This is a genomic window from Janthinobacterium sp. HH106 (assembly GCF_001758725.1).
In the GTDB taxonomy this organism is placed as follows: Bacteria; Pseudomonadota; Gammaproteobacteria; order Burkholderiales; family Burkholderiaceae_D; genus Janthinobacterium.
Map to the genome: position 1 here is coordinate 170,645 of NZ_LRIC01000030.1, position 54,136 is coordinate 224,780.

Annotated in this window: 58 protein-coding genes (2 of these 58 cut by a window edge); 31 read left to right on the forward strand and 27 right to left on the reverse strand. The window is 63.1% G+C overall.

All coding sequences use genetic code 11. The annotated features are described in order from the left end of the window. The 4 genes from JAB8_RS13765 to JAB8_RS13780 form a co-directional block, all read right to left on the reverse strand. On the reverse strand, positions 1–2,051 hold the 5' portion of the coding sequence (locus JAB8_RS13765) for an EAL domain-containing protein (protein WP_070222604.1). 58 nt of this gene lie to the left of the window's left edge; the window shows 2,051 of its 2,109 coding nt (coding positions 1–2,051); it begins with the start codon at positions 2,049–2,051; its stop codon lies beyond the left edge, outside the window. 184 nt (positions 2,052–2,235) lie between these two features. Further along, the gene (locus tag JAB8_RS13770; protein WP_070222603.1) at positions 2,236–2,721 is read right to left on the reverse strand and encodes a glutathione peroxidase; all 486 of its coding nucleotides are present in this window, start codon (positions 2,719–2,721) and stop codon (positions 2,236–2,238) included. A gap of 1 nt (position 2,722) precedes the next feature. Then, a complete protein-coding gene (locus JAB8_RS13775) occupies positions 2,723–3,862 on the reverse strand; it encodes a PilT/PilU family type 4a pilus ATPase (protein ID WP_175445197.1) in 1,140 nt (379 codons plus the stop codon). 3 nt (positions 3,863–3,865) lie between these two features. Continuing rightward, positions 3,866–4,909 (reverse strand): type IV pilus twitching motility protein PilT, encoded by a 1,044-nt coding sequence (locus tag JAB8_RS13780; RefSeq protein ID WP_070222601.1) that lies wholly within the window; start codon positions 4,907–4,909, stop codon positions 3,866–3,868. Between the two features lie 70 nt (positions 4,910–4,979). On the opposite strand from JAB8_RS13780, the gene JAB8_RS13785 reads away from it, so the two are divergent. Together JAB8_RS13785 and proC are read left to right on the forward strand one after the other, a co-directional pair. Further along, on the forward strand, positions 4,980–5,681 hold the full coding sequence (locus JAB8_RS13785) for a YggS family pyridoxal phosphate-dependent enzyme (protein WP_070290071.1): 702 nt from the start codon (positions 4,980–4,982) through the stop codon (positions 5,679–5,681). Between the two features lie 16 nt (positions 5,682–5,697). Then, positions 5,698–6,528, forward strand: a complete 831-nt coding sequence (gene proC / locus JAB8_RS13790; RefSeq protein ID WP_070290073.1) for a pyrroline-5-carboxylate reductase — start codon at positions 5,698–5,700, stop codon at positions 6,526–6,528. 12 nt (positions 6,529–6,540) lie between these two features. Here the strand turns inward: proC and JAB8_RS13795 are convergent, their stop codons facing one another. From JAB8_RS13795 to JAB8_RS13830, 8 genes are all read right to left on the reverse strand, one after another. Then, entirely contained in the window at positions 6,541–7,257 is a 717-nt protein-coding gene (locus JAB8_RS13795) for an anti-sigma factor (protein ID WP_070290075.1), read from the reverse strand. After that, on the reverse strand, positions 7,254–7,853 hold the full coding sequence (locus JAB8_RS13800; protein ID WP_254679516.1) for a sigma-70 family RNA polymerase sigma factor: 600 nt from the start codon (positions 7,851–7,853) through the stop codon (positions 7,254–7,256). The genes JAB8_RS13795 and JAB8_RS13800 overlap by 4 nt, the downstream gene beginning before the upstream one ends. Before the next feature lie 57 nt (positions 7,854–7,910). Then, positions 7,911–8,468 (reverse strand): DUF3455 domain-containing protein, encoded by a 558-nt coding sequence (locus JAB8_RS13805; protein ID WP_070290079.1) that lies wholly within the window; start codon positions 8,466–8,468, stop codon positions 7,911–7,913. A gap of 89 nt (positions 8,469–8,557) precedes the next feature. Continuing rightward, positions 8,558–8,905: a hypothetical protein gene (locus JAB8_RS13810; protein ID WP_070290081.1), complete on the reverse strand. Its 348-nt coding sequence runs from the start codon at positions 8,903–8,905 to the stop codon at positions 8,558–8,560. After that, positions 8,902–9,279 (reverse strand): phage holin family protein, encoded by a 378-nt coding sequence (locus tag JAB8_RS13815; RefSeq protein WP_083287244.1) that lies wholly within the window; start codon positions 9,277–9,279, stop codon positions 8,902–8,904. The genes JAB8_RS13810 and JAB8_RS13815 overlap by 4 nt, the downstream gene beginning before the upstream one ends. A 55-nt stretch (positions 9,280–9,334) precedes the next feature. Beyond that, positions 9,335–9,691 (reverse strand): DUF883 family protein, encoded by a 357-nt coding sequence (locus JAB8_RS13820; RefSeq protein ID WP_070290084.1) that lies wholly within the window; start codon positions 9,689–9,691, stop codon positions 9,335–9,337. A gap of 108 nt (positions 9,692–9,799) precedes the next feature. Then, the gene (gene ubiA / locus JAB8_RS13825) at positions 9,800–10,654 is read right to left on the reverse strand and encodes a 4-hydroxybenzoate octaprenyltransferase (protein WP_070290086.1); all 855 of its coding nucleotides are present in this window, start codon (positions 10,652–10,654) and stop codon (positions 9,800–9,802) included. A gap of 58 nt (positions 10,655–10,712) precedes the next feature. Continuing rightward, positions 10,713–11,651 (reverse strand): hydrogen peroxide-inducible genes activator, encoded by a 939-nt coding sequence (locus tag JAB8_RS13830; protein ID WP_070290088.1) that lies wholly within the window; start codon positions 11,649–11,651, stop codon positions 10,713–10,715. 134 nt (positions 11,652–11,785) lie between these two features. On the opposite strand from JAB8_RS13830, the gene JAB8_RS13835 reads away from it, so the two are divergent. From JAB8_RS13835 to JAB8_RS13870, 8 genes are all read left to right on the forward strand, one after another. Further along, the gene (locus JAB8_RS13835) at positions 11,786–12,025 is read left to right on the forward strand and encodes a DUF3717 domain-containing protein (RefSeq protein ID WP_070290090.1); all 240 of its coding nucleotides are present in this window, start codon (positions 11,786–11,788) and stop codon (positions 12,023–12,025) included. A gap of 33 nt (positions 12,026–12,058) precedes the next feature. Continuing rightward, positions 12,059–12,541, forward strand: coding sequence for a D-glycero-beta-D-manno-heptose 1-phosphate adenylyltransferase (gene rfaE2 / locus JAB8_RS13840; protein WP_070290092.1), 483 nt, complete (start codon positions 12,059–12,061; stop codon positions 12,539–12,541). A 127-nt stretch (positions 12,542–12,668) separates the two neighbouring features. Next, on the forward strand, positions 12,669–14,165 hold the full coding sequence (locus JAB8_RS13845) for a hypothetical protein (RefSeq protein ID WP_139143046.1): 1,497 nt from the start codon (positions 12,669–12,671) through the stop codon (positions 14,163–14,165). Then, positions 14,162–15,631 carry a hypothetical protein gene (locus JAB8_RS13850; RefSeq protein ID WP_083287717.1) on the forward strand — a complete coding sequence of 490 codons (1,470 nt, stop codon included), beginning with the start codon at positions 14,162–14,164 and terminating at the stop codon, positions 15,629–15,631. Before JAB8_RS13845 ends, JAB8_RS13850 begins: the two co-directional genes overlap by 4 nt. A 44-nt stretch (positions 15,632–15,675) precedes the next feature. After that, the gene (locus JAB8_RS13855; RefSeq protein WP_070222572.1) at positions 15,676–16,113 is read left to right on the forward strand and encodes a hypothetical protein; all 438 of its coding nucleotides are present in this window, start codon (positions 15,676–15,678) and stop codon (positions 16,111–16,113) included. A 36-nt stretch (positions 16,114–16,149) separates the two neighbouring features. Beyond that, on the forward strand, positions 16,150–19,851 hold the full coding sequence (locus JAB8_RS13860) for a tubulin-like doman-containing protein (protein WP_083287718.1): 3,702 nt from the start codon (positions 16,150–16,152) through the stop codon (positions 19,849–19,851). A 41-nt stretch (positions 19,852–19,892) separates the two neighbouring features. Next, positions 19,893–21,119, forward strand: a complete 1,227-nt coding sequence (locus JAB8_RS13865; RefSeq protein ID WP_070290097.1) for a hypothetical protein — start codon at positions 19,893–19,895, stop codon at positions 21,117–21,119. A 16-nt stretch (positions 21,120–21,135) separates the two neighbouring features. Further along, entirely contained in the window at positions 21,136–21,882 is a 747-nt protein-coding gene (locus JAB8_RS13870; protein ID WP_070290099.1) for a hypothetical protein, read from the forward strand. Positions 21,883–21,995: 113 nt separating this feature from the next. Here the strand turns inward: JAB8_RS13870 and trmL are convergent, their stop codons facing one another. Together trmL and JAB8_RS13880 are read right to left on the reverse strand one after the other, a co-directional pair. Then, positions 21,996–22,466, reverse strand: a complete 471-nt coding sequence (gene trmL, locus JAB8_RS13875; protein WP_034784868.1) for a tRNA (uridine(34)/cytosine(34)/5-carboxymethylaminomethyluridine(34)-2'-O)-methyltransferase TrmL — start codon at positions 22,464–22,466, stop codon at positions 21,996–21,998. Between the two features lie 39 nt (positions 22,467–22,505). Continuing rightward, on the reverse strand, positions 22,506–23,273 hold the full coding sequence (locus JAB8_RS13880) for a ComF family protein (RefSeq protein WP_070290102.1): 768 nt from the start codon (positions 23,271–23,273) through the stop codon (positions 22,506–22,508). A gap of 57 nt (positions 23,274–23,330) precedes the next feature. Here JAB8_RS13880 and JAB8_RS13885 point away from each other — a divergent pair, with 57 nt between their 5' ends. From JAB8_RS13885 to JAB8_RS13910, 7 genes are all read left to right on the forward strand, one after another. Continuing rightward, positions 23,331–24,254 (forward strand): methyltransferase domain-containing protein, encoded by a 924-nt coding sequence (locus JAB8_RS13885; RefSeq protein ID WP_227742101.1) that lies wholly within the window; start codon positions 23,331–23,333, stop codon positions 24,252–24,254. A gap of 465 nt (positions 24,255–24,719) precedes the next feature. Continuing rightward, positions 24,720–25,928 (forward strand): cytochrome c oxidase subunit II, encoded by a 1,209-nt coding sequence (coxB, locus tag JAB8_RS13890; RefSeq protein ID WP_070222560.1) that lies wholly within the window; start codon positions 24,720–24,722, stop codon positions 25,926–25,928. 13 nt (positions 25,929–25,941) lie between these two features. Further along, positions 25,942–27,540 carry a cytochrome c oxidase subunit I gene (gene ctaD / locus JAB8_RS13895; RefSeq protein WP_034749009.1) on the forward strand — a complete coding sequence of 533 codons (1,599 nt, stop codon included), beginning with the start codon at positions 25,942–25,944 and terminating at the stop codon, positions 27,538–27,540. A gap of 55 nt (positions 27,541–27,595) precedes the next feature. Continuing rightward, positions 27,596–27,712 carry a cytochrome oxidase small assembly protein gene (locus JAB8_RS29710; protein WP_217494223.1) on the forward strand — a complete coding sequence of 39 codons (117 nt, stop codon included), beginning with the start codon at positions 27,596–27,598 and terminating at the stop codon, positions 27,710–27,712. Between the two features lies 1 nt (position 27,713). Continuing rightward, positions 27,714–28,286 (forward strand): cytochrome c oxidase assembly protein, encoded by a 573-nt coding sequence (locus JAB8_RS13900; RefSeq protein ID WP_071650232.1) that lies wholly within the window; start codon positions 27,714–27,716, stop codon positions 28,284–28,286. Between the two features lie 9 nt (positions 28,287–28,295). Beyond that, positions 28,296–28,502 carry a DUF2970 domain-containing protein gene (locus tag JAB8_RS13905; RefSeq protein ID WP_034749002.1) on the forward strand — a complete coding sequence of 69 codons (207 nt, stop codon included), beginning with the start codon at positions 28,296–28,298 and terminating at the stop codon, positions 28,500–28,502. A 40-nt stretch (positions 28,503–28,542) separates the two neighbouring features. Further along, complete coding sequence (locus JAB8_RS13910) at positions 28,543–29,403, forward strand: cytochrome c oxidase subunit 3 (RefSeq protein ID WP_070222559.1); 861 nt, start codon at positions 28,543–28,545, stop codon at positions 29,401–29,403. Between the two features lie 161 nt (positions 29,404–29,564). Here the strand turns inward: JAB8_RS13910 and JAB8_RS13915 are convergent, their stop codons facing one another. After that, positions 29,565–29,765 (reverse strand): twin transmembrane helix small protein, encoded by a 201-nt coding sequence (locus JAB8_RS13915; protein WP_046683386.1) that lies wholly within the window; start codon positions 29,763–29,765, stop codon positions 29,565–29,567. A 36-nt stretch (positions 29,766–29,801) separates the two neighbouring features. On the opposite strand from JAB8_RS13915, the gene JAB8_RS13920 reads away from it, so the two are divergent. Genes JAB8_RS13920 through JAB8_RS13945 form a run of 6 tightly spaced genes read left to right on the forward strand, consistent with a single transcriptional unit; the run spans position 29,802 to position 34,961 of the window. Further along, positions 29,802–30,548 (forward strand): SURF1 family protein, encoded by a 747-nt coding sequence (locus tag JAB8_RS13920; RefSeq protein WP_070290104.1) that lies wholly within the window; start codon positions 29,802–29,804, stop codon positions 30,546–30,548. After that, on the forward strand, positions 30,529–31,158 hold the full coding sequence (locus tag JAB8_RS13925; protein WP_070290105.1) for a cytochrome C oxidase subunit I: 630 nt from the start codon (positions 30,529–30,531) through the stop codon (positions 31,156–31,158). Before JAB8_RS13920 ends, JAB8_RS13925 begins: the two co-directional genes overlap by 20 nt. Before the next feature lie 18 nt (positions 31,159–31,176). Continuing rightward, positions 31,177–32,352 carry a COX15/CtaA family protein gene (locus JAB8_RS13930; protein ID WP_070290255.1) on the forward strand — a complete coding sequence of 392 codons (1,176 nt, stop codon included), beginning with the start codon at positions 31,177–31,179 and terminating at the stop codon, positions 32,350–32,352. Beyond that, positions 32,353–33,252, forward strand: a complete 900-nt coding sequence (gene cyoE, locus JAB8_RS13935; RefSeq protein WP_070290106.1) for a heme o synthase — start codon at positions 32,353–32,355, stop codon at positions 33,250–33,252. Then, entirely contained in the window at positions 33,249–33,842 is a 594-nt protein-coding gene (locus JAB8_RS13940) for an SCO family protein (protein ID WP_070290107.1), read from the forward strand. The genes cyoE and JAB8_RS13940 overlap by 4 nt, the downstream gene beginning before the upstream one ends. Before the next feature lie 42 nt (positions 33,843–33,884). Beyond that, positions 33,885–34,961 (forward strand): AI-2E family transporter, encoded by a 1,077-nt coding sequence (locus JAB8_RS13945; protein WP_070290108.1) that lies wholly within the window; start codon positions 33,885–33,887, stop codon positions 34,959–34,961. A gap of 263 nt (positions 34,962–35,224) precedes the next feature. On the opposite strand, the gene JAB8_RS13950 is transcribed toward JAB8_RS13945, so the two are convergent. From JAB8_RS13950 to nhaR, 3 genes are all read right to left on the reverse strand, one after another. Further along, a complete protein-coding gene (locus JAB8_RS13950; RefSeq protein WP_070222551.1) occupies positions 35,225–36,565 on the reverse strand; it encodes a hemolysin family protein in 1,341 nt (446 codons plus the stop codon). 119 nt (positions 36,566–36,684) lie between these two features. After that, positions 36,685–38,019 (reverse strand): MFS transporter, encoded by a 1,335-nt coding sequence (locus tag JAB8_RS13955; RefSeq protein WP_070290110.1) that lies wholly within the window; start codon positions 38,017–38,019, stop codon positions 36,685–36,687. 124 nt (positions 38,020–38,143) lie between these two features. Beyond that, on the reverse strand, positions 38,144–39,058 hold the full coding sequence (gene nhaR / locus JAB8_RS13960) for a transcriptional activator NhaR (RefSeq protein WP_070222547.1): 915 nt from the start codon (positions 39,056–39,058) through the stop codon (positions 38,144–38,146). 115 nt (positions 39,059–39,173) lie between these two features. Here nhaR and JAB8_RS13965 point away from each other — a divergent pair, with 115 nt between their 5' ends. The 5 genes from JAB8_RS13965 (at position 39,174) to JAB8_RS13985 (ending at position 42,643) form a co-directional block, all read left to right on the forward strand. Then, the gene (locus JAB8_RS13965; RefSeq protein ID WP_070290111.1) at positions 39,174–40,247 is read left to right on the forward strand and encodes a DUF475 domain-containing protein; all 1,074 of its coding nucleotides are present in this window, start codon (positions 39,174–39,176) and stop codon (positions 40,245–40,247) included. 131 nt (positions 40,248–40,378) lie between these two features. Then, entirely contained in the window at positions 40,379–40,954 is a 576-nt protein-coding gene (locus JAB8_RS13970) for a TerD family protein (RefSeq protein ID WP_070222543.1), read from the forward strand. A 73-nt stretch (positions 40,955–41,027) separates the two neighbouring features. After that, a complete protein-coding gene (locus JAB8_RS13975; protein ID WP_070290113.1) occupies positions 41,028–41,723 on the forward strand; it encodes a TIGR00266 family protein in 696 nt (231 codons plus the stop codon). A gap of 39 nt (positions 41,724–41,762) precedes the next feature. Beyond that, entirely contained in the window at positions 41,763–42,344 is a 582-nt protein-coding gene (locus JAB8_RS13980) for a TerD family protein (protein ID WP_070290121.1), read from the forward strand. A gap of 80 nt (positions 42,345–42,424) precedes the next feature. After that, the gene (locus JAB8_RS13985; RefSeq protein WP_034784905.1) at positions 42,425–42,643 is read left to right on the forward strand and encodes a hypothetical protein; all 219 of its coding nucleotides are present in this window, start codon (positions 42,425–42,427) and stop codon (positions 42,641–42,643) included. Between the two features lie 93 nt (positions 42,644–42,736). On the opposite strand, the gene JAB8_RS29525 is transcribed toward JAB8_RS13985, so the two are convergent. From JAB8_RS29525 to JAB8_RS14010, 5 genes are all read right to left on the reverse strand, one after another. Continuing rightward, positions 42,737–43,234: a zinc ribbon domain-containing protein gene (locus JAB8_RS29525; protein WP_070290123.1), complete on the reverse strand. Its 498-nt coding sequence runs from the start codon at positions 43,232–43,234 to the stop codon at positions 42,737–42,739. A 144-nt stretch (positions 43,235–43,378) separates the two neighbouring features. Further along, on the reverse strand, positions 43,379–45,019 hold the full coding sequence (locus JAB8_RS13995; protein WP_070290125.1) for a patatin-like phospholipase family protein: 1,641 nt from the start codon (positions 45,017–45,019) through the stop codon (positions 43,379–43,381). An 84-nt stretch (positions 45,020–45,103) separates the two neighbouring features. Beyond that, on the reverse strand, positions 45,104–47,386 hold the full coding sequence (locus JAB8_RS14000; protein WP_070290127.1) for a CPBP family intramembrane glutamic endopeptidase: 2,283 nt from the start codon (positions 47,384–47,386) through the stop codon (positions 45,104–45,106). Continuing rightward, positions 47,383–48,108: an ABC transporter ATP-binding protein gene (locus JAB8_RS14005; RefSeq protein ID WP_070290128.1), complete on the reverse strand. Its 726-nt coding sequence runs from the start codon at positions 48,106–48,108 to the stop codon at positions 47,383–47,385. The genes JAB8_RS14000 and JAB8_RS14005 overlap by 4 nt, the downstream gene beginning before the upstream one ends. Next, entirely contained in the window at positions 48,105–48,803 is a 699-nt protein-coding gene (locus JAB8_RS14010; protein ID WP_070290130.1) for a helix-turn-helix transcriptional regulator, read from the reverse strand. Before JAB8_RS14010 ends, JAB8_RS14005 begins: the two co-directional genes overlap by 4 nt. A 76-nt stretch (positions 48,804–48,879) precedes the next feature. On the opposite strand from JAB8_RS14010, the gene JAB8_RS14015 reads away from it, so the two are divergent. Together JAB8_RS14015 and JAB8_RS14020 are read left to right on the forward strand one after the other, a co-directional pair. Continuing rightward, on the forward strand, positions 48,880–49,986 hold the full coding sequence (locus JAB8_RS14015) for a cytochrome P450 (RefSeq protein WP_070290257.1): 1,107 nt from the start codon (positions 48,880–48,882) through the stop codon (positions 49,984–49,986). Further along, on the forward strand, positions 49,983–50,330 hold the full coding sequence (locus JAB8_RS14020; RefSeq protein WP_070290131.1) for an antibiotic biosynthesis monooxygenase: 348 nt from the start codon (positions 49,983–49,985) through the stop codon (positions 50,328–50,330). The genes JAB8_RS14015 and JAB8_RS14020 overlap by 4 nt, the downstream gene beginning before the upstream one ends. Here the strand turns inward: JAB8_RS14020 and JAB8_RS14025 are convergent. Beyond that, positions 50,327–50,779 (reverse strand): hypothetical protein, encoded by a 453-nt coding sequence (locus JAB8_RS14025; protein ID WP_070290132.1) that lies wholly within the window; start codon positions 50,777–50,779, stop codon positions 50,327–50,329. The two genes, JAB8_RS14020 and JAB8_RS14025, sit on opposite strands and share 4 nt — an antisense overlap. A 177-nt stretch (positions 50,780–50,956) precedes the next feature. On the opposite strand from JAB8_RS14025, the gene JAB8_RS14030 reads away from it, so the two are divergent. Next, positions 50,957–51,223 carry a hypothetical protein gene (locus JAB8_RS14030; RefSeq protein WP_070290134.1) on the forward strand — a complete coding sequence of 89 codons (267 nt, stop codon included), beginning with the start codon at positions 50,957–50,959 and terminating at the stop codon, positions 51,221–51,223. A gap of 89 nt (positions 51,224–51,312) precedes the next feature. Here JAB8_RS14030 and rpoH read toward each other — a convergent pair whose 3' ends face one another. The 3 genes from rpoH to JAB8_RS14045 form a co-directional block, all read right to left on the reverse strand. Continuing rightward, complete coding sequence (gene rpoH, locus JAB8_RS14035; RefSeq protein ID WP_170932923.1) at positions 51,313–52,212, reverse strand: RNA polymerase sigma factor RpoH; 900 nt, start codon at positions 52,210–52,212, stop codon at positions 51,313–51,315. A gap of 404 nt (positions 52,213–52,616) precedes the next feature. Then, positions 52,617–53,537: a permease-like cell division protein FtsX gene (gene ftsX, locus JAB8_RS14040; RefSeq protein WP_070222518.1), complete on the reverse strand. Its 921-nt coding sequence runs from the start codon at positions 53,535–53,537 to the stop codon at positions 52,617–52,619. Continuing rightward, positions 53,534–54,136, reverse strand: partial view of an ATP-binding cassette domain-containing protein gene (locus JAB8_RS14045; RefSeq protein WP_070222516.1) — the 3' portion only. It continues 141 nt past the right edge of the window; 603 of the gene's 744 nt are visible here — the last part of the coding sequence; its start codon lies beyond the right edge, outside the window — the gene reads right to left on this strand; its stop codon occupies positions 53,534–53,536. The genes ftsX and JAB8_RS14045 overlap by 4 nt, the downstream gene beginning before the upstream one ends.

The following is a 54,136-nucleotide window of genomic DNA, read 5'->3' on the forward strand; positions in this document are numbered from 1 at the left end:
TTCGCCCACTCCAGCACGGCGTCGGCCGGCATGGGGCGGGCGATGCCGTAGCCTTGCGCCAGGTCGCAGCCGAGCTGGATCAGGCGCGCGCCATGCTCGACGCTTTCCACGCCTTCGGCGATCACCGTCAAGCTGAAGGAACGGGCCAGGCCGATGACGGCGCGCACCAGGTGCAGGTCGTCGCGGTCGTTGAGCATATTGCGCACGAAGCTCTGGTCGATCTTGACGATGTTGGCCGGCAGGCGTTTCAGGTAGGACATCGACGAATAGCCAGTGCCGAAATCGTCGAGCGCGAACGTGATGCCCAGCGCCTGGCAGGCGCGGATGATGCGGCGCACGTCCTCGATGTCGTGCAGGGCCGACGATTCGAGGATTTCCAGTTCCAGCATGCTGGCGCGCACGCCGGGAAATTCGCCGAGGATGGTTTCCAGGCGCGAGACGAAGTCCGGTTGCTGGAAGTGGCGCGCCGCGATGTTCACGCTGACCACCCAGTGCTTGCCGGTCGCGCTCCAGCGCTGCATCTGCCACAGGGCCTGGCGCAGCACCCATTCGCCGATATCGATGATCAAATCCGTCTGTTCCACCAGCGGCAGGAATTGCGCCGGCGCCAGCACGCCGCGGCGTGGATGCTGCCAGCGCAGCAGCGCTTCCATGCCCACCACCGTGCCGGCGCGCATATTCACCTTGGGCTGGTAGTACAACCGCAGTTCGCCGTTGATCAGGGCGTGGCGCACTTCCGTGCGCTGGTTGTGGTGGGTGCGTACTTCCTCGTCGAGGTTGGTGTCGAAGAAGTGGTACTGGTTGCGCCCCGTCAATTTCGCCTGGTAGACGGCGTGGTCGGCGTGGCGCAGCAGGCTTTCCGTATTCAGGTCCTTGCCCGCGTAGACGGCGATGCCGGCGCTGGCCGTCATGTGCAGCGCCTGCTGGTCGCACTGGTAGGGACGGCTCAGCTCAGTCATCAGTTGCGTGACGTTCTGTTCGATGCTGGCGATGCTGGCCTGGCCGCACAGCAGCATGACGAATTCATCGCCGCCCAGGCGCGCCGCATAGTGGACCTGGCCCGTAAAGCCGTGCAGGCGGCCCGCTACCTGCTTGAGGATTTCATCGCCCGCCTCGGCGCCGTAGCGGTCGTTGATGGCCTGAAAGTGATCGAGGTCGAACAGGCAGACGGCCAGCAGGCGCTGGCGTTCGCGCGCGAGGAACAGTTCCTGTTCGAAGCGGGCGGCCAGCGCGGCACGGTTGGGCAGGCCCGTCAGCACATCATTGTAGTTTTGCCAGGACAGCTTTTGCAGCGCCTGTTGCATGTGCACGGTTTCATTCAGCTGTTCGCCCAGCTGGCGCTGGCTGGTCTTGAGTGAGGTCAACAGTTCTTCGATATCGCCGGCCATGCCGTTGAACGACTGCGACACGGCTTGCGCCTCGGGCGTGGCGCCCGCTGCCAGGCGCACGGCGAAGTTGCCTTCGCGGAAGCGGTCGGTCGCCTGCACGAAGCGCGCCAGCAGCTTGCGGTGCGTGGCCAGGATCAAGCCCAGCAGCAGGAAGACGAGCACGATATTGATGCTGCTGAGGATGGCTTGGTCGCGTACCCGGTGCCACACTTGCGCCAGGGGCAGGCCGGGCGTGTAGTGCAGGTTCAGGGTGCCGTCGCCGCCGTCCGGCAGCGCCACCGTCAGGCGGCTGCGGATGGCATTGATACCCGCCAGGCGCGCGAACCACGCCGGCACCGTGGCCAGCGTGTCGGCAAGCTTGCTGTCGGCCAGCACCTCGACATGCCCGCCAGCCGTGTCCCAGCGGGCAGAAACGAGGCTGCGGTTCAGCGGCAGGGCGCTGCGCAGTACCTGGCGCACGCTGTCGTGCATCGCGTGACTGTCCGCGTGCACGGCCAGCGGCAGCACGCTATTGGCGAGGAACAGGTCGAGTTGCCGCGCATCGCTCTGGTAGCGCGCATTGGCCAGCGCCGTTTCCGTGCCGAGCAGGGCGTGATAGCGAACGGCGGAAACGGCGAGTATCAGGAAGAAAATAGGAAGAAAGAGGCGGGAATAAATTCCCATCCGCATCCATGAAGATAATATTTTCCCAAAGACTGGCATCGTTTTTTGATCGATATCTGCGAATAATTATGCAAACATTATCACTGAAATTTGCTATTGGAAACACAATATTGATATCAAGCATGAAATAAACACGGATTCATTGATTTGAGCAATTATTGTTTTTAATCAAACCGTCGAATGGCTATTCCTGTAGCAATTGCCGAATGTCGTCCGCCAGGCTGGCCGGTTTGCTGGCCGTCGCGTAGCGGCGAAATACGCTGCCATCCTTGCGCACCAAAAACTTGGTGAAATTCCATTTGATCGACTGCGTGCCCAATATGCCGGGCGCCGCCTGTTTTAATTGCGCAAAGACAGGGTGCGTATGCGGGCCATTCACATCGATCTTGGCAAACAGGGGAAAGGTGACGCCGAAGTTCTTTTCGCAAAAGGCTTTGATTTCCCCATTCGAGCCCGGTTCCTGCTGGCGGAATTGATTGCAGGGAAAGCCCAGCACGACCAGGCCCTGCTCGTGGAATTCGCGGTACAGCGCTTCGAGCCCCTGGTATTGCGGCGTGAAGCCGCAGGCGCTGGCCGTGTTGACGATCAGCAGTACCTTGCCCTTGTAGCGGGCCAGGTCGATCGGCGTGCCGTCCAGCGCCTCGGCCTGGAAATCGTGGATGCTGGTCATGTCAGAGGAGTCCCAGTTTGGTGGCGCCCGTTTGCGGGGCGGGTTCCGGCGCCGTGGCGCCCTTGAGTTTGATCGCCAGGCGCAGGTCGTTGACGGAGTCCGCATTGCGCAGCGCGTCTTCATGGCTGATGGCGCCCGCTTCGTGCAGGTCGAACAGGGCCTGGTCGAACGTCTGCATGCCATGCTCGCGCGATTTTTTCATCAATTCCTTGATCTCGTGCACCTGACCCTTGAAGATCAGGTCGCTCATCAGCGGCGAGTTGAGCAGGATTTCCAGCGCCGCCTTGCGCCCGCCGCCATCCTTGTTGGGGATCAAGCGCTGCGAAATCATGCCCTTCAAATTCAGCGACAGATCCATCAGCAGTTGCTGGCGCCGCTCTTCCGGGAAGAAATTGATGATGCGGTCCAGCGCCTGGTTGGCGTTGTTCGCGTGCAGGGTGGCCAGGCACAGGTGGCCCGTCTCGGCAAACGCGATGGCGTGGTCCATCGTGTCGCGGTCGCGTATTTCGCCGATCTGGATCACGTCGGGCGCCTGGCGCAAGGTGTTTTTCAGGGCCGTGGCCCAGTCGTCCGTGTCGACGCCCACTTCGCGCTGGGTGACGATGCAGTTGCCGTGCGGATGGATGAATTCCACGGGGTCTTCGATGGTGATGATGTGGCCATGGCTGTGCGCGTTGCGGTGGCCCACCATGGCCGCCAGGGTGGTCGACTTGCCGCAGCCCGTGGCGCCCACCATGATGACGAGGCCCCGCTTGCTCATCACGATGTCTTGCAGGATGGCGGGTAAACCCAATCCATCCAGGGTGGGGATGGCGGTATTGATCAAGCGCAAGACCATGCCTGCCTGGCCCATCTGCACGAAGGCGGACACGCGGAAACGCCCCAGACCGTCCGGGCTGATGGCGAAATTGGCTTCGCGGCTCGATTCGAACTCGGCCGCCTGGCGTTCGTTCATGACGGCGCGCACGTAGCCGGCCGCCTGCTGCGCGGCCAGCGCGGCGCCCGCCAGCGGCGTCAGCTTGCCGTCGAGCTTGATGGCGGGCGGAAACCCGGCCGTGATGAACAGGTCGGAGCCGCCCCGTGCGCGCATCTGCGCCAGCAGCGCGTGCATGGCGCCATAGTGTTCGTGCGTCGTCTGCATGGCTTATCCGGGGAAGTTTTCGGGCGACTTGGCGGCCGAGCGGGCAGTTTCCGCCGAGATCGTGCCGCGCCGCACGAGGTCGGACAGGCACTGGTCCAGCGTCTGCATGCCCACGTTGCTGCCCGTCTGGATGGCCGAATACATTTGCGCCACTTTCGCTTCGCGGATCAGGTTGCGCACGGCCGGCGTGGCCAGCATGATTTCATGCGCGGCCACGCGCCCAGCGCCGTCTTTGGTTTTGAGCAAGTTCTGCGAAATGACGGCTTGCAAGGACTCGGACAGCATGGCGCGCACCATTTCCTTTTCCTCGGCGGGGAAGACGTCGATGATGCGGTCGATCGATTTTGCCGCCGACGAGGTATGCAGGGTGCCGAACACCAGGTGGCCCGTTTCGGCCGCCGTCAGCGCCAGGCGGATGGTTTCCAGGTCGCGCAATTCGCCCACCAGAATGACGTCCGGGTCTTCGCGCAGGGCCGAGCGCAGCGCATTGCTGAACGAATGCGTGTGCGAGCCCACCTCGCGCTGGTTGATCAGGCATTTTTTCGGCTCATGCACGAATTCGATCGGGTCTTCGATGGTCAGAATATGGTGATTCAGCCGTTCGTTGACGTGGTTCACCATGGCCGCCAGGGTGGTCGACTTGCCCGAACCCGTCGGGCCCGTCACCAGCACGAGGCCCCGCGGGCGCATGGCCAGTTCGCCGAAGATGCGCGGCGCGTTCAGGTCTTCCAGGGTCAGCACTTTCGACGGAATCGTGCGCAGCACGGCCGAGGCGCCGCGTTCCTGGTTGTAGGCGTTGACGCGGAAGCGGGCCAGGCCGGGAATTTCGAACGAGAAATCGCACTCGAGCGCCTCTTCATACGCCTTGCGCTGGCTGTCGTTCATGATGTCGTAGATCATGCTGTGCACTTCCTTGTGCTCAAGCGGCGCCACGTTGAGGCGGCGCACGTCGCCATGGACCCGTATCATCGGCGGCAGGCCGGAAGACAGGTGCAGGTCGGAAGCCTTGTTGCTGACGGAGAAAGCGAGAAGTTCGGAGATGTCCATTTATAATCCCTGTGCCTGCATTGATGGGCTGGCGCACTGTGCCGCCGCCCCTATACACTAGAAAATGATTATGTCCACAATCGAACAGAACTTGCAAGCCGTGCGCGACAGTATTGCGCAGGCGGCCGTGGAGGCGCAGCGCGCGCCTGCCGACGTGACCCTGCTGGCCGTGTCAAAAACCTTCGGCGCGGACGCCGTGCTGGACGCCATGCGCGCGGGCCAGATGGCGTTTGGCGAAAACTATCTGCAGGAAGCGCTCGACAAGATCGCCTTTGTGAAGGAGGCCTCGCCGCAGCACGTCCCGGCATGGCATTTCATCGGCCCCATCCAGAGCAACAAGACGCGCCCCATCGCCGAGCACTTCGACTGGGTGCATACGGTGGAACGGGAAAAGATCGCCGCGCGCCTGTCCGAGCAGCGCCCGGCCGGCTTGCCTGACCTGAATATCTGTCTGCAAGTCAATATCAGCGGCGAAGCCAGCAAGAGCGGCGTAACGCCGGCTGACTTGCCGGCGCTGGCGCATGCCGTGGCGCTGCTGCCCCGCTTGCGTTTGCGCGGCTTGATGGCGATTCCTGAGCCGGAAACGGATGTCACCCTCCAGCGCCGTGCGTTCGCGCAATTGCGCGCGCTGTACGAACAATTGCAGGCGGACGGGCTGGCGCTCGACACCCTGTCGATGGGCATGTCGGCCGACTTGCGCGCCGCCGTGCTCGAGGGCGCCACCATCGTGCGCGTGGGCAGCGCCATCTTCGGTTCCCGCAACTATTCCTGATGAAGAGAGAACAAGCATGACGACAGAATTGAATATCGCATTTGTAGGCGGCGGCAACATGGCCGCGGCCCTGATCGCCGGCCTGGCGGGCAAGCTGACCCTGGGCGGCAACATCCACGTGATCGACCCGCACGCCCCCGCGCTGGAAAAACTGCAGGCGCAATTCGGCGTCACGACGGCAACGTCCGCCGGTGACGCGTTGCGCGGCGTGGACGTGATCGTGCTGGCCGTGAAACCGCAAAGCATGCGCGACGTGGCGGCGCAGTTGCTGCCCTTCCTCGACGGCGAGCGGGCGCCCTTGGTCCTGTCGATCGCGGCCGGCATCCGCGCGGCCGATCTGTCGCGCTGGCTCGGCGATTATTCCGCCATCGTGCGCTGCATGCCGAACACGCCGGCCCTGATCGGCATGGGCATCACGGGCATGGTGGCCAGCAGCGGCGTGAGCGACGAACAGAAAAAGACGGCGGACGCCATCCTGCGCGCCGTCGGCCAGACCGTCTGGCTCGACGACGAAGCGAAGATCGATCCCGTCACGGCCGTCTCCGGCAGCGGTCCCGCCTATGTGTTTTACTTTATCGAAGCGATGCAGCAGGCAGCGGTCGAGCTGGGCTTGACGCCCGAGCAGGGCACGCAGCTGGCCATTGCCACGTTTACGGGCGCGGCGCAGCTGGCGGCGAATTCCAGCGAGCCCGTGTCCTTGCTGCGCGAGCGGGTCACGTCGAAAGGCGGCACGACCTATGCGGCCTTGACCAGCATGGAAGAGAGCGGCGTGAAGGCGGCCATCGTCAAGGGCATCAAGGCGGCCGCGCAGCGGGGGCGCGAGATGGGAGACGAGCTGGGTAAATAAGTGGGCAGGTAATTACATGACCTTGACGGCGCGGCCGATGTAGAGCACCGGCCCCGTCGGCCTGCCCGTGGGCGAACCCGTCGCCGGCTCCAAGGTGATTTCAAACAATTGCTCGGGCTGCAGCGGCGGCAGCTTGTCCAGGGTCAACTTGAGGCTTTGCCCCGGCTTGACCAGGCCCAGCGAGACGGGCGCGCCCCAGTCCTTGCCCTTGGTCCAGAATTGCAGGGCTTTCTGCTGCGGCACGCTAGTCGGCCCCAGCGGGATCAGGCTCAGGTCGCGGTTCTTGCCGCCGCGTCCGCCCGCCTGCACGATCCAGCCCGGCGATTTATCTTGCGGCGCCACCAGCACCACCAGGTAGCCGGGTCCGGCTGGCGCCTGCAGCTGCACGCTCACCAGCACGGCCAGCGCGGCCGTGGCCAGCAAGCCGCCGCCGGCCAGCACTCTCCAGAAGGCCAGGCTGTTCCACCACGCCAGCCAGCCGCCCGCCTGCCGCACGGTGTTCGGCGTGAACAGGCTGGCGCTGATGCGCGGCCACAGTTGCGCCGAGGGCGTTTCGGGCGGCGCCAGAGTCGTCAAGGGCAGCAGACGCCGTTCCCAGTCGGCCACGGCGTCGCGCAAGGCGGTGTCAAGCGGCATACGCTGCTCCACTGCCGCGCGTTCGGCCAGGTCCAGGGTGCCCAGCACGTATTCGCCGGCCAGCCTTTGCCATTCCTCGTCGCTGTTGATCATCCCATGCACTCCCGCAAGGCGGCCAGGCCCCGCTTGACCCAGGCCTTGACGGTCCCCAGCGGCGCTTGCAGGCGCTGCGCGATCTCGCTATGGGAACAGCCATCGACGTAGGCGTACAGGATGCTGTTGCGCTTGGGTTCGTCCAGGTGGCCCAGGCAGTCGTGCAGCTTGCCCATGTTCGCCTGCAGGGCGTAGGCGTCCGAGGTGGCGTCGGCATCGTTGCCTTCGCGTTCATGCAGCAGGGTTTCCACGGTATCCTCGTCGGCCGATACTTCATGGGCGCGGGCGCGCGCCACGTTCAGCGCCTGGTGCCGCACCACCACATAGATCCAGCCCTTGCCGCTGCCGCGCGTGGCGTCGAAGCTGCCGGCGCGGCGCCAGATGTTCAGAAAGGCATCGTGCAGCACATCTTCGGCCAAGGCCCGCTGGCGCACGATGCGCAGGGCCACGCCCAGCAGATAGCGGCTTTCCTGCTGGTACAGGCCATGCAATGCCTGCTGCTCGCCCCTGGCGCAGGCGCGCAGGGCGGCATCGTAATCGTAAGGGGCGGCGTGGGCTGGCAAGGTCGGTGCAATCGTTGAGTGAACGGTTAGCAAGTTTTCAAGGCCGAGTATAGGTCAGAAACCCGCTTGCCAACCGTCGCTTGAAAGGATTTATGCCGATTTCCAGAAGATGTAGTCGGCCTGGTAGGGCACCCATTGTTTGGCACCGACGGACTCCATGCCGCAGGGGCTGCTTGGCGCCACGCCGCCGCGGGTGGCCACGCGCTGGATGTAGCTGACGCCCTGCATGGCGCCGCTGCCCGTGGCCGGATTGGCTTTCACCAGCTGATACGGGATATTGCCCGCGCCGGCCGGTGCCACGGCCACTTGCGTCGCCGTCACTTTCGAGCCGTCCAGGTTGGCCCAGGTGGCGGGCGGGCCCACATACGTGCCCACTTGCATGCCGCTGCGGTCGTTCAGGGCCGCGTCCGGTCCCACGAAGACCCATTCATGCCCCGTCATGTCTTTCTTCGCCTTGCATTCGTAGGCGATCTTGCCCACGCCCACCGTCTGCATGGCGACCTGATGGCCATCGGGCACCTTGACGGCGTTCGGCAATTGTTCCTGCGAGTAGCGTGCGCTCATCGGTGCGCAGGCAGCCACGAGCAGGGCGGCGCACAGGACGGTGAGCGAGGGGGCGGTATGGCGTGGGGCGGTGGTGGCATGCATGGCAAGCTCCTGGTAGTTGGCTCAACCGGCTGGTTGATACCATTACTACGCAGGGGCCGGCCATTTGGATGCAGCCAGGCAAAAATATTTTATGGCGGCGTGTCTTTCTTGCTGAAGCGCTGCGCCAGCGCCAGCACGACGGGCATGGCGGTGGTGGCGTGCTTGAGCAGCGCGCCGCTGGCCCGCAGCAGCGGCAGGAAGCGGCTCGGGCGCACCAGCAGCAAGCCCAGCACGGCGCCGCCCACCATCAGGGGAATTTTAAAACGCGTGGTCAGGGTGTGGCGCAGATTGCCGCCCGTTAAAGGTTCCAGCAATTGGCGTGTCTGCACGCCCAGGGCCAGGCGCTGCAGCGCGCATTCGGCCAGCAGCGCGTCGCGCCGCTGCGCCAGGCTGGCGGCCGTATGCACATGCGACAGTTTGGTGGGATGCGTGGTCATGGCCGCTCCGATCCCCGGCGGGCCAGTAGTTGCAGCTCGTCCAGGTCTTTGTTCAGTTCGGAAAGTGTGAAGGACAGCAGTTTCGGCTTGCTGCGGAAACTGGCGCGCACGCCCAGCAGGGTGGCGACGGCGGCGACGATGAAGACGGCGGCCGTGATGGCGATGGCGGCGATGCGGTGCGTATCCCAGAACAGCACGATGACGAGGAATACGATCAAGACGAGGCCGACGAACAGGCACAGCAGCGCCAGCATGGCCAGCGCCAGATAGGACAGGAAGCGCAGCGACTCTTCTTCCATTTCCACGGCCGCCAGGGCCAGACGGGTCTGGACGATGGCGGCGAGGGTCGCTGCGACTTGGGCGACATGGTGCATGATAGCCATATGCTGCCTTTCGCGTCAGGGGAGGCGGCCTGCGCCGCCGGTACTACTAGCGGCGTGACGAGGAGAGCAGCAGGCCGAACAGCACGCCCACGACGGCGCCCGCACCCACGGCTTTCCATGGATTGTCCTGCACGTATTCGTCGGTGGCCTTGGCCGCCTTCTTGGTACGTTCGAGCAAGTCTTCTTCCAGCTTGATCAAATCTTTCTTGGCCGTTTCCAGGGTGGCGATGAACTTGTCCTTGACGGCTTTGACATTCTCGCCAGTCTGATCCTTGGCGCCATCGAGCCAGCCTTCCGCTTCATTGATGACGTTTTTCAGGTCGCCGACCAGTTTGTCGCGGGCCTTGTCGGCGTCGGCGAGGATGCTGTCGCTGCTGGATTTGCCGGTATGTATCGAGTTCATGTATTACCTCATGGAAGTGAAACTGCACAGTGAAATACCAGTGTAGGCAGCTGCGGCCAGGCCTGTCTTGCGCCGCCTCAAGGGCTGCCGCGGCGCAAAGATCATTGCTTAACGGAAAGCAATGTCCAGTACCACGCCCGCAAAGACCGCTGCTCCTAGCCAGTTATTATGCCGGAATGCCGCAAAACACGGCATACGCTCGCGTGCGCGGATCAGGGTGTAGTGATAAACGGCGCAGCCGGCCGCCACCAGCAAGCCGGCGACGAACCAGTAACGCAAGCCCAGATACCAGCCGCATGCCAGCCACAGCAGCAGGAAAACGGCATAGCAGAACATGACGATGGCCACGTCGTAGCGGCCGAAGGTGATGGCCGAGGTCTTGATGCCGATTTTCAAGTCGTCGTCGCGGTCGACCATCGCATATTCCGTATCGTAGGCCACGGCCCAGAAGACATTCCCCAGCAGCAGCAGCCAGGCGACGACGGGCACGGAATCCGTGATGGCGGCAAAGCCCATGGGAATGCCGAAGCCGAAGGCGATGCCCAGATACGCTTGCGGAATCGCAAAGAAGCGCTTGAAGTAGGGATAGGTGCCGGCGATGATGACGGCCGCCACGGACAGTTGCTTGGTCAGCGCATTCAGGGGCAGGATCAGGCAAAAGGCCAGCACGGTCAGCACGCCGGCCACGGCCAGCGCTTCCTTGCCGCTGATGCGTCCGCTGGTGATGGGACGGTCCGCCGTGCGCTTGACGAATTTGTCGATATCCTGGTCGGCGTAGTCGTTGATGGCGCAGCCTGCCGAGCGCATCAGGAAAGTGCCGAGCGTGAAGATGAGCAGCAGCCGCCAGTCCGGCACGCCTTGCTGCGCCAGCCACAGCGCGCACAGGGTAGGCCACAGCAGCAATACGGTACCGATAGGCTTGTCCAGCCGTATCAGGCGGAAATACAGCGCCAGCTTGTTCATGAAAGACTCGATCTTGTTGAAGAGAAAGGTCGATTATCGCAAATAGTATGTAAATGTACTATTCGTCGTCTTCGCACAAGGGGGTGATGCCAGGCAAGTTGCAGCCGGCGATGGCCGCGCACAGGGCGTCGATGGCCGCCTTGCGCGTAAAACTCTTGCGCCACAGCATCACCACCCGGCGCGATGGCACGGGGGTGGCGAACGGCCGGTACTCGAGCATGCCGTCGGTGGCGTGCATATTGGCGACCGAGGCGCGCGGCAAGACCGTCAGGCCGATACCGCTGGCCACCATGTGGCGGATGGTTTCCAGAGAGGAACCTTCGAACGTGCGCTGCATGCCGTTGCCGGGCGAGGAAAAGCGCGCCATTTCGGGGCACACTTCCAGCACCTGGTCGCGGAAACAGTGGCCATTGCCCAGCAACAGCATGGTTTCCGATTTCAAATCCTGTGCGGCGATTTTTTCACGCGCCGTCCACGGATGCTGGCGCGGCATGGCCACGACGAACGGTTCGTCATACAGTTCCTGGATGGCCATGCCGTGATCGGGCAGGGGCAGCGCCATGATGGCCACGTCCAGTTCGCCCTGGCGCAGCAATTCGAGCAGGCGAACCGTGAAGTTTTCCTGCAAAATCAAAGGCATCTGCGGTACCTGGTCTATCATGGCCTTGACCAGCGGCGGCAGCAGGTAGGGGCCGATCGTATAGATCACGCCCAGGCGCAGGGGGCCGGCCAGCGGGTCCTTGTTCTGCTTGGCGAGTTCCTTGATGGCGGCCGTCTGTTCCAGCACGCGCTCGGCTTGCGCGATGATCTGCGCGCCCAGGGGCGTGACGGAGATTTCCGCGCCGCCCCGTTCGAACAGGACCACGCCCAATTCGTCTTCGAGTTTCTTGATGGCCACTGACAGGGTGGGCTGGGCAACGAAACAGGCTTCGGCGGCATGGCCGAAGTGCTTCGCTCGCGCGACTGCAACGATATATTTCAGTTCAGTCAGTGTCATAGGTTGATTGAAACACAGGAAGTACTTACTTGCAATGAATGAAAGGTGGCGCAAACGTGAAACTGTGGCGCCGATGGCGTATTGTAGCGGATCGCCCCCTATAATGCGGGAGCGGGCGGCGGAAGGAGGGGGCGATGGAATTGCGGATGCAGGCGCTGGAAGCGGCGATCAATTACTGGCGTGCCCGGCAACCGGCGCGCGGCAATGAATATGCGCTGTCGCCACCCGTCAGCCGCCTGGCCGGCGTGTATGCGCTGATGATTTATTACCGGCAAGATCGCATCGCCGAAGAGGGCCTGGATCCTGCCATTCTGGCCTTGATCGATGCCTGGCGCCGCGATGCCGGCGGCATCCAAGGCGATAGCCACGCCTGAGTGTGACCGTATTTAACCCAACAAGAGATATCCATGCCTGATTTTGAAAACAAACTGTGCGGCCGTGATGAACTGCGCGCCCGCGCCGCGGCCCTGCCGAAACCGGTGGTAGTGACGAACGGCGTGTTCGACATTTTGCACCGCGGCCACGTGACGTATTTGGCGCAGGCGCGCGCGCTGGGCGCTTCGCTGATCGTTGCCGTGAATACTGATGCATCAGTGAAACGCCTGGGCAAGGGCGACGACCGTCCCCTGAACAGCTGCGAAGACCGCATGGCCGTGCTGGCCGCGCTGGAAGCGGTGAGCCTGGTCGTGCCGTTCTCGGAAGACAGCGCCCTGGAAGTGGTGCAGGAGATCGAACCGGAAATCTATGCCAAGGGCGGCGACTACGACATGGCGGCCATCCCCGAAGGGCGCGCCGTGCTGGCGTATGGCGGCCAGGCCGTGGCCATCGATTTCGCGCACGACCGCTCGACCACCAAGCTGTTGACGAAAGTGCGGACGCAGCAGGGCTGAGGACCGTCGTCAATGTTTCCATACAGATAAAAAGACGTTACTATGAGAACTGCCAGGGCTGCGACTTCGTTTCGACAGCCCCAGCACGTTACACCGTCTGATATGCATTGCTTGTCATAGAAAATACATGGATCATAAAACTTCTGGGGATTGGCCACTGCCCTCCGGCGCCTGGTACGTCGATGACGCGGGCGCGTGGAGCATGCAGCGCAGCGCGGACGGCCAGAACGTCTCGCCCTTGGTGAGCCAGGCCGATATCGGCAAGCTGATGCTGGCGCGGCGCCTGCCGGCGGCGGCCGGCGCGCCCGTGCGGCAGTTTCCGCCCGAATTTACGTTCGACCCCGCCTCGGGCGCGGCCTTGCAAGTGCCGCCCGAGGCGGCCGCCACGCCGTCCGGGGTGGCGCCTTGGGTTCCTCCTTTCGGCGCGCATCCTGTCAGCGATGTGCCGCCGGCCGGTCCGGCCGGCTTGCGCCAGGCCAGCGTACCGCTGAAGCTGGCTGACCAGCGTGCGCGCGAAGAGCATGCGCAAGCCGATGCCTCGCTGCCCATGCCGCCGCCCGGCGAATACGAATTCTTTTCCGCCCCGTTCGGCACCAGCGCGCCCGCGCTGCTGGCGCTCGACCCGCGCAAGGCCGTCCTGCACGCCTGGCTGCCCGCCTCGAAACGCTGGCTGGCGCTGGACCCCGACTATGGCAGCTTGCTGGCCGAATCGGACCTGGCCCACGGCGCCTGGCGCGCCGAGCTGGTGCCTGACTTCAATAGCGTGCTGGTCTTGCCGACCAGCCATGGCCTGGCCTGCATCCGTCCCGACGTGCCTTCGCTGACCTACGTGGTCGAGCACGTGGGTGGCGCGCCGTGCGTGGCCGCGCCTGTCTGGTTCCAGAGCCGCCTGTGGGCACCGCTGCGCGACGACGATGGCCGCATCCGCTTCGTCAACCTTGATGCGCAACAAAAGCCGGGCAGCGACGTGCTGCTCGACGGCGTGGTCGACCTGGGCACCGTCAGCGCGCCCGTGGCCTACAACCGCATGGCCGTGTGGCCCTGCGCCAACGGCCAACTCCGGCTGCAGTTGCAGCCGGACGGCAACGTGGCCGCTTCGTTTACGCCCTGGCCCGAAGGGCTGGTGCCGCATTTCGAATTCGGCAGCCCGTACGTGTCGCGCGATGGCGGCCTGTGGCAGCTATGCTTCGAGCGCAGCCGCGGCACCTATGTCTACGTGAAACTGGGCGCGCAATCCGAGCGGGCCGACGCGCTGGCGCCGCGCCTGTGCTCGGGCAGCTTCAATTACCGCTTCGCCGCCAAGCTGAAAACGGCGCCGTGGGAAGAACCGGAACACGGCGACGATGGCGGCAAGAACCAGGCCGTCATGCCCTTGCTGGAATCGGGCGGGGGCAGCAGCGTCTTTGGCGTCAAGTTCGCCACCAGCGCCGGCCTGTCGAGCGTGCTGCGCTCGAGCGAGCGCCTGGCGGCCCAGCTGGTGCAGGACGACGAGTTGCGCGAGACCGTGTTCCACACGTTCGCCGTCAGCGAGCCGTGGCGCGTGCGCCTGTTTGTGCATGAAGGCATGCTGTGGGCCTACCACCCGCTGCTGTCGCGCATCGATGGCTGGGCCTTGCAGGCATGAAGGCGCGCTTACTGACCGTGGCTTGCGCCGCGCTTTTCAGCGCCGCCGCCGCGCATGCGGCCGGCATCCAGCAAGCGTTTCTGGTGCAAAACTCGGGCTGGATGGAGCCGTTTTACACGGATGAGCATTCGCAGCTGAAAGCCCTGGTGGGCGCCGTGGCGCAGGCCGCTACAAACACGTCCGACAAGGTCTACACCCTGGCCTTCAGCCAGAGCAGCGGCAGCAATGTGTCGCCAGCGCTGATCGGGCAAGGGCAGGGCGGCGCTGGCGTGGCGGGCCAGCTGGCCCATCTCGGCCTGGCGCGCAAGAGCGCCGGCGGCGCGCTGGCCGACACGGATTTCCAGGAAGCCGTGACCAAGACCATCACGGGCCCGTTCCAGTCCGCGTCCGGCATCGTGTGGATTTTTACGAATAACAAGAACAGCCCGAACAACGACAGCCAGACGGCCGAGCGCAACCGCGATTTTTACCGCTTGCTGCACCTGGAACCGTCGATCACCAAGACGGTGGTGTTTCCGCTGCGCATGCCCGTGCAGGGCAAGCTGTACAGCGCCAAGGGCTTGATGGTGTATGCGCTCGCGTATGGCCAGCCCGCGTCCGAGGCGTTGACCCGCATCTTGGCCGAGGGGCGGCTGTCGCAAGTGCTGACGCGTCCGCCCGCGCGCTTGAAACCGGTGGACCAGGATGCCGTGCGCATCGTGCCCCAGTCCGTCAAGAACAGCGCCAACGTGCATGCCAGCCTGGGCCGCGACGGGCGCACCATCGTGCTCGACGTCGATGCGGCGAACCTGGTGCCGCAAGTGGTGTTGCAGGCGTCCTTGCAAAACATGTTTTTCCCGTACGTGATCGACAGCGCCAGGGTGCACGCCAGCCTGGCAGGCCAGAACGCGCCGCTGCACGTTGCGCCAGATCAAATCCGCCAGCTGCAGCCGGGTGCCAGCCAGTCCGTGCAGGTGCAGTTTGCGTTGCCGATGGCGCAGATTCCGTCGCCGTGGTCGGCGCAGGCGATGGCCGCCATGGGCAAGCAGGTGCTGCTGCCCATGCAGGCGCAGGTGGGCCTGTCGGAACAGCGGCTGGCGCTGGCGTCCAGTTTTGGCAAGGATTTGCAGGAACTGTTTCCCGGCGATCCGATCTCCGGCATGTTCACGCCGCCCGACAGCGTGCGCGCGTCGCAGGCGACGATCCCGCTGCTGGTGCGCATCCAGTATCCGCTGCTGCCCGTGCTGGTGATACTCGGCGGTGTGCTGGCGCTCGTGCTGGGCTTGCTGGCGCTGGGTTTGCTGGGCACGCGCGCCACGCGCTACAAGGTGATGGCCGACGGTGTGCAGCGGCAAGTGCTGCTCAAACCCTTCAAAAGCGTGCAGATCCGCGACGATGACGGCCGCGACATCGGCGAACTCAAGCGTGGCCTGGGCAAGCCGGCCGTCGTGCGCGTGGCCGAAGGCCATACCCTGAGCCTGGCCTGATAACGATTTCCTTTTAAACTATTCAAATCCACCAGAGGCATACCATGGCGCAAGAGACTCCAAAAGACAACGCAGGCTTTACCTTGCCGGCCCCGGCATCCGCGCCACCGGCCGCCGATGCGCCGGGCGCACCAGCATCCACCACGGCCACCACCGAAGCTGCGCCCGCGTTGGACGCCGCCGCCACGACCGACACCTCGTCGCGCGACACCCTGATCGGCGGCGTCGTGCTGTTGCTGCTGTTCGTTGCCTTTTTCTTTGCCAAGAATGCCTATGCGAATGGCCTGGTGGCCAAGCGCGTGCCGCCGAACAAGGCCAATGCCTCGGGCTGGTGGCTGTTCATCTTCCTGGCCAGTCTGGCGACCGGTGTCGTGCTGGCGGCCGTGAACGCGCATAAATTCCTCGCGCCGCTGTTCATGGGACCGCTGGTGCTGGTGGGCCTGGTCGCGTTACTGTTGACCTTTACTTCCAGCCGCCGCTAAGAATACGCCGTTGCACGCATCATCGAAGGAATCACCATGGCAGAGAACCTGAACCAAACCATCACCGGCGGCGCCAGCGAGCGCAAGCAGGACAAGATCATCGAACTGCGCCCGACCCTGTTCATCGGCATCGGCGGCACGGGCATGCAGGTGTTGATGCGTGTGCGCCGGCGCATCCTCAACACCCTGTGGGGCGGCGCGGGCAACCGCACGCGCATCGAGGGGCTGGCCGACTTCCCCATCGCGCAATTCATCCATTTCGACCTCGACAATGGCGCCGTGATCGAGAGCGGCGAGTCGCAGGCGAAGGATTTGCAGTTCGACCAGGTGAAGTTCACGGATGATGACAAGGTGGTCGAATCGTTCGACATGGACAAGTACAGCCGTGATGAAGATTCCTTGGAGAAATATCCGCACATCAAGGAATGGCTGCCGCTGACGCCGCAGCGCATCCGCGAGCTGCGTTTCGACATGAGCAGCGGCGCCGGGCAGATCCGCGCCGTGTCGCGCCTGTATTTCTTCGACAAGTACGCGAAGATCCGCGACAAGATCCGCTTGAAACTGAAAGCCCTGAAGGCGGGCCTGTCGCACGAGCGCCAGCTGGCCGAACTGGGTTTGCGCATGGAAACGAACCGTTTCCGCATCGTCATCGTCGGTTCCGTGGCGGGCGGCACGGGTTCCGGGTCCTTCCTCGACATGGGCTTGCTGGCGCGCTGGCTGGCGCGCAGCGAAGTGGGCGCGGCCGACGTGGAGCTGATGCTGTTCTTGCCGACCGGCTACACCAAGGCCAACAAGGACAGGGTCGAGGCCAACGGCTATGCCGCGCTGATGGAGCTGGAATCGGCCATGATGGGCAACAAGGGTTATGTGGGCCGCTGGGATGCGTATGACCGCCCGGAACTGACGCGCGAGCCCTACAGCGAGGTGTACCTGATCGATTCGGGCAACCTTGCCCAGCAGCACACCAAGGATGTCAGCGACGTCTACCACATGGTGGCCGACTCGCTGTTCGAGGATTTTGCCTCGGCCGACTTTGCCCGCGCCAAGCGTTCGATCGCCGTCAACCAGGCGCAGCACAAGAATTCGCTGTACAACGCGCCCGTGCCGCAAGACCGCTTCGGCGACATGCGTTTGTATTTCTCGAAGCGCTTTTCCTCGTTCGGCATGGCCGTGCTCGATACGCGCCAGGAAGCGGCGCGCGACGAGCGGGCCCACCGCTGGGCCGGCGCCATGCTGCAAGCGTTCTTTGGCGTGGGCGGCACGGACGCGGGCGCCAACCGCGCCACGGATACGCAGCGCGATAATTTCCTCGCCGCTAATATGTTCCTGAAGGGCACGCCGTTCAGCGATTTCCCCGAGTTTTCCGACAAAAGCATCGAACTGAAGCGTTCCAGTGGTGACTTCATCGATTTCCGCGTCGTCGACGAATTGCTGGAAGACCGCCACGGCCACTTGCTGGCCGGCGTGGAAAACCGGGTCAATACGCGCATCAACGATATCCGCACGGGCTTCGACCGCAGCGAATGGCCGGCCCAGGTGCGCGACGCCATGAAGCACCTGGAACGCGACGCCGTGCGCGACCAGGATTCCACGGCCGACACGACGGAAGACCGCATCAGCAAGCGCCGCCGCGAAGTGCTCGACGACGTCAAGAAAGTCGTGCGCGACCAGTTGTACGGCTATCTTGATAATAAGGAATTCGGCGGCCTGGAATACGTGCTGTCGCTGGTGGAACAGATCAAGGACCGCATCGAGGCGCCGGGCAGCGGCTTGACAGCGCAGATCGGCGCGAATGCCGAGCGCTACCGCGAAATCAAGGAAGCCGTGCGCTCGCGCGAATACGAGCGGCTGCTGAACAACCTGGAACAGACGCGCAGCACCTTCGGTTTCCTCAGCAATGGCGAAAAGCAGGCGGGCGTGGTGATGGATCATTTGCGCACGGAAATGGCGAATGCGCTGAAATTCCATCTGCGGGCCAAAGCGGCGGACGAGTCCGTCATCCTGCTGGGCGAGCTGTCGCGCTGGCTGGGCAACCGGGTCGGCGTCGATGCGCAGGGCCGCGCACAGTGGAATGGCCTGGTGGGCGAGCTGCAAACGGGCCGCGAAGGCGTGCTGGCCATGCTGGCGGAACTCAAGACGGCCAATACCATCCTGCAAAAGGACCTGGACAAGGAACATGCGACCCTGATCGTCATTCCCGTCACGGAAAAAGACATTGCGCTGCCGTCGGCGGCCACCTTGCGCCAGTGGGCCGATGAAGCGTTCAAGGACATGGGCGGCTCGAAAGCCTTATTCCCTATGCTGGGCGAACCGGCGCAGCGCGGTTTGATCCTGGCCAAGGTCACGCGCATGGCCGAGAACATGATCGCCACGGCGGGCCTGGCGGAAGGGGCGACGAGCACGCCCGACCCCCTGTTCGAGGCATTGGAACAGATGGACGTGTCCGAACGCCTGGACCGCTTCCGCAAGCTGCTGGCCTGCTCCATGCCCTGGATCGACGCCAACATGGCGGGCGACTTCACGGTTGTGTCGGACCAGTTCAAATGCGTGATTGGCGTAGCCAACGCGGCCGCCTTCAAGGCGAAATTCGGCGCCGAGCTCGAATCGTGCGTGCCGACCCAGGTGGGCATCACGGTGAGCCAGCTGGAAATCGTCGAGACGGGCATCCGCGGGCGCGCCGTCTGCTATTGCGAGCTGGCCGGCGTGCCGATGACGGTGCTGCGGGGCCTGGAAGGCTGGCGCACCAGCTACCGCAAGGAAGGCGACAACGACAAGGCGCCGACCCACACGCATATTGATCCAACGCAATTTACGCACCCGATCGCGCCCAATACCGATGAAATGAAGCGCCTGGCCGAGGATTTCGGCGAGTTCCTGCAGGCGATCATGCTGGGCGTGCTGACGCGCCACACGGGCAGAGTCGTGCCGCCGGGCCAGTACCAGTTTGCCGTCGAACCGGGCGACCTGCGCCGCATCGGCAACGAACGGGCCATCCGCCAGAACGGCATGCCGGCCTCGTACGAGAAAAATATCGCGCTGCGCATCGAGGAAAAATTGACGGCGCTTGACGCCGTGCAGACGGCGGCCATGGCGGCGCTGGCAAAATACTATGAACGCACCGTGTATGCGCCCAAGCTGGTGGCGCAGGCCGATGGCTCGCAGCTGCCGTACGTCGGCTTTGGCAGCGCCATTTCCGCCGAGCTGGGCGCGCGCCTGCGCGAATCGGCGCGCCGCAAGGGCATGGCCAGCGATGAGCTCGACCGCACGGTGCAAGCCTTGCTGGGGCGCCTGAAGGAATGGGCGAACGTCATCGGCGACTCCGACGGCGACGCCTACGACTGGGAAGTGCGCGAGCCGGAAGCGGACGGCCAGCCCCGGCTGAAATATGCGATCAAGGGGGAAATGCTGGAAGCGGGGCGGCTCGAGCAATTGCTGCGCCCGGCCAGCGCGCCGGCCGCTGCCGTGGCGCCGGCCTTCGGCATGGCGCCGCCACCGCTGGGCGGCATGCCGCCGCCCCTGGTGGAGTACCAGTATTTCCTGGGCATAAACGGCCAGCAGCAGGGACCGTTCACGGCCCAGCAGATCGTGCAGTACGTGCAGGCAGGGCAGGTCGCACCCGGCACCACCAAGGTGTGGCGCGCCGGTTTGCCGGCCTGGGCCGAGCTGGCCCAGTTCCCCGAGCTGGCGCCCTTGTTCCTCAGCGCGCCGCCACCGTTGATGCCGCCGCCCTTGGGTTGAGTGCTGGAGTGCTGGAATGACGTTGGAATGAAGGATTAGTTTTGGATATCTGTAACAAATGCAAGACGGGCCTGTGGACCGTTGTCAGCCATTGCCCGTACTGCGGGCAGGCGCAGGCTGGCGTAGCCAAGCCAGCCGCGGCCGTGCCGCCGCCGCTGCCTGTGCAAGCGCCTGTCCCAGCGCCTGTGCCGCCTGTGCCAGTATCGCCGCCTGTGGCGCCCAAGCCGCCGCCTCTGCCGGTGACACCGGCGCCTGCGCCGAAAGCGGCGCCCAAGCCGTCTCCGGCGCCGGTGCCGGTGCCGCCGCCAGCCGCGCCGAAGCCCGTGCCGGTGCCGGTGCCGCCATCGGCGCCTGCAACGGCAGTCCCGCCGCCGCCGCGCAAGTGGCTGCGCTGGCTGGGCGGCGCCGTCGCGCTGGCGGCCGTCATCGTCTACATGAATGGCAAGCCGGGCGGCAAGAGTGAATCGGCCTGCAATGACGCCATCGACAGTGGCTTGAAGCTGGTGGCGAATGGCAGCCTGGACGGAGCCCGCCAGAAGTTGGCGACGGCGAAAAATGTGTGTACGGGCAAGTCCAGCGCCAAGGCCGACGATCTGCAGGCGGCGATCGGCAAGGCCGGTGCCGCATCGGGCAGTTGCCAGCGCGGCGTGCGCGCCATCGAGCGCAATATTGACGGCCATCAATTGCAAAGCGCCGCCAGGGGCATTGCCGGGCTCGACATCGATTGCGCGGGCGCTGCCAGCGTGGATTCCTTGCGCAAGCAGCTGGCGCGCCAGCAGGCGGCAGCCGCGTCCGTGCTGGTCGGCGTGCGCCAGGCGCTCGATGGCAAGGATGCGACGGCGGCCCGCAATGGCATCGCCAGGCTGGAAGCGATCGACCGCGAAGCGGTGGAATTGCCGCAGCTGAAGGCCGACGTGCAGGCGCTGTCGATGGCGGCGCCCGTTTCTGCCCCGTCACCGGCGCCGGCAGCAATGCCGGCACAGCAGGAACCGGCGCCCGCGCGCGCGGTCGAACGTCCAGTGGTGACCGAACGCCGTCCGCTGGAAACGTCGCCCGTCGATAGCGGCGCGGCCATGCGTAACGAAATGGCGCAATCATTCCTGCGCGATGCCGAGCGTTCATTGCTGGAAGGTAAGTTCGATGCGGCCAAGACGTATGTGGAAAGCGCGCGCCGCGTCGATCCGGGCAATGCGCGCATCGACAATCTGTCGCGCCGCATCCGCGAGCGCGAACGGCAAGTGCTGCAGACGGAAACAACGATCAATTAGTCATCCGGGAGTCACCATGCTGAATCACACCACCTTGCGCGCCGTCGCTGCGCTGACCATCGCGGCCATGCTGACCGGCTGCGCCACGGCGACTATGAGCCCGAACGGCGTGCGCCAGGACAGTTCCTATCCGCAAGGCGGCGCCCAGGCGGCCACGGATGAGGATCCGTGCAGCGTGGGCACGTCGGCGGCGGCCGGTGCGGCCGTGGGCGCGCTGCTGGGGGCGCTGGCGGGCGGCAAGAATGGCGCGCTGAAGGGCGCGGCCATCGGCGGCGGCCTGGCGGCGGCCGGTTGCCTGGCCATCAATGTCAATTCACGCCAGACCAAGACGGCGGCGCAGGCGGACCGCGACTACATCCGTACGCGCGGCGCCTTGCCGCGCGAGCCGCAAGTGGTGTCGTACACGCCGCAGCTGAGCGCGTCGACCGTCAAGCGCGGCCAGCCGTTCAAGGTCAACTCCGTGGTGGAGCTGGTCAACGGCAGCGCGCAAAGCGTCAACGACGTGCGCGAAGAACTGGTGGTGCTCGACCCGCAAGGCCAGCCATTCAAGTCCGGCTCGAAGGCCCTGGCCAGCAACAACAAATCGGGCGGGCGCTTCGAGAACTCGTTCGAGCTGACCTTGCCGGCCGGCGTGTCGCAGGGCGTGTATGGCGTCAAGACGAATCTGTACGTGAACGGCAAGCTGGCCGCCACGCGCGACTTGCGCACGCAGCTGGTGATGCTGGACGACAATAGCGGCGCGGCGCAGCTGGCGCTGCGCTGATCGCCGTATGCAAATGCGTAGGTCGGATTAGCGGGGTAAAGCCCCGCGTAATCCGACAACACCACTAACGCCAACAATGTTGTCGGATTACGGCCCCTTGGGCCTAATCCGACCTACGCGCCGCCCTGGTAGCCGTGTTGGCGCCAGGCCTCGTAGACAACGACGGCCACCGTATTCGATAAATTCAAACTGCGGTTGTCCGGCCGCATGGGCAGGCGGATGCGTTGTTCCGCCGGAAAGCCGTCGCGCAGGGCCGGGTCCAGGCCCTTTGTTTCGGAACCGAACACGAACACGTCGCCCGGCAGGAAGGCCACGTCGCCGAACGGGCGCGAGCCGCGCGTCGTCATGGCGAACATGCGGGCGGGGTCGGGCTGGGTATCGGCCAGGAAGGCTGCCCAATTCTTGTGCACCTTCATCTTCGCGTAATCGTGGTAATCGAGGCCGGCGCGCTTCATCTTGGCGTCGTCGAGGGGAAAGCCCAGCGGTTCGACCAGATGCAGCTGCGCGCCCGTGTTCGCGCACAGGCGGATGACGTTGCCCGTATTGGGCGGGATTTCAGGTTCTACCAAAACAACGTGAAACAAAATGCTCTCCTTGGTCTATCTCTCATATATACAGCGACTTTAATGCGGCGGCGTGCGCGCCACCACCAATATGCTGACCCTGGCCGCCCCCGCGCGCTTGCAGGCGGCCGCCAGCGCGTTGACGGTATGGCCGCTGCTCATCACGTCGTCGACGATGCCGACATGGCATCCTGGCAATAACGCCGCATGGTCCGGCGCGATGGTGAACGCGTGCGCCAGGTTGGCTTGCCGTTCCTGCGGCGCCACGCCGCTTTGCGCCCGCGTCTCGCGCACGCGCAGCGCCAGCCGGGGCTGCAACGGTACGCCCAGCAGGCGCGCCAGCGGCCGCGCGATTTCCAGCGCCTGGTTAAACCCCCGCTCGGCCAGCCGGGCCGGGCCCAGCGGCACAGGGCACAGCAGATGCGGCGCTTCCCATCCTTGTTGTTGCTGAATGGAAACATGCAGCAGTTCTGCGAACAGGGGCGCCAGCGCCAGGCGCGCGCCGAATTTCAGCTGCAGCAGCAACTGGTCGACGGGCGCCGCATAGTCGAACGCCGTGACGGTGGCGTCATATGCGGGCCGCTGGCGCAAACAGCGCCCGCACAGTTGAGCCACCTCAATGTCAGCGAGCGGATTGGCGCACTGGCGGCAGCGGTGGCGCAGTTGCCCGCGTCCTTGCCCCAGGTATTGCGCGCGGCAGGGCGAACACAGCACTTGCGGGCAGCCGATGCCGCACAGCGCGCATTGCGCCGGCAGCACGGTGTCGCCCAGCCACAGTCGCAGCGCCTGCCAGGCGGCATCAAGGCGTTGCCGGGTGGCGGTCCGCATCGCGATGGCGTCGTTCCATGTACACTGCCGACATTATCTCACCTCACCCGATTCAACATGCCAGTTCCCACCAGTCCGCCCAAAATGAGTGCGCCCATCGATGCGGTGCAAGTACGCGATTTCTTTTCCCGTCCGGCGCGCGTCGCGCCGTCGGACTTCCTGCGCCGCGAAGTGTCGGCACGCATGCACGAGCGCCTGGAGCTGGTGAAAATCACGCCGCATCGCGTGCTTGACGCCGGCTGCGGCCCAGGCGCGGACCTGGCGCAATTGCACAAGGATTATCCCGCCGCGCAGATTATCGGTCTCGATGCAGCGCAAGCGATGATGCAGGCGGCGCGCGCGCCCGCGTCGAAACTGGCCAGCCTGAATCAGTTCCTCAGCAAGTTGCTGCCGGCCAAGACAGGCGTGGATTTGTTGTGCGGCGACCTGGGCGACCTGCCGCTGGCGCAGGGCAGCATCGACCTCGTGTGGTCGAATCTGGCGCTGCACTGGCATGCCCAGCCCGACCGCGTGTTTGCCGAATGGCGGCGCGCGCTGCGCCTCGATGGCTTGCTGATGTTTTCCTGCTTCGGCCCCGATACCTTCCGCGAAGTGCGCGACGCCTTTGCCGAGGCGGATTTATATCCGCACGCCTTGCCCTTCGTCGACATGCACGATTTTGGCGACATGCTGGTCGAGACGGGCTTTTCCACGCCCGTGCTGGACATGGAGATCATCACCGTCACCTACGATACGGCGGAAAAACTGCTGGCGGACGTGCGCGCCTTTGGCGGCAACCCGCTCACTACGCGCCGGCGCGGCCTGATGGGCAAGGCGGCCTGGCAGCGCATGCTGGCCGCGCTGGAAAAGACGCGCCGTCCCGACGGCAAGCTGGGCTTGAGTTTCGAGGTGATCTATGGTCACGCCTTCCGTCCCGCGCCGCGCGTGACGCGCAATGGCGAAGCGATCATCCGCTTCGATCTGCCGCGCAAGCCTAAATAAAAGGGCAAAGAAACCGACACTTGGTCGCATTCGCGCGCGATGTGGCAACTTGGCGTTGCAAAGCACGCGGCGGCCGTGAGAAGGGCGCGCACAAAGCCGATTATTGCTTGATGGATTCAAGTTTACTTGATTATAATCGTTGATTGTTTGTCAGCTTGCTAATTGAAAAAAACAAGGGCTGCATACAAAATAAAAAAAACAAAGCGAGACTTATTCGAAGTTACTGCATTAGTATAGTAACCATCTTCCACACGAGGCCATTTCGATGTGGGGAAGAAAAACAGGGTTCCAGCATGGTTGCGCGCCGCCGTTTTTTGCTGCGGCAGCCAGCATGGAATTCGCTGGTGCTTGACGCACATGGCCGCATTCCGGCCGTGTTGCTTTCATGGAGGAGCGGCAGCGGTCCAGTACGGAGAAATCCGCAGCCGTTTAAAATATCATTATTTTTGGGTGGTTGGGGAAAACATGACACATGCAAAGCGACTTCAATCGTTGCTGCTCGGGCTGTCTTTGACAGCGTTTGGCATCGGGCGATGGGCCACGGCGGCACCGGCTGCCAGCACCTATCCCGGCACCGGCGGTCCCGTGCCGTTCGAAATGAATCTGCAACCGCCGGCGACACAGATCGCCCATGAAATCTACGATTTGCACACCCTGATGATGATCATCTGCCTGGTGATCTTCGTGGCCGTGTTCGGCGTCATGTTCTATTCCATCTTCAAGCACCGCAAGTCCCTGGGCCACAAGCCGGCCACCTTCCACGAAAGCACCACCGTCGAGATCGCCTGGACCGTCGTGCCTTTCCTGATCGTCATCGGCATGGCCCTGCCTGCCACGCGCACCGTGGTCGGCATGAAGGATACCTCGAACGCCGACATCACCATCAAGGCCACCGGCATGCAGTGGAAATGGGGCTATGACTACCTGAAAGGCGAGGGCGAAGGCATTTCCTTCCTCTCCAACCTGGCCACGCCGCGCTCGCAAGTGGGTGCGCCGGGCGCGCCGCCGACGGAAAAACGGGGCGAAAATTACCTGATCGAAGTCGACAACGAAGTCGTCGTGCCGGTCAACAAGAAGATCCGCGTGGTGCTGACGGCCAACGACGTCATCCACGCCTGGTCCGTGCCCGCCTTTGGCGTCAAGCAGGATGCGATTCCAGGCTTTGTGCGCGACACCTGGTTCAAGGCCGACCATATCGGCACCTTCCGCGGCAATTGTGCCGAGCTGTGCGGCAAGGAACATGCGTTCATGCCCATCGTCGTCAAGGTCGTCTCCGCCGACGACTACAAGGCCTGGGTTGATGTAAAACAAAAGGAAATGGCCGCATTGGCTGATGATCCAAGCAAGGTGTGGACCATCGACGAATTGAAGGTCAAGGGCGAGAAAGTGTATACGGCCAACTGCGTGGTCTGCCACCAGGCGACCGGCAAGGGCGTACCGGGGGCATTTGCGCCGCTGGACGGCTCGGCCGTGGTGAACGGCCCGAAAGCCGATCAGATCCACGTCTTGCTGAACGGGCAAAAGAGCGGCAAGTATCCCGCTGAAATGCCGGCATGGAAACAGCTGTCCGACACGGAAATTGCCGCAGTGATCACTTACACGCGCAATTCCTGGTCGAACAAGGCCGCAGAGAACATCGTTCAACCAGCCGAAGTCGTGGCTGCACGCAAGTAATTAGGAGCCGCATATGAGTACGAGCACGAGCACCTTGGACCACGCCGGTCACGATCACGACCATGCCCACGACCACCCGACCGGCTACCGCCGCTGGCTGTTTGCCACCAACCACAAGGATATCGGTACGTTGTACCTGTGGTTCTCGTTCATCATGCTGCTGTCGGGCGGCGTGCTGGCCCTGATGATCCGTACGGAACTGTTTCATCCAGGCTTGCAATTCTTTCACCCGGAATTTTTTAATCAACTGACCACCATGCACGGCCTGGTGATGGTGTTTGGCGCCATCATGCCGGCCTTCGTCGGCTACGCCAACTGGATGATCCCGCTGCAAGTGGGCGCGTCCGACATGGCGTTTGCCCGCATGAACAACTTCTCGTTCTGGCTGCTGCCGCCGGCCGCGCTGCTGCTGGCCACGTCCTTCCTCGTACCGGGCGGCGCCACGGCTGCCGGCTGGACCCTGTATGCGCCGCTGTCGACGCAGATGGGCCCCGGCATGGACATGGCGATTTTTGCCATGCATCTGATGGGCGCCTCGTCCATCATGGGTTCGATCAACATCATCGTCACCATCCTGAACATGCGCGCCCCCGGCATGACCCTGATGAAAATGCCGATGTTCTGCTGGACCTGGCTCATTACCGCGTATCTGTTGATCGCCGTCATGCCCGTGCTGGCTGGCGCGATTACCATGACCCTGACGGATCGCCATTTCGGCACCTCGTTCTTTAATGCGGCAGGCGGCGGCGACCCCGTCATGTACCAGCACATCTTCTGGTTCTTCGGCCATCCCGAGGTCTACATCATGATTCTGCCGGCCTTCGGCATCGTCTCGCAGATCCTGCCCGCGTTTGCCCGCAAGCCGCTGTTCGGCTATGCCTCGATGGTCTACGCCACGGCGTCGATCGCGATCCTGTCCTTCATCGTCTGGGCGCACCACATGTTTACCACCGGCATGCCGGTGACGAGCCAGCTGTTCTTCATGTACGCGACCATGCTGATCGCCGTGCCGACGGGCGTGAAAGTGTTCAACTGGATCGCCACGATGTGGAAGGGCTCGATGACGTTCGAAACGCCGATGCTGTTCTCGGTGGGCTTCATCTTCGTGTTTACCATGGGCGGCTTCACGGGCCTGATCCTGGCCGTCACGCCGATCGACATCCAGCTGCAGGATACCTATTATGTGGTGGCGCACTTCCACTACGTGCTGGTGGCCGGTTCGCTGTTCGCCCTGTTCGCCGGTTTCTACTACTGGTCGCCGAAATGGACGGGCCATATGTACAACGAGACGCGCGGCAAGATCCACTTCTGGCTGTCCCTGATCACGTTCAACGTGACCTTCTTCCCGATGCACTTCCTGGGCCTGGCCGGCATGCCGCGCCGCTACGCCGACTATCCGGCGCAGTTCACGGATTTTAATATGATCGCCTCGATCGGCGGCTTCGGTTTCGGCCTGATGCAGGTGTACTTCCTGTTCTTCGTCGTCTTGCCGACCATCCGCGGCGGCAAGGCTGCGCCAGCGAAACCTTGGGAAGGCGCGGAAGGCCTGGAATGGACCGTGCCGAGCCCGGCGCCGTTCCACACGTTTGAAACGCCGCCCACCGTCAAATAATGTCAGTGTCACGGGCCGGCGTGTTGCGCGGCCCGTCTTGAATAAAGTGCCTGCCATGACCGAAGTGAAAACTGAGCGCAAGAAACCGAACAACCTGCGTACCGGGCTGATCTTGGCCGCCCTGGCGGCCTTCTTCTTCCTGTCCGTGTTCGTCAAGCGCATGTGGCTCTGACGTGACGACGCCCCACCAACAGGAAACGCGCGGCCTGAACCGCAAGATGCTGGGCAAGCTGCTCGTCATTGCCGTGCTGATGTTCGGCTTTGGCTATGCCCTGATTCCCGTCTACAAGCAGATTTGCGAAGTGATGGGCATTAACGTGCTGACGCAAAAAGATGGCACGGTGGCTTACGACAACAATACGCAGGTCGATACGACGCGCAGCATCACCGTCGAGTTCGACGGCAATGCGCAAGGGCCATGGCGCTTCCGCCCGACCGTCTCGAGCATGCAGGTGCATCCGGGCGAGCTGGTGACCGTCCTGTATGAAGTGGTCAACACGCAAAACCGCGTCGTCAACGCGCAAGCCATCCCCAGCTACGCGCCGCAGAGCGCCACGCCGCATTTCAAGAAGGTCGAGTGCTTCTGCTTCAAGCAGCAGACCTTGAAGGCCCACGAAGCGCGGCAGATGCCGGTGGTGTTCTTCCTCGATCCGGCCCTGCCGAAAGAGGTGAAGACCATCACCCTGTCGTACACGTTTTTCGAGATTGCCGGTCTGAGCCAGGCTCAGACGCCGGCCGTCCAATAGGAGAGTGCCATGGGCGAATCCAAGCAGCCGGAAAAAGCGTCGTTCCTGTATTCGCTGCGGGCCGTCGTCTGGTCGTTCACGGGACTGCGCCGCAAGAGCGATTTCGACACGGATTCGGCCAAGCTCAATCCCGTGCACATCGTCATCGCCGGTTTCCTGGTGGTGGCTTGCCTGATCGGCATCCTGATTTCAATTGTTAAATTCGTCGTTTTATAAATTATAAAAAACCACCCTATAAGTTTTTGAGGAGATGATGATGAGTTCCAACCACGCCGCCGTACCTTATTATTTCGTGCCCGGCCCGTCGCGCTGGCCCATGCTGGGCGGCGCCAGCCTGCTGCTGACCATGATCGGCGCCTCGGCCTGGGTCAACGACGTCTCCTGGGGCCCGTACGTGAATTACCTGGGCATCGCCGGCATCCTGCTGGTGCTGTATTTCTGGTTCGGCGACGCCATCAGCGAATCGGAGCAGGGCTTGTACAGCGAGCGCATCGACCACTCCTTCCGCTGGAGCATGAGCTGGTTCATCTTTTCGGAAGTCATGTTCTTCGCCGCCTTCTTCGGCGCCCTGTTCTACGCGCGCAGCATCTCGATGCCATGGCTGGCCGACCTCGACCACAAGGTGATCTGGCCCGATTTCGCCGCCCACTGGGGCAACACGGGCCCGGCCGGCACGGTGCAGGAATTCACCACCATGACGCCGTTCTGGATTCCGACCATTAATACGGCCCTGCTGCTGACGTCGGGCGTCACCCTGACGATTTCCCACCACGCGCTGCGCGCCGGCCACCGCGCCATGACGGCCCTGTTCCTGTTCGCCACCATCGTGCTGGGCGCCATCTTCATGGGCTTCCAGGTCTACGAATACATGCACGCCTACAGCGAACTGAACTTGAAATTGACGTCCGGCATCTACGGCGCCACCTTCTTCATGCTGACGGGCTTCCACGGCTTCCACGTGACCCTGGGCGCCATCATGCTGTCCGTCATCCTGTACCGCGTGCTGAAAGGCCACTTCACGCCCGAGCACCACTTCGGCTTCGAAGGCGCCGCCTGGTACTGGCACTTTGTCGACGTCGTCTGGCTGGGCCTGTACGTGGTCGTGTATTGGTTATAATGGCGGGGCAGGGCGCGCGTTGTTGAGGGGCGCGCCGGCACCATAAAAAAAAGCCGTACCGGGACATCCTGGGTACGGCTTTTTTCTTAGTGTGAAGAATTTTGCTAAGCAAGCAACGTCGTTGGCAACGGGGTCAGACCCGTCGGGTCTGACCCCAGCCGTTAATGTATTCCCGTCGGCTGGATGTAACCCAGATGATGCGCCAGCAGGATCAGCAAAAACAGGGTGATCGACAAGCCCACGCGCAGGGCCAGCGCCTGCACGGTGCGGTTGCTCTTGCCCTTGTCGCGCATGAGGAAGAACAGGGCCGAGCCCAGGCTGCCCAGGATCAGGATGAAGGCGATGGCAACGAGGATTTTCATGGATGGTAGCGCCAGGCTTGAGGAGGTTTCATTGTAATGCGTATCCGCTTCCATTTTAGATGGATTCCATTTGTTGTAATGCTGCTACTGGTGGCGTTGGGCGTGTCGCTGGCGCAATGGCAGCAGCGCCGTGCCGATGAAAAAGTCGCCCGCGCCGCCCGGCTCGAGGCGGGCAACCAGGCGGCGCCGCTGGCCTTGACGGCCGCACCGCTGCTGCCGGACGATGCGCAAGCGATCGAATACCGCCGCGTTACCGTCACGGGCCATTTCGTGCCCGCCTGGACGGTCTACCTGGACAACCGCCCCTACAAGGGCCAGGCCGGTTTCCACGTGCTCACGCCATTTCAAATAGACGGTTCCGCCATGCACGTACTGGTGGCGCAGGGCTGGTTGCCGCGCAACAATGCCGAGCGTACGCGCATTCCCGACTACGCCACGCCCACGGGTACGGTGACGATCACCGGCATCGCGCGCCTGAACGCGGGCCATGTGATGGAACTGGGCACGGCGCCGGCCCTGGCGCCGCACGCCATCGTGCAAAATGCCGATATCGGCCAGCTGGCCCGGGCCAGCGGCCTGGCCCTGCAGCCCTTTATCCTCGAACAAACAGTCGACCCAGGTGATCCGCCAGCATCCGGCCAGCTTCCCGTGCGCGACTGGCCGGCGCCCGACCTGGGCGCCGACAAGCACCGCGGCTATGCTTTCCAGTGGTATGCACTGGCACTGATGGCTTTTTTATTTTTTGTCTTTACAGGATTTCGACGTGCAAACAAACAGCCCTGAAGCAACGCAAGACAACAGCAACAAGCAGGCACAGAATACGGGACGGTGGAAACTGCTGGCCGTGGTGGCCGTGTGCGCCTTTCCCATCATCGCCTCCTATTTCACGTATTACATCATCAAGCCCACGGGCCGCAACAATTACGGCGCCCTGATCGACCCCCGCTTGCATCCGATACCGGAAGCCCAGCTGCAGGTGACGGAACTGGACGGCAAGCCCGCGCCGCTGGCCCAGTTCAAGGGCAAGTGGGTGCTGCTGCAGACGGGCCCGTCCGATTGCCAGGAAGCGTGCAAGAAGCAATTGTTTGACATGCAACAACTGCGTTTGATGCAAGGCAAGGAGCGCGAACGCCTGGAACGGGTCTGGCTGGTGACGGATGGCCAGCCGCTCGACACGCTCGTGATGCGCGAATTCGACGGCACCAGCATGCTGCGCGTGAATAATGACGCCTTAAAGGCGTGGCTGCCCGTGGAGCCGGGCGGCAAGACCAGCGACCACTTATATTTGATCGATCCGCTGGGCAACCTGATGATGCGCTTCCCGAAAGACGCGGACCCGAACAAGATCAAGAAAGACATCGCCAAGCTGCTCAAAGCTTCGGCGATCGGTTGAGGAGTCTGCATGCCGACGATGCATCTCTCCGCGCTGGCCCAGCTGGGCTTGACGGGTCTGCTGGTGGCGCTGCTGCCGTTGACCATGGTCTGGGTGTCCGCGGACGCCAATAAATACCGCAAGCTCGTGTGGATCGCCGTCTTCCTGACGGTCGACCTGATCATGTTCGGCGGTTTTACGCGGCTGTCCGATTCTGGCCTGGGCTGTCCCGATTGGCCAGGCTGTTATGGTTCCGCCAATCCTTTCCTCGCGCACGAACACATCGTCGCGGCGGAAACCCTGATGCCGACGGGCCCCGTGACGGTAGTGAAAGCGTGGATCGAAATGACGCACCGCTACCTGGCCATGGCCATCGGCGTCTTGATCGTGGCGATGATGGTGCAGGCGTGGCGCCAGTGGAGAAAGAGCAAGCGCGAGGAATTCGCCCCCGCGCTGCCGACGGCGCTGTTCCTGTTCGTCTGCCTGCAAGGCGCGTTCGGCGCCTGGACCGTCACCTTGAAGCTGCAACCGGTGATCGTCACCATCCACTTGCTGCTGGGCATGGGCTTGCTGGCCATGCTGACGTGGCTGGGCGGGCGCCAGGATCATGCCGTCAAACCCCTGCTGCGCGCCGATGCGGACGCTGCCGTGCTGCGCCCCGTGCGCGCGCTGGCTGTCATGTCGCTCGTGCTCTTGACGGTGCAGATCGCGCTCGGTGGCTGGGTGAGCACCAACTACGCCACGCTGGCCTGCACGGATTTCCCCCTGTGCGGCGGCAAGGTCATTCCGGAGATGGATTTCGAGCATGGTTTCCACCTGTGGCGCGAACTGGGCAAGACGGCCGCCGGCCACTATTTGCCGTTTTCCGCGCTGACGGCCATCCACTGGGTGCACCGCAACTTCGCCTTCATCGTGCTGGCCGGCATCGGCTATACCGTGTGGCGCGCGTGGAAATTGCCATCCTTGCGCGGCACGGCCCGCTGGGTGGCGCTGGTGCTGGCCCTGCAGGCGGCCACGGGCCTGGCGACCATCTACCTGAGCTGGCCATTGTCGATTGCCGTGCTGCATAACGGCGGGGCGGCGCTGCTCGTGTTGTTGCTGACCATGTTAAACTACAAGGCTAAATTCCAACTCGATGTAGCGCGCAATGTTCAGCGCGCTTGCGCCGCCGCGCCAGTGCCCTCGGCACCAGCCAGTCCTTCCCGTACCGCATAAATGACTACTCAGACCATCAGCCGTAAACCATCCCCCCGCATCGCCCAGTACTGGGCGCTGACCAAGCCCCGCGTCACGCAGCTGGCCGTATTTTGCGCCGTCATCGGCATGTTCCTGGCCAGCGAGGAGTTGCCGGACTGGCATGCGGTGGTGTTCGGCACCATCGGCATCTGGCTGCTGGCCGGCGCCGCGTTTGCCGTCAATTGCCTGGCCGAGCGCGAGATCGATGCGCGCATGGCCCGCACGGCGCGCCGTCCGATGGCCATGGGCGACATCACGGTGAAACAGACGGTGGTGTTCGCGCTCGTGATCGGCGGCCTGGGCATGGCGATTTTGTATCACCTCGTCAATCCGCTGACCATGTGGCTGACCTTTGTCACCTTTGTTGGCTATGCCTTGATCTATACCATGGTGCTCAAACCCGCCACGCCGCAAAACATCGTCATCGGCGGCCTGTCCGGCGCCATGCCGCCCGCGCTGGGCTGGGCAGCCGTCGCCAACGACGTGCCCATGCAGGCGTGGCTGCTGGTCCTGATCATTTTCGTGTGGACGCCGCCGCACTTCTGGGCGCTGGCCATGTACCGGCGCGACGATTACGCGCGCTCGGGCCTGCCCATGCTGCCCGTCACGCACGGCATGCAATTCACGCAATTCCACGTGTGGCTGTACTCGATCGCGCTGGCCGCCACCACCTTGCTGCCGTACGCCGTGCGCATGAGCGGTCTGATCTACCTGGCCTCGGCCGTGCTGCTCAATGCCGGCTTCCTGTATTACGCCTGGAAGATGTACCGCCACTACACGGACTTGATCGCGCGCAAAGCGTTTACTTTTTCCATCATCTACCTGGCATTGCTGTTCGCGGCCTTGCTGGTCGATCACTACATTCCCCTCGGCACATGAAAAAATACCTGACTCTGTTGCTGGCGGCCGCGCTGGCCGTCGTCCTCGCCGGCTGCGGCAAGCCTGCCGCACCGAAGCTGGCATTCAAGAACACGGACGTGACGGGCCTGGGCTATGCACGCGAATTCGCGCTGACGGACCACACGGGCCAGCCGCGCACCCTGGCCGACTACAAGGGCAAGCTGGTGCTGATGTTCTTCGGCTACACGCAATGCCCGGACGTCTGCCCCACGACCATGGCCGACATGGCGCAGGTGATGAAGGAAATGGGTCCGCAGGCGGACCAGGTGCAGGTGCTGTTCGTTACCGTCGACCCCGAGCGCGACACGCAGCAATTGCTGGCGCAATACGTGCCGGCCTTCGACAAGCGCTTCGTGGGACTCTATGGCAGCCTGGAACAGACGGCCAAGGTGGCCAAGGAATTCAAGGTGTATTACGCCAAGGTCGAAGGCGAAACGGACAGCAGCTACACGGTCGACCACACGGCCGGCACCTATGTCTTCGACCGCGAAGGCAAGATCCGCCTGTTCGTGCGCCACGGCGAAAAGCCTGCCGCCATCGCGCACGATCTTAAACTTCTGCTATCCTGATCCGGTCGCGCCCCCGGGCGCCATCTTCAGGATATGCAGTACATGGATAAACGTTTCGAGCCGCACGCCCGCCTGGCAGCCATCATCTTCTTGTTGATCGGCTGCTTTTTCGTCTTGCGGCCCTTCCTGGCCGCCATGCTGTTTGCCGCTTGCGTGGGCATTTCCAGCTGGCCCCTGTATCTCCTCCTGCTCGACCGCCTGAAAGGCCGGCGCAACTGGGCGGCCGCCATCATGACCTTGTCATTGCTCCTGGTCATCGTGCTGCCGCTGGCCCTCGTCACCTACAACCTGGCCGACAATGTGTCGCGCATCTACGAGCAGATCCGCGCCGCGCTGGAAGCGGGCGGCCTGCATCCGCCGGCCTGGCTGGCCAGCATTCCCGTGGTGGGCGAAACCATTGCCGGCTACGTAGAGCGCCTGCTCGCCGACCGCGAGGAATTACTGAATCTGGGCAAGACGATGCTGGAGCCGGCGCGCCACTTCCTCGCTTCCGGCGGCATCCTGCTGGGCACGGGCCTGGCGCAGACCAGCCTGGCCGTGTTCGTCAGCTTTTTCCTCTACCGCGACGGCCAGCAGCTGAGCCGTGCCTTGATGACGGGCGCCGGCCGCATCATCGGCGACAGTGCACCCGGCGTGGGCCTGACCATCAGCCGCACCGTGCGCGGCGTCATGTACGGCTTGCTGGGCACGGCGCTGGCGCAAGCGCTGGTGGCCGTGGTGGGTTTCCTGATCGCCGGCGTGCCGGCCGTCGCGCTGCTGGGCGTTGCCACCTTCATTTTTTCGCTGATCCCCGTCGGTCCGCCTCTGATCTGGGGCGGTGCCGCCATCTGGCTGTTTTCAGACGGCCAGACGGGCTGGGCCATTTTCATGCTGGTGTGGGGGGCGCTGCTGATCAGCGGCGTTGATAATGTGGTCAAACCCATGCTGATCAGCCGCGGCAGCAGCCTGCCGTTCTTGCTGGTGTTGCTCGGCGTGCTGGGCGGCGTGCTGGCCTTCGGCTTCGTCGGCATTTTCATCGGGCCGACCCTGCTGGCGGTGCTGTACAGCCTGTTGCAAACGTGGACGGTGGGCGAAACCACCGTGCCGCAGGGCAAGGATACGATTACGTTGAAGAAGTAATCAGTCGCGCAAGTCTGCGCGCCTTGTATAACCCAACGGCAAGGACTGGGGTCGGACCCTCAGGGGCCGACCCCGGCCTTTCGCCGTTGGGGCACATCTTGCTTAGAGCCTACCCCAGTAGATGAATACATCCCCTGCTGGCGCCCCTCAGAAGCGGGGGCTGCGTTGATCGTCGTCGCGTGGCTTGCCACGCGTCCTCCTCACGCCTTGTCCGCACTCCTGATGAACTGCCAGCAGAAGACGCTCCCTGCTGGGATAGGCTCTTAATCCCTTAAATCGGCATCCAGGTCCCGCTCCTGCTTGGGAATCACCTTGATCAGCACGATGCGCGGGCCGTTCATCTTCTTGACGACGATGTCGAAGTCGACAAAGGTGATGCGCTGGCCCTGCTTGGGGATGTCGCCGAGCTTGACCATGATCAAGCCGCCCACCGATTCCACGTCGTCCAGCCCCAGTTCCTCGTTTTCGATATCGATGCCGAGGATGCGTTCGAGCGAGAAGATGGGCAGGCTGGCCTTGCCGATCAGGGTGCCGTCGCTTTGCTTGAGCCAGTCGTTTTCATTGCGGCGGAATTCATCGCGGATTTCACCGACCATGGCGCCGAGCAAGTTATCGAGCGTAATAAAACCCAGCGGACGCTTGCCCTTCTCGCCGATCAGGGCGAAGTGGGGCGCGCCGTCGCGAAAGCGCCGGAACAGTTCCAGGGCCGGCGTGCGCGCGGAAATGATGTCCACGGGACGCAAAAACGGCGTGAGCGAGGTGATCGGTTTGCCCGCCTGCTGGGCAAAGAACAGATCCTTGAGGTGTACCACGCCCAACACGTCGTCTTCATTCGTGTCGAAATACGGGTAGCGGCTGAAGCGGTTGCGCAGCACCGTGTCGAGGTTTTCTTCCAAGGTGCTCGACGCGTGCAGGGCGATCACTTCATTGATCGGGCGCATCAGGTCCGATACCGTCATTTGTTCGAAATCGAGCGACTGGGCCAGGATGTTGCGCTCGTCGCGCGTAAACTTTTCGCCGGGCTGGCTGGTGCGCAGGATCAGTTTCAATTCTTCGGACGAATAGTGGGCATCGTGGCCGCCCTTGCCGGACAGGCCCGCCAGGCGCAGCACCCAGTTGGCGCTGGCGTTGAGCAGGTAGATGGCGGGATACATGGTCCAGTAAAAGCCGTACAGGGGAATCGCGCTCCACAGGCCGACGGCTTCCGGGTTGCGGATGGCCATCGATTTGGGCGCCAGTTCGCCCACGACGATATGCAGGAAGGAAATCACGCTGAAGGCGAGGACAAAGGAGATGCCGTGGATCAGCTCTTGCGAGGTGACGCCGATGGCGCCGAACAGCGGCTCGAGCAAGCCGGCAAATGCCGGTTCGCCGACCCAGCCCAGGCCCAGCGACGCCAGCGTGATGCCCAGCTGGCAGGCGGACAGGTAGGCGTCCAGCTGGCCATGCACCTTGGCCAGGATGCGGCCCCGCAGCCCTTGCGTCTTGGCGATGGCGCGGATGCGCGTGCGCCGCAAGGTGACGATGCCAAACTCGGCGGCAACAAAAAAACCGTTCAGCGCGACCAGGAAGAGGGCGAGCAGGACTAGCAAGACATTGTGCATGGGGGCGCAAAAGATGGGCTGTTAAAACGTCATCTTAAACGACGAAGGCCGCCATAGCCTAATTTAGCCGCGCGCCCCGCCCGTGCAGGCGGGCGCGCGCGGCGGGTTTTTCGCGCTTTTCAGCCTTTAGCCGCCGTTTGCGGCCCGCCGCGCATGGCAAACACCATGACGGCCGAGACGATGGAGGGGATGGCGACGACGAGGAAAATCGTGCTGTTGGGCCAGTTCAGGCGGATCAGCTCGCCGCCGAGCACGGGGCCGATGATGGAACCGATGCGGCCCACGCCCAGGCTCCAGCCGATGCCCGTCGAGCGCAGGGTGGTCGGGTAGTAGCTGGCCGCCAGGGCGTTGACGGCGGGCTGGCCGCCCACCACGCAGAAACCGGCGATGAAGATCGTGATGAACAGGAACGCCAACGACACGTCGGGACGGCCGATCAGGGCAATGGCCACGGCAGCGACCAAAAAGCACGGCAGCAGGATGCGGCGGAAGCTGGAGCGGTCGATCAGCTGGCCCATGACGAGGGTGCCGATGGTGCCGCCCACTTGCAGGGCCGTGCCCGCCAGCACGGCGTTGGCCGTCGACAGGCCCGCTTCCTTGGCGATGGTCGGCAGCCAGTTGGACAGGAAATACAAGTTCAGCAAGTTCATGAAATTGATGACCCACAACAAAATCGTCATCTTGGCGCGGCCGCCCGTAAACAATTGCAGCACGGGCGCGCCTTTGTGTTCCTTTTCATGCACGACGTATTGCGTGTCGGCCGTGATGTTGACGGTGGGATCGATGCGTTTGAGCCACTTGGCGACTTTATCCAGCTTGCGTTTCTTGAGCACCAGGAATTGCATCGATTCCGGCAGCAGGAAGAACATCAGCACGCCGATGATCAGCGGCACCACGCCGCCCACGTAAAACACGGATTGCCAGCCGAAGGCGGGAATCAGCGCGGCGGACAATAATCCACCCAGCACGGCGCCCAGGGTAAAGCCGCACGAGACGAGCATCATCAGGGTGACTTTCTTGCGCAGGGGGCTGTATTCGCCGGCCAGCGCCATGGCGTTCGGCATCACGGCGCCCAGGCCCAGTCCCGTGATAAAACGGATCAGCTGCAATTGCTCGATGTTTGTTGCCAGCGGCGTGACCAGCATGCACAGCGAAAAGAAGATGGTCGAGCCGATCAGCACGGGGCGGCGGCCGAACTTGTCGGCCGTGATGCTGAAGACGAGCGAGCCGACCAGCATGCCCAGCAAACCCGCGCCGAACACGGGACCCAGGTTGGCCTTGCTGACATGCCAATCGGCAATAATGGCGGGCGCCACATAGCCCATCGCCTGCACGTCGAAGCCATCCATGATGACGCACAGCCCGCACAGGATCAGCATGCCGATCTGGAAGGAGCCGATCCTGTTGTTATTGATGAGATCGGGAATATCGATCGTCTTGCCTGCCGTGGACATGGTGATGCTCCTGTTTTTTTATGGTGATCGCGCCCTGCCGGCGAGGGAGGGGCGCGTGTTTGTCTCAGGCTTTATTACAATCGCTTTTGATTGATTATTCAAACGTTATTTTCGAATGGATTTATCAGCTTTCCTTGTGAATCTTTGGCTGGCCCTGGATGGCGGCCAGGATGACATCGAGTGCCGGGTGCATGATCTTGCGTTCGTTTGAAATGACATAAAACTGTTCGCGCAGGGATGAGGCGTCGCCGACCAGCACGGCGCCGAATTGCTCCTCGATATCGGCCGCCAGGCTGGCCGGGGCGAAGAACAGGCCCAGGCCCTTGCGGCCAAACGCGTTGAGCATGGCGTTGTCCTCGAATTCACCGACCACATCGGGCCGCACGCCTTGCTGCACCATCCATTCATCGATGCGCCCGCGCAAGGCGTTATTGCGCGCCGGCAGCAGGAATGGCGCGCCATGCAGGCTGTGCGGGAAGTTGTCGCGGTATTGTGCGGCCAGCGCGGGGATGCCGAACAGTTTCATGGCGCTTTCGCCCCACAGGTGGCTGGACACGCGCAGGCTGGCGCCGGCGGGCACGGCGCGGTCCGTCAACACCAGGTCCAGCTTGTGCAGGGCCAGGTCGGCCAGCAAGGATTCAAATTCGTCTTCCAGGCACACGAGCTTGACGGGCTGGTCCAGGCTGCGCGTGGCGTCCAGCATGCGGTAGGCCATCAGTTTCGGCAGGGAATCGGAAATGCCCACCGTCAAACGCATCTTTTCCGCGTCCGTATCGGCCAGCGCATCCTGCATCTGCTCGCCCAGCAAAAAAATCTGGTCCGCATAGCCGAGCGCCAGCCGGCCCGCTTCCGTCGGCACCAGGCGGCGTCCCTGCGGCTGCAGCAGGGAGCGGCCCAGTTCCTTTTCCAGCAGGGCCAGCTGGGTGCTGATGGTTTGCACGGCCAATCCCAGCCGTTCGGCCGCGCGCGTCACGCCGCCTTCCTTGGCGACGACCCAAAAAAAGTACAAATGGCGGTAATTGAAGCCCGTGGTTTTCATCGCGATATCCTATCTTCTGTTTTTACGAAGTAATACTTCCATTATCTTCTATTTTTAAATGTGTGACATGTCCCTATACTATGTTTCATTAAATCTAGATAACGGGGAACTATCGATGAAGCATTTCAGAGTGTCATTTCTGGTGACATTTATCTGCCTGGGCATTTCCGCCTGGTGGGGTTATACGCACGGTGGCGTGCAGACGATGCTGGCGGCGCTCGGTATCGCTGTGATCCTGGGCGTGATGGAAGTCTCGCTGTCGTTCGACAACGCGGTGGTCAACGCCTCGGTGCTGAAGAACTGGGATAAATTCTGGCAGAACCTGTTCCTGGGCGTGGGCATCATCATCGCCGTGTTCGGCATGCGTCTGCTGTTCCCGCTGGTCATCGTGGCGCAAGCGGCGGACCTGGGCTTGATGGAAGTATGGAATCTGGCACTGAGCAATCCGGAACAGTATTCGATGCACCTGACGAATCACCACGCGGAAGTGGCGGCATTCGGCGGCATTTTCCTGCTGCTGGTCTTCCTGAACTTCCTGCTGGACTCGGAAAAAGAAACGCACTGGCTGGGCCGCATTGAAGAAAAACTGGGCGCGCTGGGCAAGATTTCGTCGATTTCGGTGATGATCGCGCTCGGTACCCTGATGGTCAGTCTGTCGATGATCGAAGAAGGCCAGAAGCTGGTGGTCCTGACGGCCGGCCTGTGGGGTATTTTGACCTACGTGGGCGTCGATGTGATCAGCGGTTTGCTGGAAGGCGACAACGGCGACGGCAACATGGGCGACATCATCAAGCGCGGCGGTATTGGCGGCTTCCTGTACCTGGAAGTGCTCGACGCCTCGTTCAGCTTTGACGGCGTGATCGGCGCGTTTGCCATCACCAAGGATGTCGTGATCATCATGCTGGGCCTGGCGATCGGCGCGATGTTCGTGCGTTCGATGACGGTGTTCCTGGTGCGCAAGGGCACGCTCGACGAGTTCGTTTATCTGGAGCACGGCGCGCACTATGCGATCGGTATCCTGGCCGTGATCATGTTGGTCAGCATGAAGTTCCACATTCCCGAGATTTTCACGGGTCTGATCGGGGTGGCCTTCATTCTCGCCTCGCTGTGGTCGTCGATCCGCTACAAGCGCAGGATGGCCCTCGAAGAAGGCCGGATGGAAGCGCTGGAAGCGGTCAAGGCAGTGTAAAGAATGCGCGGCAAACGACTACACCCGTTTGTCGGCAAGTTGCAGCAAGCGTCGCCGCCGGCCTGGGGAGTCAGGCCGGTGGAGGACGCCAGGTGTTTGGTCATATACAACCCACATAGGAGAAATACATCATGGCAATCAGTCTGCAAAAAGGCGGCAACGTCAACCTGAGCAAGGAAGCCCCCGGCATTTCGAAGATGATCATCGGCCTGGGCTGGGATGCCCGCGCCACCGACGGCGCCGCGTTCGACATCGACGGTTCCGTATTCCTGTTGAAGGCCGACGGCAAGGTTCGCGCCGACGTCGACATGATTTTCTACAACAACCTGAAGTCGAGCGACGGTTCCGTCACCCACTCGGGCGACAACACCACGGGCGCCGGCGATGGCGACGATGAAACCGTCGTCGTCGACCTGGCCACGGTGCCGGCCGAGATCGACAAGATCGCCGTCTGCGTGACGATTCACGATGCCGAAGCGCGCAAGCAAAACTTTGGTATGGTATCGAAGGCGTACGTGCGTTGCGTGAATGCCAACGGCAACACGGAAATCGCCCGTTTCGACCTGTCGGAAGACGGCTCGGCGGAAACGGCCATGGTCTTCGGTGAAATCTACCGCAACGGCGGCGATTGGAAATTCAAGGCCATCGGCCAGGGATATAAAGGCGGTCTGGGCCCACTCGCAGCATCGTTCGGCGTCGGCGTATAAGTTGTAAATAATCAAGGCGGTCCGCAGCGCGGGCCGCCGCCATCACCATCATCGTTGAGGAAGGAACAGTTGAATGCCGGTTTTTAATGTAACAGGGGACGTCGACCCGTTTCTGCATGTGTCGCTGGCCAAGGGCGAGAAGATTTATTGCGAATCCGATGCGATGGTGATGATGGAAACCAATCTTGAGCTGAAAGGCAAGATGACGGGCGGCATAGGCGCTGCGCTGATGCGCACCTTTGCCAACGGGGAATCGTTCTTTCAGCAGCATATCGAGGCCATGCGGGGCGACGGCGACTGTCTGCTGTCGCCCACCTTGCCCGGCGCGATGCGGGTGCTCGAGGTTGGCACCCAGCAATACATGATCAGCGACGGCGCCTTCGTGGCGGCCACGTCTGGCGTGGAATTGAAGGTGCGCACGCAAAGCCTTGGCAATGCGCTGTTTGCCCAGAGCGGTGGTTTTTTCATCACCGAGACGGCAGGCAGCGGCCAGTTGGCGGTGTCCGGTTTTGGCGCGATGTCGGAACTGGAAGTGACGCCTGGCAAGGACGTGGTGATCGACAATTCGCACGTCGTATGCTGGGACAACCGCCTGCAATACGAAATTTCCATCACGACCGGCAGCAGCGGCGGCTTTCTGGGTAATTTGATCAATAGCCAGACCAGCGGCGAGGGTATGGTGCTGAAGTTTTCAGGCACGGGAAAAATCCTCGTGTGCTCGCGCAACCGCGCGGCCTTCCTCGCCTGGACGCAAAGCAAGCCGGCGTAACTAATATTTGATGTAACCAAGCAAACAGGAGCTATGCGTATGTCTGTCAATTTGAGCAAGGGCCAGAAGATTTCTCTGGACAAAGAAGCTGGTACCACCCTGACCCGTATCACCATGGGCCTGGGCTGGGATGCGGCCAAGACCAAGGGTTTCCTCGGTTTCGGTTCGAAGACGGAAGCCGTCGACCTGGACGCGTCGTGCGTCATGTTCGACGAGAACAAGGGCACGTCCGACATCGTCTGGTTCCGCCAGCTGAAAAGCAAGGACGGCAGCATTGTCCACACGGGCGACAACCGCACGGGCGCGGGCGATGGCGACGACGAACAGATCAATGTCGATCTGTCGAAGGTGCCGGCGCACGTGAAAAGCCTGGTCTTCACCGTCAACAGCTTTACTGGCCAGAACTTCTCGCAGGTGGAAAACGCCTATTGCCGCATCTTGAATGCGAGCAATAACCAGGAAGTCGCGCGTTTCAACCTGTCTGTGCAAGGTTCCCACACGGCACAGATCATGGCCAAGCTGTACCGCCATAACGGCGAATGGAAGATGCACGCCATCGGAGAAAACGGCAACGGTCGCACGTTTGACGACCTGATGCCCCAAATCTCAGTGCATCTATAAGGAGCAGTACGCAGCGGGCGGGGGACGGACCGGATACCGGCCCTTGTCCGCTGCTCTATTTTGAAGGAGAGTATGTCGTGATGCGATTGCTGATAGCCTTGCTACTTCCGTGTCTCACGTTTTTCATGCTGGGGCGCCCGCTGGCCGGTGCCGCCGCCTTGATCTTGCAGTGCACTGTGATCGGCTGGGCGCCGGCGGCCCTGTGGGCCCTGTACACGGTGAACCAGCATAAAACGGAGCAGGAACTGGAAGGTGCGTTAAGCCGCAGCTACATGCGCAGGCGTAGTCGCTTGATTTAAGGTCGAATGATCTAAATCAACCGGGCGCCAGGAATCCTTGCGCTAAAGCCCGTACGAGTGATCGTGCGGGCTTTTTTGTGCGCGTGCGAGGCGCTACTCATCGCTTTCGGCTGGGCATATTGCCGCTTGTGCGGCCTCTTGCGAGGACGTTTCCGCTGCCGCCAGCAGGGTGTCGACGGTGCTGGCGTCAACGCGCTTCATGTCTTTCGACCACGATACGAGTAAGGCGAAAGACAGCAACAGGCTGATCACGCCGATGACTAGCGTAAGACCGATGCCCCATTGCGACCACTTTCGTTGTACCAGGTTGAAGTGTTCAACACTTTGCCATTTTCCATTTTTCCAGGCCATCTCACGGCCTTTGATGCCCAGCCAGATGGCAACCCCGATGCCAACGTAGGGGATCAGTGCGAGTAAGCCTATCCACGTGCGGTTGCCGATCGCCCATATCCAGTTCAGCAGGAAGGCACCCCAGCTCCAGCCAGCCACACCGGCAGGCAGTGCCTCGGCGGCGTCACTGCGCGCGCCACAGTTGGCGCAAAAGTGCGTCTTGCCTTCCGCTTGCTGCGTCCCGCATGCCGTGCAAAACATGGGCTATCCTTCACGATGAATGGTGACCAGGCGGCTGCGGTGCATGGGTTTATCCCCCGCAACAGCCGTACAGTGCATTCTTCTTCGTCGACGTCATGGCTGTCTTGATTACAATCAAGAGTTACCCTTGTCGTGCCAGGCAGCTCACTTCTTGCAGCGTATCGGCACGTTCACGGAATTGCCGTCTGAACTCAAGTTGCGGTATTGCAAATCTTCGCTCTCGATGGCGAAGCGGGGCACGGCGTGCACGTAGCGCTGCTTGCAGACCGTGTCGTCATTGATCAGTTTGCCCGCCAGCATGTAGTCGCACAGCGCGAAGCGCGATTCCTCGTCGTCGAGGATCAGCACGCGCGCGGCGCTGTACAGCGCCGATTGCAAGACGTCCGGGCTGCAGTTTTCCGGGCCCGTCAGTTTCAGATGGGTCTTCGTCTGCGTGGCCAGGCGTTGGAGCTTGACGAGGGCGGCGCGCTCTTCCTTGCGGGCATTGTCGACTTGGGCGTCGCCGCTGGACAGGCGCAGCGCCAGCGAGGCGATCTGGTCGATGGAAATATGCCAGGCAAAGCCTTCGAGGCGCGTGCGGATCTGGCCGGGCAAAGGATCGGCCGCATCGACTTCGCAGCGGTACTGGCCCAGGTGGGGACGGCACAGCACGGGAATGGCAAAGGCCGAGGTGCGCTTGCCCTTGACGAATTTCTGGCTCAGGTCGCCAAAGTTTTCATGCGTGATGGTATCGAAGCGGGCTTGCCCAAAGCCCATCTTGACGAGATTTTCCTTGCGCTGGCGCGAAAACAGGGCATCGACGGCATCGTAGATATTCTTGTTGAAGATGCGGTCCAGCGGCTGGCGCTCGTCCGACATCTTTTCGAACACGGCGCTGGAATTGGGCGCGTTGGCGTCGATGGAAATGAGGATGAAGGGCTTGCTGTTCAGGCGCGGCGGCACGACGGCCATGTCGTTGCCGTACAGTTGCGTCAGGGCCACGTCCCACAGGGTTTCCACGCCCAGGTTGTCGGCCGCGCCGCCGTCGAACAGGTGCACGTAGGACGGCGATTCGCGCGACTCGGAACCGAGTTCCGGCACGAACGTATTTTTCGGACGGAAACGCTCGAAGGTGACGGAATCGAACACGCCGGGAAAGGCGGCCGAGGTGGCCACGGCCGTGGCCAGGCGGATATCCTGGATCGGCGAATGCAGGGTGCCGTAGAAATACTCATAAGAAAACACCACGCGCTTGCCGCCATCGGTGGCATCCGTCGCGTTGGCCAGGAAGATGGGGCCGTCGTGCGGCAAGTCCTCGTAGGTTTTCTTGTCGTACAGCACATCGTCGAACACGTCGGACAGGAAGGACGTGCGCGTCTTGTTCGTCAACAACATCGTCGTCAGGTTGGCCGGTTTCAAAATGGTCTGGCCGAAGAAATCCGTTTTCAGCTTGCTGCGCAGCAAAGGCCAATCCGTCTGTCTGCCATGCAAGGCATAGTAGCCGCCCGCGATGGCGCCGCCGGACACGCCGGAGATGGCCGAGGCGCCGCTGACGAGACCGAACTGCTCCAGCTGCTCCAGCGAGGCGGCCGAGAAATTGGCTGCGCGGCTGCCTCCGCCGGACAGGGCGATGCCGATGAAGTGGTCGTTGGGCATCGGGTTCTGGATGCGCGCCTTGGGCGCGTCGATGCGCAGGCGCGGGGCTTCCTGCACGGTGAACGTGCGGTTTTCCACGCCGCTGTTGGGGCGCAGGGCTAGTACCGTGCAGCCGCTCAGCAGCGCGGCGAGGATAAATGGTGCGAACAAGCGTGGCTTCATGCGTGATCTGTGCGTAGTCATTGGTTGGGATACGGACGGAAACGTGTGCGATTCTAGCAAACTTGCCGGTGATTAAGCATGCAGCTGATATGCGAGGAGGGCGGCGTTGTAGCCCGCGTGTACCAGCATGGGCGCCAGCAGCGCGCCGCTGCGTTCGTACGCGAGGCCCGCGCACAGGCCCAGCACGAAGGCAGGCAGCATGGCGGAGGGCGGATGCATCATGGCAAACAGCGCGGCGCCGGTGCCGATGGCCTGCCAGGCCGGCAGCGAACGGCGCAAGCCGCCCTGCAGCAAGCCGCGGAAAATGAATTCCTCGCACAGGGGCGCGGCCAGCACGCCCAGGGCCAGCAGCCACAGGCTGTCCCACGAACTGCCGCCCGCTGCCGCCGCAGGTGCTTGCAGCACGAGCGTGCAGGCGATGCCGCAGAGAGCCGATACGGCCGCGCCTGCCGTACCCCAGCGCCAGGGGTGCCGGCCTCGTGTCATGCGCGGCACGCCGGCCGTCTTGCTGCGCCAGTAGACCAGGCGCAGCAGCACATACGTGAGCACGCCAGCCACCTTGTCCTTGAGCAGGATCAACAGCAGGATTTGCAGAATAAAAAACAGCATGGCGGCGATCAGGCCGTCGGCCGCCGTCACCCTGGCCGGCGGCGAGGCGGACGGGTCGAGCAGGTAGGGCACTTCATCGCGTGCTTTTTGCCACAGGGCCACGGCCAGCGCCGCCGTCAGCACGACAAACACCAGTTGCTGCGCCAGGCTGCCGGCCGCCAGCGCGACGATGTACAGGCCGGTCAGCAGCAGGTATAGATACGTGTAGGCCGGCCGTATCTTTACCGCCGCCTCGGTGGCCAGCGGATCGCTGGCAAACACGCCCAGCGCCACGGCGATCGCCGAGTACAGGGGGATGCCGGCCAGGGCCAGCAGCATCAAACCCGCCATGTCCCACCGCCAGGCGTCTTGCCAGGCCAGCGCCGCGCTGAACAGGATCAAGGGGTAGAGCAGGGCCAGCGCGGCCCACAGCTGGGCTTTTTGCCGCAGCGCCTGGTCGACGGCGACGGGAAACGTGTACAGCAGCCACAGCGCGCCGCCTTCCTTGTTGAGGGTCTGGAAGGCCGACATCATCAGCACATAAGTGCCGAGGAAAAAGCCGGTAGAGGCCAGCAAGACGGGGCTGGAAAGCAGCTCGTGCAGGTCGCGCGCCTGGCCCGAGAACAGGGCCTGGCCACCGAGGATCAGTAAAGGCAGCAACAGGGTTTGCACGAGAAAATTGCGGTCGCGCAGCAGCAAGGTCAGCTCGCGGCGCTGGATCACCGTGCCGGGGCGGGCGCGCCACTTGCCAGCGGACTGGTTCGCAGGGGAGCGCTTGCGGCCGGCCTCGCGCTGGCCCGCGCCCACCACGCCGTGGCGCAGCTGGCGGCGCAGCAGGGCCATGCCCAGCAGCATCAAGCACAGGCATTGCGCCAGCAGCAGCACGGCCGGCAAGGCCGCTGCCGCACCTCGGGCATTGAGCAAACTCACCAGCAGGCCCGGCGCCGTCCAGCCGGTCCAGGCCGGCATGGCCGCCGCCCACGCGTGGGCAAAGCCGCCCGTGCCCATGCCGAACGACATGCCCATATACATGGGAAACAGGCCGGCCACCGACAGCAGGGCCTGCAAGTTGCGCAGCTGCGCAGGACTGAGCGACAGGCGCAAGCCCGTGTCGATCAGGGTACGCAACATGGCTGCCAGGGCCAGCAGGAGCAGGCAGGCAAACAGCCCCGACAGCGGCGAAAACCAGCCCTGGCCCGAATACCAGGCGATCATGGTGGTGCCGGGCCACAGCACCAGCAGGCCGAGCGGGTTGACCAGCGTGCGTTCGAGCACGCGCGCCCACAGCAGGGTGCCCTTGTCGACGGGCAGGGTGACCAGCCATTCCAGGTCCCAGTCCGGCTTCGACAGTTCTCCCATGCCCAGCGGCAGCAGCAGGCTCACCAGCCACAGCAGCGCCAATTGCAAGGTCAGGGCGCCCGCCAGTGCCGCACTGAACGGTTGCTCGATCAAGTGGGCGATGACGGGCGCCATCACGCGCTCGCCTGCCTGCAGGCTGCCCTTGGCCTGGCAAACGGCCACCTGGTCGAGCAGGCAATGCATGTTCAGCAGGTTGTGGCGGGCGATATTGCCGGAGGCAAATAGCATGGGCAAGACCAGCAGCGCGCCCAGCAGCCAGCGTCCTCGTTTCTTTCCTGGCGTGGCGGGCCGGCTCTTGCCTCCCCGATGGAACGCCAAGCCCTTGCCGCTGACGTTGAGCAGGCGCTGCAGGCGCAATCGGGTCAGCAGCCAGACGGCGCGCCAGGCGGTGGGTGGCGCCGGTGTCATGCGGTGTCGTCGGTGAGTTGTAAAAAGAGGTCTTCCAGGCTGCCGTCGCTGGACAGCTGCTGGCGGATCTCGTCCAGGCTGCCCGTGGCGACCAGGGCGCCACGGTGGATGATGGCAACCCGGCTGCACAGTTTTTGCGCCATGTCGAGCAAATGCGTGGACACAAAAATGGTGGTGCCGGCCGCGGCGATGCGCAGCAGGCGTTCCTGCACGTCGCGCGACGCACGCGGGTCGAGGCCGTTGATCGGTTCATCGAGGATCAGCACGGCGGGATCGTGGATCAGCGCGCACGCCAGGCCCAGCTTTTTCTTCATGCCCAGCGAATAATTGACGGCGAAATCCTCGCTCGCCTCGTCCAGGCCGAATTCCGTCAGCAGACGCGCCGTGCGCGTGGCCGCCTCGGCACGTGGATAGCCATGCATTTCGGCCACGAATTGCAGGATTTCACGTCCCCGCAAATAATCGTAGAAGATGGGATTGTCGGGCAGGTAGCCCACCTTGCGCTTGACGGCGGCGCCATCGCGGTGGCAATCGAGGCCATCGATCAGCACGCGCCCGCTGCTGGGCACGAGGATGCCCATCAGCATGCGGATGGTGGTGGTTTTACCGGCCCCATTCGGGCCCAGGAAGCCGAAGACCTCTCCTTTGCCCACTTGTAAGGTCAGCGGCTTGACGGCCTCGAACGTGCCGTATTGTTTGGACAAACCTTCGAAGCTGATCATGGTGCCCCCAGGGCGGCCAGCAGGCGCCGCTCGCCATCGGGCGTGAGGCGCAGGGCACGGCTGTCGAGTTCGCGCTCGGCCCAGCGCCGGCGCAGGGCCAGCTGCAGCAGGGCCGCCCCCAGCGCCCCGCCCAGGTGGGCGCGCCGTTCGCTCCAGTCCAGGCAGGCACAGGCAAAGCGGCGGCGCTGACGCTGCAATTGCGGCACGTCGATGCCCAGCGCCGCCATGCCGGCCGCACCCGCTTCCGACAGGCAATATTCGCCTTCGCCATCATCGTCGAGCAGCCAGCCTTGCGCGTGCAACTGGTCGTGCATGGCGACGGCGACCGTGCCGGCCATGTGGTCGTAGCAGGTGCGCGCATGGCGCAAGCGGTCCGGCGTGGAGGGTGTAAACGGCGTTGCGGGCACGCCGGCCACCACCAGCAGCGCTTCCAGCGCCCGCGCCACCTCCGTACTGGCCAGACGGTAGTAGCGGTGCTTGCCCTGCGCCAGCATCGACAGCAAACCGTCGTCGCGCAAGCGCGCCAGATGGGCGCTGGCCGTCGAGGCGCCTACCTCGGCCAAGGTGGACAATTCCGTGGCCGTGCGCGCATGGCCATCGAGCAGGCTGCACAGCATGCGTGCGCGGGCCGGTTCGGCGATGGCGCCGGCCAGTTGCGCCAGGCCCATGTCGGCCGAGGGAAGTTTGTCATCCATGATTCGTCCGTGGGCGAAGTGTTGTGGTGGAAGGACCAGCATACTCGTGTCCCCACATCACTGCAATGGAATGCGCATGCCGCTCGCCGACCCTTTTTCCGCCGTCACCCACGCGGCGCCGTATGACTACTATCGCCGCCTGGCGGAAGGCCCGCCGCTGCGTTTCGAGGCGTCGCTCGATTGCTGGCTGGCGACGGGCGCGGCCGGCGTGCGGGCCGTGCTCGAGCATCCTGCTTGCCGCGTGCGCCCGGCAGGCCAACCGGTACCGGATACGCTGGCAGGCACGCCGTGCGGCGCCATCTTTGCCGAACTGGTGCGCATGAACGAGGGCGAGCGGCATGCCGTGCCGAAACAGGTGCTGGCGCGCGCGCTGGGCCAGGTGGACCTGGCTCGCCTGCACGGACGGGTGATGCAGTTTGCCGGCGACCGCGTTCCCGGCAGCGCCGCGCAGCTGAACGAGGCGATTTTTGAGCTGCCCCTGTTCGCCATGGCGGACTTGCTGGGCTTTGCGCCAGCGCAATGGCCGGCGCTGGCCGCCTGGACGCGCGACTTTGTCGCCTGTTTGTCGCCGCTGAGCAATGGGAAAGAATTGGCCGGCGCGCAGCAAGCGGCCGATGCCTTGCTGCACGGTTTTACCGTATTGCTGCGCGAGGCGGATGCCTTGCCCGGCAGCTTGCTGCACGACATCGTGACCGGGGCGGATGCCGTCGGCTGGCGGGCGTCTGGCGGCGTGCTGGCCAACCTCGTGGGCTTGCTGTCGCAGACGTGTGACGCCACGGCCGGCTTGCTGGGCAATGCAGTCGTGGCCTTGCGCGCGCAGCCGCAGTTGTCCGCGCAAGTGCGTGCTGCGCCTTTGCTGTGGCCGGCCATGCTGCGCGAAGTCAGCCAGCATGATCCCGCGATCCACAACACGCGCCGCTACACGGCCGATGCCGTGGAATTGCCCGGCGTGCGCATACCGGCCGGGCAGACGATCGTCGTCGTGCTGGCCAGCGCCGGCCAGGCGGAGTCGGGTTTTGGCCATGGCCGCCACGCCTGTCCGGGCCAGTCCATCGCGCAGACGATTGCCACGGCATGCCTGCAGGCATGGGCCGACGGGCTGGAAGACATGCCGCTGGCCTGGTCGTACCGGTCTTCGCTGAATGCCCGCATCCCCGTTTTCAGCACTGGAGAAATAGCATGATTGCCGTGATTTTCGAAGTCTGGCCCAGCGCCGAAGGACGCCAGCAGTATCTGGATCTGGCGGCCGCGCTGCGTCCCTTGCTCGCTGACGTCGATGGATTCATTTCCATCGAGCGCTTCAGCAGCCTGAGCGAGCCTGGCAAACTGCTGTCGCTGTCTTTCTTTCGCGACGAAGCGGCACTGGCGCAGTGGCGGCAGCTGGAAGCGCACCGCGCGGCGCAATCGGCGGGCAGGCACGGTGTGTTCGACGACTACCGGTTGCGCATCGCCGGCGTGGTGCGCGATTACGGCATGCTGGAGCGCCAGCAGGCGCCTGCCGACAGCCAGCGCCGCCACGGTATTTAGCGGGGCAGCGCGCCCTGCGTAATCTTGACCTTGACCCGGTAGGTGGGCGCGGCCGCGTCCAGGGCGGGCGGCGTGGCCGGATCGACGTCGAGCAGGGTGAACGTCAGGTGGTTGACGGTCACGGAGCTGGCGGCGCCGGGCATGGACTCGGACAAGACGATGTCGGTGGCGCCCGCGCTGTTGAGCAAACTGAAACTGTAGCTGACGTAGCCTTTCCACACGCACACGGCGCCCTTGCGGCAGCGGCTGTCGTTGACGCGCTCGAGTTTCAGGGTATCGGTGGCCGTGATGGCGACCTGTTCGCCCGGCGAGAGCACGTGGGTGACGCTGCGCGGCGTGTTTTCCGCGTCGCCGGCGCTGCCGGCCGCGCCGCAGCCCGCCAGCACGGCCAGGCAGGCGATGAACAGGGGGAACAACCACGTTCGGTACGATTGATGTAGATAGTGCATGTTTTTCCTTTCAGGTGAAGCGTCCCGGCGTGGCGTCCACGCGTGGGATGAAAATGATAATAACAAAATGATATTTTTCTGGCGCACTATTGGCGCGCTGCCGATGAATTGACGCGCCGGCCACGCGGCGCGCCGATTACTGCGTAGAATGGCTGTTTTGAAAATCAGGAAACAACCATGAAAAAAACCGACCTGGCCAAAAGCGATGCCAAGAAACTGATGGGAAAGATGAATGTTCCCGGCGCCGGTGCATTCGGTAAGGAAGCGGTGGTCGTCGACCGCCGCGAGCAGCGCAAGCGCGATCAGGCGCTGGGCCTGGTGCCGTTCGCCGTCAAGCTGAACAGCGATCTGGTGTTGCAATTGCAGACCCTGGCCAAGGAGCGCGGCGCGGATCTGAATGAATTGGTCGCCGAGCTGATCACCAAGGGCTTGGCTGCAGCATAAGGGCTGACAATGTTTATCTGTTGATAAATATCATTTATAAAACTAAAAGGCGCCTTGCGGCGCCTTTTGCATTGCGGCATTGCTTGCGATTACACGTAGGCCGCCAGCGCGCCCTTCATTTTCTTCAGCGCCGCCACTTCGATCTGGCGGATGCGCTCGGCCGATACGCCGAACTCTTCCGCCAGCGCGTGCAAGGTGGCGCCGGAGCCGTCGTCGTTGGCCAGCCAGCGCGCTTCGATGATGCGGCGCGAACGGGCGTCCAGCTTCGACAAGGCCGTTTCCAGACCTTCCGATTGCAGGCGCGTCACTTGTTCCGCTTCCAGCACCTTGGTCGGCTCGCTTTGCTCCGACGACAGATAGGCGATCGGCGAAAACTTGTCGTCTTCATCGTCGGTCGGCGACTCCAGCGCGATGTCGCGGCCGCTCAAGCGCGTTTCCATTTCGATCACTTCTTCGCGCTTCACGTCGAGCAGCTTGGCCAGCGCATCGATCTGCTTCGGCGTCATCGCATCGAGGCCCGTCTTGTGGCTGCGCAGGTTGAAGAACAGCTTGCGCTGTGCCTTCGTCGTCGCGACCTTGACCAGGCGCCAGTTTTTCAGGATGTACTCATGCATCTCGGCTTTCACCCAGTGCATGGCGTACGACACCAGGCGCACGCCCTGGTCCGGATCGAAACGTTTCACGGCTTTCATCAAGCCGATATTGCCTTCCTGAATCAGGTCGGCGTGCGGCAAGCCATAGCCCAGATAGCCGCGGGCAATCGAGACCACCAGGCGCAGGTGCGACAGCACCAGCTCTTGCGCGGCGGCCAGGTCATTTTTTTCGCGCAGGCGTTTCGCCAGCGAAATTTCTTCGTCGTGGGTCAACATGGGCAGACGGTTCACGGCCGAAATATAGGCGTCGATATTGCCCAGATTGCCAGTGAACCCGAGGCCCAGCGCATTACTTTTGGTCGGAACCAATGCGGATGTTGCGGACATCATAGTCATGTTTTCTCCCTCGTAGTCTTGCTTTGTTCCAGTTGGCCACATCACACGATGTGGCCCGATTGTCTGTTCTGTTTTGCGTATTCGGTCTTGCACTTTGCAGATCGCGGCACCATCTTCATCTGGCGTCCATGGCGGTTCTGCTGTTGGTATGTCCCTATATTAGCACTCTCTGCCTGAGAGTGCCAATCAGCACATTTAATCGTCCTGATAGCCTAAATGCTATGGTGATTTAATGCTTGATATATATCTCTGAACAGCGCGAGATAGCGCTTTACGACAACATGGCCAGTCTACGGCCTCTGGCTGAAGCGAGCCTTAAGAATACTTGCTAAATATCAAGATAACAGCAGATGGGGATGGCGAGGCGCATGGCGGCGCCAGGAGCGCCGCCATGGAAAGGAAGGTCAGTTCAGGCGCGCCAGGTGGCGCTGTACGCAGAGGAAGGCGCCGATCAGGCCCAGGCCGGCGCTGACGGCCAGCAAGCCGGCCATCGGCAGCGGCGCCAGCGGCACCAGCTGAAATTCGGACGCATACAGGCGTGCAAACTCGGCAATCGCGGTATTGAGCGGCTGCAAGGCCAGCGCCACGGCGCCCAGCGCCAGCGCACCGGCGCACAGGCCCAGCAGGGCACCCGTGTAATAGAAGGGGCGGTGGATGAAAGTATCGGTGGCGCCGATCAGTTTCGAGATGCTGATTTCATCGCGCTGCTGCATCACTTGCAGGCGGATGGTATTGAAGACCACGGCGATGACGGCCACGCCCAGGGTGATGGCCAGCAGCAGCAGCACCAGGCGCAGCACGCCCAGCAGGGCCGCCAGGCGCTTGACCCAGGCCGAATCGACTTGCGCCGATTCCACGCCGGGCAGGTGGCGCAACTGTTCCGCCACGGCATCGACGTCCTGCGCTTCGCTGGCGCTGCTGAAGGCGTCGAGTTTCAGCACATAGCTGTCGGGCAGGGGATTGTCGCCCAGGGTGCTCAGCACGTCGGCCAGGCCGTTCTTGTTCTTCAGCGTATCGAGCGCCTGTTCGCGCGGGATGAAGACGATCTTCGCCTTTTGCTCGCCGACGATCTTGCGCATGGCGCTGGCCAGGGCCACGGCTTGCTCGCGCGGCGTGTCGATCTTCAGGAAGACGCTGATTTCCGGGTCGACCGACATCTGTTCCGACATGGGGCGCACATTGTCGAGCATGGTCAAGCCGGCGAACGGCAGCGACAGGGCGATGGCGACGACGAGCACGTTCAACAGGAAGCCGCCTGGCGACTTGCGCAAGTGAATCAGCGCCGAACCGAGCGCGAAGCGGTGTTGACGGAACCAGCCTCTCATGCCTGTTCTCCCTGCGCATCGTCCTGGTCGGGGGCGGGCGCGAAATCGGGATCGGGTGGCGCGAAGACGGGCGCCTGCGTGGCCTTGTCGATGGCGACCAGCTGGCCGTTCTTCAGGTGGATCACGCGGGCGGCGGCGTCGAGCATCTGTTCGTCATGGCTGGAAATGAGGCAGGTCACGCCCACCGAGTGGAATGCTTTGAGGGCGTCGAGCACCTTGTTGGCGCTGGCGCGGTCCAGGTTGGCCGTCGGTTCGTCGGCCAGAATGATCTGCGGCCGGTTGACGATGGCGCGCGCGATCGATACGCGCTGCTGCTCGCCGCCCGACAGCGACAGCGGACGCGCCATGGCGCGGTCCAGCAATCCCACCTTGTCGAGCGCGGCGCGCGCGCGCTGCTCGGCGGCAACTTTATGCGCGCCGACGACGAGCAGCGGCAGCATGACGTTGGCCAGGATGGAGCGGTCGTTCAGCAGTTTTTGTTGCTGGAAGATCAGGCCCATGTTACGGCGCAAAAACGGCACGCCGGCCGGCTTGATCTTCGCCATGTCCTGGCCATTGACGATCAGCTTGCCCGACGTGGGGCGTTCCATGGCGGCGAT

What these genes read in the sequence shown, in the direction of transcription:
- JAB8_RS13770 (WP_070222603.1), bottom strand. Translation starts at nt 2,721, where the DNA reads ATGACCAGCATCCACGATTTCCAGGCCGAGGCGCTGGACGGCACGCCG.
- JAB8_RS13775 (WP_175445197.1), bottom strand. Translation starts at nt 3,862, where the DNA reads ATGCAGACGACGCACGAACACTATGGCGCCATGCACGCGCTGCTGGCG.
- JAB8_RS13780 (WP_070222601.1), bottom strand. Translation starts at nt 4,909, where the DNA reads ATGGACATCTCCGAACTTCTCGCTTTCTCCGTCAGCAACAAGGCTTCC.
- JAB8_RS13785 (WP_070290071.1), top strand. Translation starts at nt 4,980, where the DNA reads ATGTCCACAATCGAACAGAACTTGCAAGCCGTGCGCGACAGTATTGCG.
- proC (WP_070290073.1), top strand. Translation starts at nt 5,698, where the DNA reads ATGACGACAGAATTGAATATCGCATTTGTAGGCGGCGGCAACATGGCC.
- JAB8_RS13795 (WP_070290075.1), bottom strand. Translation starts at nt 7,257, where the DNA reads ATGATCAACAGCGACGAGGAATGGCAAAGGCTGGCCGGCGAATACGTG.
- JAB8_RS13805 (WP_070290079.1), bottom strand. Translation starts at nt 8,468, where the DNA reads ATGCATGCCACCACCGCCCCACGCCATACCGCCCCCTCGCTCACCGTC.
- JAB8_RS13810 (WP_070290081.1), bottom strand. Translation starts at nt 8,905, where the DNA reads ATGACCACGCATCCCACCAAACTGTCGCATGTGCATACGGCCGCCAGC.
- JAB8_RS13815 (WP_083287244.1), bottom strand. Translation starts at nt 9,279, where the DNA reads ATGCACCATGTCGCCCAAGTCGCAGCGACCCTCGCCGCCATCGTCCAG.
- JAB8_RS13820 (WP_070290084.1), bottom strand. Translation starts at nt 9,691, where the DNA reads ATGAACTCGATACATACCGGCAAATCCAGCAGCGACAGCATCCTCGCC.
- ubiA (WP_070290086.1), bottom strand. Translation starts at nt 10,654, where the DNA reads ATGAACAAGCTGGCGCTGTATTTCCGCCTGATACGGCTGGACAAGCCT.
- JAB8_RS13830 (WP_070290088.1), bottom strand. Translation starts at nt 11,651, where the DNA reads ATGACACTGACTGAACTGAAATATATCGTTGCAGTCGCGCGAGCGAAG.
- JAB8_RS13835 (WP_070290090.1), top strand. Translation starts at nt 11,786, where the DNA reads ATGGAATTGCGGATGCAGGCGCTGGAAGCGGCGATCAATTACTGGCGT.
- rfaE2 (WP_070290092.1), top strand. Translation starts at nt 12,059, where the DNA reads ATGCCTGATTTTGAAAACAAACTGTGCGGCCGTGATGAACTGCGCGCC.
- JAB8_RS13845 (WP_139143046.1), top strand. Translation starts at nt 12,669, where the DNA reads ATGGATCATAAAACTTCTGGGGATTGGCCACTGCCCTCCGGCGCCTGG.
- JAB8_RS13850 (WP_083287717.1), top strand. Translation starts at nt 14,162, where the DNA reads ATGAAGGCGCGCTTACTGACCGTGGCTTGCGCCGCGCTTTTCAGCGCC.
- JAB8_RS13855 (WP_070222572.1), top strand. Translation starts at nt 15,676, where the DNA reads ATGGCGCAAGAGACTCCAAAAGACAACGCAGGCTTTACCTTGCCGGCC.
- JAB8_RS13860 (WP_083287718.1), top strand. Translation starts at nt 16,150, where the DNA reads ATGGCAGAGAACCTGAACCAAACCATCACCGGCGGCGCCAGCGAGCGC.
- JAB8_RS13870 (WP_070290099.1), top strand. Translation starts at nt 21,136, where the DNA reads ATGCTGAATCACACCACCTTGCGCGCCGTCGCTGCGCTGACCATCGCG.
- JAB8_RS13880 (WP_070290102.1), bottom strand. Translation starts at nt 23,273, where the DNA reads ATGCGGACCGCCACCCGGCAACGCCTTGATGCCGCCTGGCAGGCGCTG.
- JAB8_RS13885 (WP_227742101.1), top strand. Translation starts at nt 23,331, where the DNA reads ATGCCAGTTCCCACCAGTCCGCCCAAAATGAGTGCGCCCATCGATGCG.
- coxB (WP_070222560.1), top strand. Translation starts at nt 24,720, where the DNA reads ATGACACATGCAAAGCGACTTCAATCGTTGCTGCTCGGGCTGTCTTTG.
- ctaD (WP_034749009.1), top strand. Translation starts at nt 25,942, where the DNA reads ATGAGTACGAGCACGAGCACCTTGGACCACGCCGGTCACGATCACGAC.
- JAB8_RS29710 (WP_217494223.1), top strand. Translation starts at nt 27,596, where the DNA reads ATGACCGAAGTGAAAACTGAGCGCAAGAAACCGAACAACCTGCGTACC.
- JAB8_RS13905 (WP_034749002.1), top strand. Translation starts at nt 28,296, where the DNA reads ATGGGCGAATCCAAGCAGCCGGAAAAAGCGTCGTTCCTGTATTCGCTG.
- JAB8_RS13910 (WP_070222559.1), top strand. Translation starts at nt 28,543, where the DNA reads ATGAGTTCCAACCACGCCGCCGTACCTTATTATTTCGTGCCCGGCCCG.
- JAB8_RS13915 (WP_046683386.1), bottom strand. Translation starts at nt 29,765, where the DNA reads ATGAAAATCCTCGTTGCCATCGCCTTCATCCTGATCCTGGGCAGCCTG.
- JAB8_RS13920 (WP_070290104.1), top strand. Translation starts at nt 29,802, where the DNA reads ATGCGTATCCGCTTCCATTTTAGATGGATTCCATTTGTTGTAATGCTG.
- JAB8_RS13930 (WP_070290255.1), top strand. Translation starts at nt 31,177, where the DNA reads ATGCATCTCTCCGCGCTGGCCCAGCTGGGCTTGACGGGTCTGCTGGTG.
- cyoE (WP_070290106.1), top strand. Translation starts at nt 32,353, where the DNA reads ATGACTACTCAGACCATCAGCCGTAAACCATCCCCCCGCATCGCCCAG.
- JAB8_RS13940 (WP_070290107.1), top strand. Translation starts at nt 33,249, where the DNA reads ATGAAAAAATACCTGACTCTGTTGCTGGCGGCCGCGCTGGCCGTCGTC.
- JAB8_RS13945 (WP_070290108.1), top strand. Translation starts at nt 33,885, where the DNA reads ATGGATAAACGTTTCGAGCCGCACGCCCGCCTGGCAGCCATCATCTTC.
- JAB8_RS13950 (WP_070222551.1), bottom strand. Translation starts at nt 36,565, where the DNA reads ATGCACAATGTCTTGCTAGTCCTGCTCGCCCTCTTCCTGGTCGCGCTG.
- JAB8_RS13955 (WP_070290110.1), bottom strand. Translation starts at nt 38,019, where the DNA reads ATGTCCACGGCAGGCAAGACGATCGATATTCCCGATCTCATCAATAAC.
- nhaR (WP_070222547.1), bottom strand. Translation starts at nt 39,058, where the DNA reads ATGAAAACCACGGGCTTCAATTACCGCCATTTGTACTTTTTTTGGGTC.
- JAB8_RS13965 (WP_070290111.1), top strand. Translation starts at nt 39,174, where the DNA reads ATGAAGCATTTCAGAGTGTCATTTCTGGTGACATTTATCTGCCTGGGC.
- JAB8_RS13970 (WP_070222543.1), top strand. Translation starts at nt 40,379, where the DNA reads ATGGCAATCAGTCTGCAAAAAGGCGGCAACGTCAACCTGAGCAAGGAA.
- JAB8_RS13975 (WP_070290113.1), top strand. Translation starts at nt 41,028, where the DNA reads ATGCCGGTTTTTAATGTAACAGGGGACGTCGACCCGTTTCTGCATGTG.
- JAB8_RS13980 (WP_070290121.1), top strand. Translation starts at nt 41,763, where the DNA reads ATGTCTGTCAATTTGAGCAAGGGCCAGAAGATTTCTCTGGACAAAGAA.
- JAB8_RS13985 (WP_034784905.1), top strand. Translation starts at nt 42,425, where the DNA reads ATGCGATTGCTGATAGCCTTGCTACTTCCGTGTCTCACGTTTTTCATG.
- JAB8_RS29525 (WP_070290123.1), bottom strand. Translation starts at nt 43,234, where the DNA reads ATGTTTTGCACGGCATGCGGGACGCAGCAAGCGGAAGGCAAGACGCAC.
- JAB8_RS14000 (WP_070290127.1), bottom strand. Translation starts at nt 47,386, where the DNA reads ATGACACCGGCGCCACCCACCGCCTGGCGCGCCGTCTGGCTGCTGACC.
- JAB8_RS14005 (WP_070290128.1), bottom strand. Translation starts at nt 48,108, where the DNA reads ATGATCAGCTTCGAAGGTTTGTCCAAACAATACGGCACGTTCGAGGCC.
- JAB8_RS14010 (WP_070290130.1), bottom strand. Translation starts at nt 48,803, where the DNA reads ATGGATGACAAACTTCCCTCGGCCGACATGGGCCTGGCGCAACTGGCC.
- JAB8_RS14015 (WP_070290257.1), top strand. Translation starts at nt 48,880, where the DNA reads ATGCCGCTCGCCGACCCTTTTTCCGCCGTCACCCACGCGGCGCCGTAT.
- JAB8_RS14020 (WP_070290131.1), top strand. Translation starts at nt 49,983, where the DNA reads ATGATTGCCGTGATTTTCGAAGTCTGGCCCAGCGCCGAAGGACGCCAG.
- JAB8_RS14025 (WP_070290132.1), bottom strand. Translation starts at nt 50,779, where the DNA reads ATGCACTATCTACATCAATCGTACCGAACGTGGTTGTTCCCCCTGTTC.
- JAB8_RS14030 (WP_070290134.1), top strand. Translation starts at nt 50,957, where the DNA reads ATGAAAAAAACCGACCTGGCCAAAAGCGATGCCAAGAAACTGATGGGA.
- rpoH (WP_170932923.1), bottom strand. Translation starts at nt 52,212, where the DNA reads ATGACTATGATGTCCGCAACATCCGCATTGGTTCCGACCAAAAGTAAT.
- ftsX (WP_070222518.1), bottom strand. Translation starts at nt 53,537, where the DNA reads ATGAGAGGCTGGTTCCGTCAACACCGCTTCGCGCTCGGTTCGGCGCTG.